Below are 57,671 nucleotides of genomic sequence, written 5' to 3'. Positions count from 1 at the left end.
CCAGCGTGCTCGGTTGCGCCCCATGACGTGACGCAACTCAGCCACCGTTATGCTTCGATGCTGCGGGTCTATCGCCAACGCGGCCTGTAACGCTGCCCAGCAATGCCTGGGCAACTGCGCGGGTCGGGGCAGCCGGTCTGACGCGCGCTTGCCAACGCGCCTGCCGTGGGCCAGTTCGTACAGGATGCAGGCCACGCCGTACAGGTCGGCGGCAGCGGTCAGCGTACCGCCGGCCAACAGTTCCGGGGCGGCGTAGGCAGGTGTCCAGGCATTGAAACGACTGCGGCTGACACTCGGCAACCCTACCGCAGCCTCTGCTTGAGCATGACCCAGGCCAAAATCGAACAAGCGCACGCCCTCCTCGCCCACCATGACATTGGCGGGTTTGACGTCACCGTGCAGAACATCTTGCTGGTGGGTGTAAACCAGCGCATCCAGCAGCTGCAAGGCGATGGGGCGCAACTCCCGCCAGGGCAAGCCCTGGGGGCACTCCAGCAGCAGGCGGTCCAGCGTCATCCCTTGTAGCAACTCCATGGTGAAAAACGCGACGTGGCTGTGTGTATCGACCTCAAACGAAAACACCCGTACCACGCGTTCATGCCGAAGGCTGCGGGCCAAGGCAAACTCGCGGTACAACAACACATGCGCGTCGGGGCACTGGGAAATGGGTTCGTCGAGTAGCTTGATCGCTACCTTGGAACAGGGTTCGCCCAACTGCTCGTGCAACAGGTCGCGCGCGCGGTACACCCTGCCCATACCACCGCTGCCCAAGACACGTTCAAGGTGATAACGCCCAGCCAATAGGCGGGAAGATGAAGCTGTCGAGTTCAAGGCTGCACCACGACCGCGGTCAGGTCATCACGTACCGGCCTGCGCAACGCCCCTGCAAATAGCCGTTCCACTGCCCGTTGAGGCGTGCCCATGCTCAACGCCCGCCCCAGGTCAACGTGGCTGAGGGCCTGATACAAACCATCACTGCACAACAAAAACACGTCCCCTGGGCGGGTGCGCAGTTCCAGTACTTCAAGGTGCAAACGCGAACGCGCGCCAACGGCCCGGGTCAAGGCCCTGGCACCCGGGTAGGCCTGGGCTTGCGCCACACTCAACTGACGCTCGTCCATAAGGCGCTGCAGCAGCGAGTGGTCCTTGGATAACTGATAGAGGTTCTGGTCGCGCCATAAATAGCAACGGCTGTCTCCCGCCCATAGGCAGGCTGCCCGGCCCTTCTCCAGCAACAGGGCAACCACGGTGCTGCCCATCGTCACGTCACCGCTTGCGCCAGGCTCTGTCCACGCGCGTCTCACCCCTTGGTTGACGTCCTGCAACCTGTGGCGAACCGCCTGGATACGTTGGTCAAGGTTGCCGTCCGCCGACACTGACGCCAACTGGCTGATCACCCACTGGCTGGCGACATCCCCGTGCCGATACCCGCCCATGCCGTCCGCCACCGCCCAGCAACCGGCGCGCGGGTTGTCCAGGAAAGCATCCTCATTGCGCAACCGCGCCTGGCCTCGCTGCGTGCGCCCGGCGCTGCGCCACGGGCTATCCATCGGGTTCACAGCTGCTCCGGCAGGCGAAAGGTGCGCCATGTGTCCATGTCAAACGGGCCAGGCGTACGCTGGCTGGTGAGCCGGTAATTGGCGCGCAGGCCGGCGAGGTCTGCCTTGAGGATCTGTATATTTCGGCCACTGGCGGGCTCTTTCTGCAGCAGATCCAGAAACCGGAACAACGACCACGCCCCGGTGTTCTTTTCGATACCCAAGGGTCTCTGCTCCGTGCCTCTCTCCAGAACGAGGCTGCTGCGCCCATTGTCCGCATCGGTGGGCCAATGGAACGCCATGGGTACGATCGGACCGTGGCGATACTCCAATTGCTGGTCGCCAAACCGCAGGATCGCACGGCTGACCGATGGGTCCAGGCTGTAGGGCGCCAAGGTGAAGCGCACAGATAACTCCCCCGCGTCTTCGGTAAAGAAACCGCGGCGGATGACCTGAGTTTTCATCAATTGCTCCAGCAGCGCACGCGAAACCGGCAAACTCTGGCCATCCAGCCCACGCAGTCGGTAGCGGCTGCCGTCGACGCTGATAAACGGCCGCAGGTAGCCCTCATAAAAGCGCGCCATCACCCCGCGTGGCTTGAAGAACTCCTGAAAATCGTGAAGGGCGACCTCACTGCTGGCGTGCGCATTGAATGGGTAACGTCGGCCGATGGCCTTGGCGTAGAGGCTATGCACCTCGCTCTGATAACGTTGGTTGACGTGCACATAGGCCTGCTCCAGCAGATGCCGCCAACTGTCATCGGCCACGCCTTCGAGCCAGCCGGCAACGGGCAGCGGCAGGCGCGCGGCGGCGTCACGCAGATTGCCCAATGCATCCTGCTGGCCCTCCATGCGCTGCCTGGCACGCAGGAAGGCCGCCTGCTCGGGTGCGCTGTCACGGTTCAATGCCGTCAGTTGCAGGTGTACTTCATCCAGCAGGCGCAACGCCTGAGTCAGCTCTACCCCGGGGTTGTGCTGCTCATCCAGCAATTGATGCAAAGGCTCAAAGCGGCGCTGCAAGGCGCGCCGCGGCGCCTCGACAATAGCCGTCTGCCCTGCCGTCAACCGCGACTTGGCCATCTCGCCCAGGTCTGCCGACTGCTGGGCCACTTTGTCCAGCAGCCCAGGGACTGGCAACAGACGCGTGTTTTCACGCACCTGTTGCAACAGACGAATCAAGGGCGATTGTGCCGACGTCAGGTTCATCAGTTGCTCGGCATCCTGGCGCAGGCTGTCGGTCTCTTGCAGCCTGACTCGCCCAAGCGCATCGCTCCAGGCATCGGCATACTCGCTGAAATAGCGCTGCTGCAGTTCAGCCATCAGGCGCCGCAAGTCCTGAGGCCCCAGGTCGGAGCCCTGCCCGAGCACCCAGTTGTCCTGGGTGATGGCGTTTACCAAGCGCGGGCCCTGCGCATCGAAGTACTGCACATAGCGTTTGGTATAGAACCCCGGCACAGGCGGGTCGATAGCGGCGAACACCTTACCCTCGGCCAGCCGCAACGGCTCCAGGCTGCGCGCTTGTTCGCGCAATACCCGGTAGACCCCATCGGCCAACGATTCGCCCCTCAGCGCTTCACGGGCCTGCGCCACCCGCTCTTCGTTGAGCGGCACCACAAACGGTTGCTCCAGCAGCCTCGCCAGGTGCGTATTAAGGCGCTTCTGTGTCGGCATATCCCCGGCAAAGCGTACCGACCAAAGGCTTGCGATATGTTCTGCCAGCCAGGTCGTGTCACGGCGCTCGCGCAGATTGAGCATCAGGTAGGCACGCAGGTCGTCGAGCAGTCGTTCCCGGTCCCCCAGGCTGGCGTCTATCTGCTCTTCCAACTGGTGGGTTATCCAAGTCAACAATGGCTGTTGCAGCGCCTGTTCATAGGCTTGATCGACGCTGGGACGGCTCAGTTCGCCCTGATACAGCCCGGTGCGCTCCACCAGGCGTACATCTGCCGGCCCTGGAAAAACCTGGGTTGCCGCCAGTCGCGCGTCCAACAGCGCCAACAGCGCCGTGCTTTCATCGTTGGCCGCAAGGGCGAGCGGCGGGTGTGAGGTCAGCGCCGACAATTGCGCCAAGCGTTGGTGATTGACGGAGTAACTGTGCCCCCATAGCCCGCCAACACCGCCAATAACCAGCGCCGCAGCCAGCGCCTGCGCGCCCTGGCGCCAACGCAAACGTTGCTGTTCGTGGGCTTGCAAGCCCGCCAGGTCAGCCTCGGCGAAGATCACTTGGCTGAACAGGCCCTGCACAAAGCGCGGGTGCCTGCCATCGGCGCAGGTCAAGAAGAACCCTCGCAAACCGTTGATGGGTTGGTAGCGATGAGCGCAAAACGCCATGTCAACGAACAGACTGACCTGCTCCCCCATTCGTGCTGCTTGTTGGGGAAACTCGAGCATCTGTCCACGCCGCTCGACATTGCGCTCCTGATGCAATCGCCCAATCAGCTCACTGTTCAAGCGTTGCAATAATCGCTCGACCGCCTGACGAACCTGCGTCGTGTCAGTCCCCTCGGCGCAGGTATCCAGGTGCTGCCCAAGCACGCTGTCGGCACTTTCTCCAAGGGGTGAGTCGAAGTATTCAGCGAATCCCGGCAACTGGTCGGCGTGGGTCAACACCAGGTAAATCGGCACATCCACATGCAATGTCTGTTGGATCTCCTGCAAGCGCGAATGGACACGGCGGGCATGCTGATCCAGGTCGTATTCAGTGGCGCTCGCCAGCGTATCAGCCGACAACGTCACCACCACACCGCTGAGCGGGCGCACTCGGCGACGCCGCCTGAGCAGTTGCAGCAAGGTGGCCCAGCCTGCGGCGTCCACTGAACGGTCGGGCTGGGTAAGGTAGCGCCCCGGGGTGTCGATCAGGACGCCTTCGTCGCCGAAATACCAGTCACAATGGGCACTGCTACCGATCGGCCGCGCTTGCGCGTGATCCAGCGCCAGCGGTAAGCCCGCTGCCGCCAGCAACTGCGTCTTGCCACTGCCCGGTTCACCGATCAACAGGTACCAGGGCAACTCATGACGCCAACGTGCGTTACGCTCTCCATAATGGCGGGACGTCTTGAGCAGGTGCACGGCTTTCTTGAACCGACTGCGCAGGTGCAGGCGTTCGTCCTCCACCCCCGTCATCGGCTGCTGGCGCGCCTCGCGTTCCGGCCTTTGGCGCCAGGCGGCAAAACCGGGCCCCGCAAACGCCATCGCCAGTCCCCATAGCAAGAACACACTGCTAATGGTGACCAGCCGCGCAGTCGCCCCGGCCCAGATACGGTGGTCATCCACCGCCAGCAGCGGCCCCAAAAACCACACCATTGCCGCACAGGACAGCACCAGCAACAGGCTCCACACCCAAATCCTGCCCAGCACGGTGCCCATCCCCTTGAAGAATGCGATCATTCAATGCTCCCAGCGTTTACAAAGGCGTGCGGAGCAGATCCGACGCCGACAGTTGAAGGGGTTGCAGCGCGTGCGTACGCTCGTTGCTCAGTACCCAGGCAAACCCTGTGTACATCGCCAGCACACATACCAAGGTGAGGCCGACCCACCAGGTGGCAGGGATGACACGCACCCGCTTGCGCCGTTCGGCCTTTGGCTGGGCAGGCAGTAGTGCTACCGCCGCCGGTTCTCCGCGTACATGCCTGATCTGGCGATACAACGCATCGCGCACCGCCTCAAGTTGCGGCACACCCCGTTCCATCACCCGGTATTTGCCTTCGAACCCCAGGGACAGGCACAGGTACAGCAATTCCAGCATCGCCAGGTGCTTCACCGGGTCGCGCGTGAGGCGCTCCAGTAACTGGAACACTTTTTCGCCGCCAAAGGTTTCGTTATGAAAGCGGCTCAACAGGCTCATCTTCGACCATTCGCTTTGCGCCCCCCACGGGGTCGTCACCACCGCCTCATCGATCACGCTGCACAACACATAGCGCGCCGACATGACCTGGCTGTTCTCCACGCCGCCCTGCAAGGCGCGGGTCTCGAACTGAGTCACCGCCAACGCTAACCGATCGTTGAGCGTGCCCAGGTTTTCACGGCCGGAGCAGACCCTGAGCCCTATAACTTCAAACAATACCGCCCAGGCTGCGGCAACCAGCGGGTTGAGCCCTGCCTGAAAGCTCTGGGTATCGAGCCGGTGGCCCGCGTAGATCATGCGGTCTTCCAGCTGTTCATAGCGCGGCGGCGACGGGAAATCCGTCAACGGCCCCTGGGCAGGCTCATGAGTCTCCCGGTCGAGCAGGACGGTTTTTTCATCCTGGGTGTATTCACTGTCCATGGCATTCAGTTCCTGATGGCCCAGAAGTCGAGTTCAAGCCCGGTGAATTCACCCCCTACGTGGAAAGCGAAACCACCCGACTGCTCCAGCTGCGCGATATCACGGGGGCTCATATCGAGCATGAAATAGGTCTTGCCGGCATGGAACGGAATCTGTCGCGGCGCCACTGGCAAGGGTTTGACCTTGATACCGGCCAAGTGCAGGTTGACCAACTCGCGTATGCGCTCAACCGGCGCGACTTTCAGGTGTGCCGGCAGGCGCTGGCGTAGTTCATGCGCCTCACACTGCGCGGTGGCTGCCAGGATGAAGGTGGCGGTGCCCAGCAGTTTCAACTCGCTGACCGGGCATACCAGAACGCCGTATTGGCGTGGCTGCAATGTCAACTCCATCGCCTGTTGCTCCAGCACCACCGACAGCGCCATGCGCAGCTGCGCCATCAGAGCGCGAAAACTGGCGCCCTGATCACCGTGCTGGTAATGAACATCCAACTGCGCGCGTTTGCTGTCAGTGGTGAAGGTTGATAGCTCCCCAAGCAGCGACACCAGCGCACGGAACACCGCTTCGGGTCGCACCCGCGCCTGGCTCAGACAGTGGCGCAGTTCCAGCTCGCTACGATTGATCACTTGCAGCATCAGGAAATCGGCGATGTGCGTGCCTGCGGCTGTGCTTTCGCCACGAATGCGCGCCGCGATGGCATCGCCCCGGCTGGCAAGCAGACCAATTACCTCCTTGAGGCACGACGCCACGTACCCGTGCTCCTGCACGAAGATAAACGTCGGGATGAACGCCGTATCCAGATTCACGCCGCCGTCACTGCTGGCGTCCAGTACCTGGGCCACCTTGAGCTTGACGAAGTGCTGGTCACCCGGCTGTTCACCCAGCATAAGACGTAAATCCGGGCGCGCGCAGTGGATTCGGCAACGCGTATCCACGCCCACGTTGGAGTCTCCCACTTCCACTTCACAGCTGAGGTAGCGCGCCAACACCTCGCTTTGCGCAGGCTGGCGGACCTCAAGGTGACTGCCGCTGGCCAGCGGCAGCGCCAGGTAAACCCCTTGCGTGCCTGCATCCTTTGGCACCTGCAGCACCAGCGGCTCCATGGCGGCATTCAATTCAAACAGGCTGCCGTCCGGTAACACGCCACTGGCCTGGTTGACCACCAGTTTGCCCAGCTTGAGGTACTGCGTATTGAGTTCGAGCGTGAGCAAACCCCAGGTGTCACTGCCCAGCAGGCGGGTCTGATTGAGCTGCTGCTGGTAATAACGGTCGTTGTGCTGCAAGTGCTGTGGCCGCAACAGCATGCCTTCCTGCCAGATGACTTTATGAACCTGCATGTTATTGCTTCTCCGCAGCAGCGAGCGGCTCAGCAACACGTATACCGCCCTGGTCCAGCACCAGCTCGGCACGGTTGCGTTGCTGCACCGTCAAGGGCACCAGCCGCCGCCATTGCACATGGGGCAAGTCTCGATAAGCGGCCAGCACGCCCACAAAACGGCTCTCAGGAGCGATGCGCAGTTTGAGCGCCAGCCGGTCACCCGGGCGCAGTTCAACCTCCTCGCTGCCGACCCAGTCCTTGGGCAGCGCCTGCTGGGCGTTGCCATACAGGCTGAAGAAGTCGGCATGTTCAAAGGCGACGCCATGGCGCAGTTCGATCAACTGCACCACCACGGGAGAAGGACGACCGTGCAGGTCCGGGTTGACGTGCTGGCTGGCGGTCAGCACCACATCCAGCTTGGTCAGCGTGGAGAATGGTGAGACGGCACTGCAGCCCGCCAACAGCCCGCACAAGAGCAACAGCGAAACAAGGGTGGCTCGATACATGACTATCATCCTGGAAAATCCATGTGCAGGCTGGAGAGCAGACGCACCTGCTCCTCATAGGCTTTGGCGAAGTCGCCGCCCAACGGGCGATCGTTCAGCTGTTCTTGCGCCACCACACGCTGGTAGTGACGCTGGTAGGCCCGCCAATGCCCGCCATCGGGGAAAAACCCGGCCAATTTGCCCTGGGACTCAAAGCACCCCAACAGGTGGCTGGGCTCAAAGGCCGCACGGGCGTTACGTATGGCGCTTCGACAAGCGGCCAGCAACGCAACCTGATGCACCTGCAGTTCTCGGTGCACCTGGGCAATGGCGCGCACGGCAGGCAGTTGCCCCAACTCCCGGGTATCGAGCATCGCGGCCAACGCAGCATCGGTGTCGCGATACACTTTCAAGGGGTTCTGGCCCATGCCCTGACTGGCGAACGCCGCCGTACCCAATTCGTTATTCAGTTCTTCTCGAGTGCGCAAACCGTGTTGCAGCCCTTCGATCGTCACCCGAAACAAGCGTGCCACCTTGATCGCCAGTGCCTCCCGGGCCAGCGTGTCGAGGGCCGTAAGGTCGACGCCCAGGACCGCTGCAAATTGTGACCAGAACACCTCGTCGGTCGACGGCGTCATCGCAACAGCGGGTACGGCGGCAACCTCTATCGAAGGGGCTTGCTGACGCGGCAAGGCCACGTGCTCGCTATCGGCCCCAAAGTGATCTGCCCATATCGCTTGCTCATCGGCGCTCGTGTTCAAGGCCTCCAGATCATCCGAGGTGGCCTGCATCTGGCGATCAAGCTCCAAGCCGTGCAGCGGGTCCAGCGACAGGAAAGCGTCATCGGGGATCGGTACTGCCGCGGGCGTCAGCAACTCGTCGCAAGATCGCGTCGACTCCCGCAGGCGCGCACGTATCGTCAACACCCCCAGCTCGAAGACGTCACCGTCACTGATCAATCGCGCCTGCCCCTTGCGCAGGCGTTCGGGACTGTTGGCCAGTCCTATACCGTTGCGGCTGATATCCGTGAGGAAATAACGGCCTTCACGGTAACCGATCAACCCATGATGGCTGGAGAGTACGCGGCTGGCGTCAGGGATCACCCAGTCACATCCAGGGCCGCGCCCGATCACGCCGCCTGCACCGTCAAATACTTTGCGGGCCAAAAGTAGGCTCTTGTCGCTTTCGCACGCGCAGACCTCAAACACAAGCTGCAGCTTCATGCCCTCTCCTTTCAGCGGCCACGAATGATCGCCTGCGGATCACCCAAGGGGTGGTACTCGGCATCATCGAACACATAGTTGGCGTTACAGCCCCCCAACAAACACATCACCAGCACGACGACGTGCCACGGACGATCAGGCATCAGGCTTCTCCCCCAGTAAAAATCGAGTGCGTCATTCAGCGTTCCTCCCGGGCATCACCAAAGGGAATGTTCAAACGGGCCAGACGGTAAAGCAGGGTACGCCGGGCGACCCCAAGCTCCCGCGCGGTTCGGGTGCGATTGCCGTGGTTCTTGTGCAGGCAGTCGAGCAGGAACGTGCGCTCCACTCGCTCCATACGTTGGCGCAGCGTCACGTCATCGGGAGTGGCCGGCTTTGGTGCCAGGGGCAGCGCCAGGTGCTCGGGCCGGATCACGCGGTCGTCACACAACAACACGGCGCGCTCCACCAGGCATTTGAGCTCGCGCACGTTGCCGGGAAAACCGTGGCTGGACAGTTGATCGAGGGCGGTATTCGACCACTCGACAGGTGGCCTGCCCAACGCTGCGCACACCTTGGCCGTGAAATGGCGCGCCAGTTGCAGCACATCGCCGTCTCGCTCGCGCAGGGCCGGCAAGGTGATGGGGAACTGAGCCAGTCGGTAATAGAGGTCTTCACGAAAGCGCCCTTCGGCGACCATCGCCGCGAGGTCGCGGTGGGTCGCGGCAATGATGCGCACGTCGACCTTGTGTGCCGCACTGGCACCCAGCGGGCGAACCTCACCCTCCTGCAATACCCGTAGCAATTTGGCTTGCAAGGGCAGCGGCATATCGCCGATCTCATCCAACAGCAACGTACCGCCATGTGCGGTGTCGAACAGCCCCGCGTGATTGCGTTCGGCACCCGTGAACGCGCCTTTGCGGTAACCGAACAGCTCGCTTTCAAGCAACCCTTCCGGGAACGCCGCGCAGTTTTGCACCACAAACGCCTTGGCCTTGCGCGGCCCGGCCGCGTGAATGGCCCGGGCCACCACTTCCTTGCCCGTGCCGGTCTCGCCCTGCAGTAGCACGGTGTAAGGGGTGTTCAAGACTTTACTGATCAGCCGGCACGCCTGCTCCATCGCCGCGCTGGTGCCAATCAAGCCGTATGCGCCAGCCAAGGGTGTGTTGCATTCGGGCTGCGTGCCAGCGTTGGGCTGCCCATCGCGCAGTGCGCGCAACTGGTTGACGGCGAAGCTGCCCAAATGCCCCAAGGAGGGAGCGTAGCTTTGCAGCTGGGCCGGGTGTTGGCGGGCGCATACCAGCACACCAGTCATGCGTTCGCATCGGTTGAACAGCGGCACGCTTAATAGTGCCCGCCAAGGTGTCGCCAATGCTGGCAGGAAACCCGTGTCATGGCCGCTGCCTTGCACATCCTCCAGGCTCAATGCTGTGCCCTGGGTCAAAGTGTCGTGCAGCAACTGTTGGGAATGCTGACCAGGCCGTGAAGGCACTACGGCGAGCGACGGCACCTGGGCAAGATGTTGGGCGATCAGTTCAAGCCCGCCGGTCACTTCATCGAGCAGGTACAACTGGCTGACGTCGCACTGGCTCAGCCGGGCCACCGCGCTGACACATACGTCAGGTAACGCGTGTTCATCACGCTCGAACCCCAAGCGTGCGAAACAGGCAGACAGTGCGTCGATCATGTGTTGCAAATCCCTGTTCATCATGTCCATTCATTCCTTGTGAAAATTGCCGGTTAGCGTGACGACGCCATCGGCCCGCTCGCGCCCCAACCAGGTGGTCCAGCCCAAGCGGCAAACCGTGTTTTCGCCAATGTGCAGGGCTCTGATCTGCCCCTGTGCCATTACCAAACGCAGGTCGTATTCCAACGGATCGCGCAGGGTCAGGCGCACCAGCGAGCGCAGCGGCTCACAGGCCTTTCCCGTGGGCAGGAAGTCGTGAAAACGCTGCCACCCCAACGCGCGGACATGCACCCTGAACTTGCCACTGCGGTCAGCGACGCGGCGCCCCAGCACAAGGTCCTCGCCAAGCACACTGTTGGCCCGTCCAAGGTCATTGCGCTGTACCTGGCTGACCTCGACCTGGCGTTCAACCCACTGCTCGATAAACAACGCGTCGTGCTTGAAGTAGTAACGCAGGACCGACTCGATCAACGCCGCCGAGTGCACACGCACACTCAGCAGGCCCAGGTAGGGCAGCAAGCGCTTGCAATCGAGCTGGCAAGCGCCACGGATCGCGGCACCACCCAGCCCCGTCAAGGCAAACATCTGCTCGGAAAAACCGTCATTGGCGCCTGCCCGGAAACACGCCCGATAGCGGTATTTGCGCCAGATCGGGAGCATCAGCCGGTGCAGGCGATGATGGAACAGATCGAGGAAGTCTCGAGTCGGGTTGCCGCCCGGCTGTTCGGCAAATGCCTGCTCACCATAAAACGCAGGCAGTGGGGACCCGGCGCCAAATAACCCCAGCACATTGAGGCGCAGGCGTGCGCGCAAATGTCCGTGTTCCATAAAGAACTCCACTCGGTCAATATCGTGCGCGGCAAACCCCAAGCCAGGGTTGGCCTGGAACTCCAACTGGTCGTACAGCGCGTCCTCATCCAGCAGCGGATGAGCCTCACGCAATCGCTCGGTGACCCGCAAAACCGCCTGGAACAGCGTGTATTCACGGATACCCCGGCAAAGTTGATTCAGAGCAGGGGTTGCTGCCCGATCCGGGATGGCCATAGATACACGTCTCCTTGTGTGCTGATGACACGCAACTCGTGATGGGAATTGAGGCTGGCATAAAGCGCAAAGAACTGATTGAGGACCGAAGCGAATACAAACAAGTCGCCCTGACCGACAAAGCCCTGGGAATCGACGGTCAGATCGACCCGCACACCTCGCACGGGCAACCCACGATGCAGGCGATCAATCGCCTCATGACGGATGGCGCGCAAGGCCCCCAGTCTTTTCTGGCTGACCTTCAGCGCCTGGCGATCGTAATAACGCGGCAGGTCGTAGGTTTCGAGAATCACTTTCAAGGCGTTGATATCGGTCAACGACAAATAGTTGAGCGACATGTTGCTGATGAGCTTCCACAGAAAATTCTGGTCCAGGGGTGGCGCGTAGCTCGCCGTTGGCGCGGTGATATTGCGGAACGTCAACGACTCCGGTGTCTGTTCGCCGGGCTGGTTGATGTCGCCTGCACGTAATTGCCGTGGCAGGTTGCAATTGGTACAGGTCAGTTCGACCGACAGGGTTTCCTGGCCCTGTTCGCGGCGATTGCCGAACCCCATCCAGGTGTCGAGCCCGGCATGTTGGACCGACGAACGTTGGCGAATGCTGTAGCTGGGCGGTGCCGCCAGAGGCTCACTGTTGCAATCATGTTCAAACGACTCGAACGGCACGTAGGCTTGATAGCCCAAACCACCGGGGCGCCAGCCGGTGACCTTATCCACGGAAAATACGCTGGCATTGCCCGGCGTGTATTCCCCAGGCACCAGGAGGTACTCGTCCTGTTTACCGTCCAGGCGAATGGGAACGGCATCCTGGGCAAACAGGTTGACGATAGGCGTGCAATACAGCTTCACGTTATCCAGGGTAGGACGCAGGGGCTCACGGCCCTGGGTGCGAAGTTCGAAACGCATCACCAGGCCGTGCGCCTGCCGGAGCAACTCGTGAGACAACGTGTGCAACACGCCCAGGCCTTCGACATCGACAAACAGGTACTTCTCGGGAAACGCGAAGTACTCCTGCAGGTGCCGATACCCCTCCAGGGTGTTCTGCGGATAAGGAATCAGCGCCTGCTCCGGGGCAAACCCCACCGGCCGGACCTGGTTGGCATTGAGCCACAGCGTCACGGGTTGGCCATCGCCGGCGTTGATCGGCAGACCATCGTGATCCACGAGCTGCAGGCTGATGCCCTCCAGGTGGCGCAATAGGCTCAGATACAGGCCCTGACTGATGTAATGGTCACCGGCCAGGTGCAGTCGCAGCGAATCGAATGTCAACTCACTGAAGCTGCCGTCGACACTCATGCGCAGGCGCAAGTCCAACCAGGCCCCTTCGCCCTGGCATCTGTATTCCAGTCCATTGAGCTGCAACGGCATGACGTCGGTGGCATAACAGGTGCGGAACCGGCAACGCTCTCCCTGGATGGGGGCGCTTTGCACAGCAGTGTCCCGAGCCACCCGAACGCTGGGGCCGGCACGTTTCAACGGGTCGAATTGCAGGATGCTGAAGGCCGGTATCGGCCTCATGTAATGGGGCCAGAGCAGGTGCATCAATGAGTGCGTCAACTCCGGCAGTTCGTCATCCAGCTTCTGGCGCAGGCGCCCGGTCAGGAATGCAAAGCCCTCCAGCAAGCGCTCGACATCCGGGTCCTGGCCGGCTTCGCCAAGAAACGGCGCCAGGGCGGGATTACGCTCGGAAAAACGCCGCCCCAGTTGGCGCAGCGCGCTGAGTTCGCTTTGGAAATAACGGTCAAGCGCCATCGGCACAAACCTCAACCCGCCCGGTATCGGTAAGGCGCGCGTGGAACACCACGGGATGCAGGGCACCCTCAATCATCCGCTCAGCCTCAATGGCGAATGCCAGGGACAAGGAGTCACGCACAACCGGCAGCAGCCTGACATGTACATTCGTCAGCCGCGGCTCATAGGCCTGGATAAACCGTTCGATATGCAAGCGCGACTGACTCAAGGATTCATGCAAGCTGAGCCGCATGTCGTTGAGGTCGGGCAAGCCATAATCAGGCAGCGTCCGGACACTGCCCGCACGAGTGCTGAGCATTTTCCCCAAATGTGCGGCGATGGACGCCACGGCGGCGCCCGGGTTAGACGCACCACGCTCAAGGCGTTCGAAAAGGCTGTTGTGCTCAAGCATGCCCTGGCCTCTGCTCATTCTTTATCGAGCTTGCCGACCAGGGACAACGTGAAGTCTGCCCCCATGTATTTGAAATGCGGGCGTACCGTGACGTTGACCCGATACCAGCCAGGCTCGCCCTCGACATCGCTGACGACAATGCGCGCGGCACGCAAGGGGCGACGCCCACGCACCTCGGCACTGGGGTTTTCCTGGTCCGCGACGTATTGGCGAACCCATTTGTTGAGTTCCAACTCCAGGTCCGTGCGCTCTTTCCATGCGCCCAACTGCTCTCGTTGCAGCACCTTGAGGTAATGAGCCAGGCGGTTGACCACCATCATGTAGGGCAATTGAGTGCCCAAGCGGTAATTCAGCTCTGCCGCCCGGCCCTCCTCACTGATGCCAAAGGATTTGGGCTTCTGCACGGAGCTGGCGGAAAAAAACGCTGCGTTGTCGCTGCCCTTGCGCATGGTCAAGGCGATGAAACCTTCTTGTGCCAGTTCGTACTCACGCCGGTCCGAAATCAGCACCTCCGTAGGAATCTTGGTTTCGATCTCGCCCATGCTCTGGAAATGATGCAGCGGAAGATCTTCAACCGCCCCGCCGCTTTGCGGGCCAATGATGTTGGGGCACCAGCGAAAGCGCGCAAAGCTATCGGTCAGGCGAGTGGCGAAGGCGTAGGCGGTATTGCCCCACAAGTAATGCTCGTGGCTGTTAACCACATTCTCCTGGTAGGCGAAGGTCTTGACCGGGCACTCAAGGGGGTCATACGGGGTGCGCAGCAGAAAGCGCGGTACGGTGAGGCCAATATATCGGGCGTCTTCGCTCTGCCGGAAACTTTGCCATTTGGCAAACTGCGGGCCTTCGAAATGGTCCCGCAGATCCTTCAGATCGGGTAACCCAGTGAAGCTTTCCAAGCCGAAGAAACTCGGCCCCGCCGCAGCGATAAAGGGTGCGTGGGCCATGCCGGCGACGCTGGATGCGTATTGCATCAGTTTCACATCGGGTGCACTGGGCGAAAGAAAGTAGTTGGCAATGATCGCGCCCACCGGCTGGCCGCCAAACTGGCCGTATTCGGCGCTATAGACGTGTTTGTACAACCCCGACTGGGTAATTTCCGAGGAGTCTTCAAAATCATCCAGCAGGTCCTGGCGCGAGACATTCAACAGCTCGATCTTGATGTTCTCGCGAAAATCGGTGCGCTCAACCAGCAACTGCAAGCCTCGCCACGAAGCCTCCAGTGCCTGGAACTCCGGGTGGTGAAGAATCTCATCCATTTGCTCGCTGAGCTTGGTATCGATCTCGGCGATCATCCGGTCGACCAGGCGTTTTTTTACCGGTTCGTCACAATTGTGTGGCTTGACCAGCTCTGCGATAAACGCCGACACCCCGCGCTTGGCGATGCCATAAGCCTCGTCGTCGGCGCTGAGCAATGTCTGGGAAATGATGTTATCGAGGATGCTACCGCCTTCGATAACCTGTACGGGTTGCGGGCTGTGTTGAATCGTGGTCATGGTGTCAGTGTCCTTTTACTGAAAATGTCAGGCTTGGGGCCTATCCAGCCCTAATTCGGCGAGCACTCGTGCGCGCGAGTCGCCATTGGCCAGCGTCCGCTCGATAGCGTTGCGAAAGCTGGGCGTATTACCCAGCGGGCCCTTGAGCGCCACCAATGCCTCACGCAATGCCATCAATTTTTGCAATTGCGGGATCTGCTCCACCAGGTTCGCGGGGTTGAAGTCCTTCATCGCGCTGATCCGCACCTGGACCGGCAACTCTTCCACGTCGGTTGCCTCCTGGAGGCGGTTGGGCACGCTCAGCGTCAGGCTCAATGCTTGCTTGGCCAACACCTCGTCAAAGGTGTGCTTGTCGATGCCGATGGGCTTGCGATCTTCAAGTTTGCGCGGGTCCGGGCGCAGGGAAAAATCCCCCAGCACCAGCAGCTTCAACGGCAGTTCGACGTCTTCCTGAGCGCCACCGACGGCGGGTTTGAAGGTAATGTTGATGCGTTCCTTTGGGGCTACCGAACCGTCTTTGGCCATGGTGCTTTTCCTTTTTGATGAGGCACTATTCAAGTACTGCTTCCAGGTCGAAATGGCACAACCGGCGATGCAGGGTGTCTTTTGCGTCTTGTACGGATTGGTTTTGTGGCAACAGGTCGTAGCAGCGATACAGCAGCTGGCCGACTTGCACGGCCAGCTCCGGCTCCCAACTTTCCAGGCCCGTGCGCTGTAACTGCAGGTCGAGTTGTTCCAACTGGATCCTGGCCAGGTCATGCTTGCCGGCCGCCACACACAACCTGGCCAGCGCCAGGTGCCAATGAAAGCGCGCTCGATCACCGCACGCCGCCCGCAGCCCTTGCTTGAGCACACCCACTGCAACCTTGAGGCCGTCCTTGCGCAGGCAAGGCATCACCGCTTGCAACGCCGCTTCCCAAGGCTGGGCGACGCTGTCGACGACAACACTGGAGGGCTCAGGCTTGCGTATGTGACGCATCACGTGAAGCGCGATCCACTCACCTGTCGCGGGGTCAGCAAAGGGCGTGCCGTCCTCGAACCGATACTCAGGCAGGTTCGGCAGGCGATGCAGCAGCAGAGCGAATTGCATTTCCAGTTCGGTCATGGCCAGCTCTGCGTGCAAGGCCTCCAGGCACTCCCAGACCATGCGCAACCCATCGAACCAGAACATTGCACCGGCCAGGCTGACCTCAAGCTCAAGCAACAGATCGGCGTAATGGCCTTGGCTGAAGCGGTCTTGATAGCGCTTGCGCTTGTCGCCAGCCAATGGGCGCAGCGCCGTGACCCGCTCACTATTGGCATCGGGATAATTGACGAGCATCAACCACGCCAGGGTTCGGCCCAGGCGCAAGGCACGCGGGTCGGTGGCATCCTGACGCAACCACCAGGCACATAAAGGCCGAGCCTGCTCCTGCAATGCGCGCAGCCGTTTGTGCGCGTCTTTTTCGTTATTGAGCGGTTGCTCGGGCTCTAGCAGCGCAGTTCGCGCTGGCTTGACCTGGGCAATGACGCCCGCGACGCCGCCAGGTTCGGCTGTAGCCTGGGCCAAACGTGCCGACATCTGCCGGCGAACCGGCAACAGCAACGGCGCCTCGCTGCCAAGCTGTTCGCCCCATAGCCGATCAAGACATTCCAGGTGTTCCAGCAGCGCCTGGCATAAAGGTCGTTGATCCTCGAGTGGGACGTTGTGCGCACACGCTTGTTCAAGGCGCGACACCAACCAGCCAAACGCCGCAATGCGGGTACGCAGCTTAACGGGATAGACCTGCGCCCAATGATGCTCGCAGAGTTCACGCAACACACCGAGCCCCGCCAGCAAACCAGCAAATGAATCACGCTGGTACAGGGCCCAGGCCAACCAGGCGGCGACGCGCAGATCCTTGGAATGCTCAAGCAGAATGCCCTCGCTGATTTCGCTGATCTTCTGCCAATCCGGCAGGCCCGCCCCATGAATGGAGTGCGCCTTGCCCAGCTCGGCTTCCAGCACTTCAAACTCACTTGAATAGCGCATATCACTGCCAACAAAACTGCTTGGCGAGCACGCTGTCCGTGCAAGTTTCAAGTAATAGGCATATTGCTTTTCTGAATAAACCATTTTGGGCTGCACACAACCATCCAAGGCAAAGTAGGCAAAATTAACATCATTGTTAAACCGCCCTTGAACTTCCGCTCAAAACACATTGAAGTGAGCGAACCTTAGCCACGAAAAAAACAATCAGCAAGTAACAGAACGGAACTTAAGAAACATCCTACACCACCTGAAAATAAAGGCCTGCGCAGCTATTTGCGCAGCCCACCCAAGCGAAACCCATCATCCACAGCCTAAAACCATGCATTTACCAAACATATGACATGAGCAACTAAATGCGCATATCTGTGCAACTAATGACACTAAAAACAACCCACAGCACTACAGCAAACGCATCAATAAAGGATGCTGAGTCTTTTTCGCCCTTATTTCATTGAGCCTCACACTTTCAGGCACGCTTCTTGTTATAGGAACCTGCCCGGTCAGCGCTCTCGCTGCCCGGCAATACCTACTCAATCAGGCAAGGAAACCCGTCATGCCCACACCCGCGTACCTCTCCATCACCGGTGTCAAACAAGGTTTGATTACGGCAGGCACATTTACCCAGGACTCGGTAGGCAACATTTATCAGGAAGGCCATGAGGACCAGATTCTGGTGCAGGCGTTTGCTCATCAGGTAATCATTCCCCGCGACCCGCAGTCGGGCCAGCCGACCGGTCAGCGCGTGCATAAACCGCTGATGATCAGCAAGGTTTTCGATAAATCCTCACCCTTGCTGTTCAGCGCCCTGACCACCGGCGAAGAAGTGTCCTGCCGCCTGGAGTGGCTGCGCACCTCCTCGGCCGGAACCCAGGAGCACTACTTCACGATTGAACTGGAAGGCGCCACCATCGTCGACATCCAATCGCGCATGCCCAACTGCCAGGACCCAGACAACGCCCACTTCACCCATCTGGAGGATGTGCACTTCACCTATCGCAAAATCATCTGGACTCACGAAGTCGCCGGAACGTCCGGCTCGGACGACTGGCGCAGCCCAGTGACGGGTTAAACGAGCAGTAACGACGGTAACCACGATGCGAAGCGAGCCGCTGTTGATCTTGATCTGCTTTTGATCTTGATCTCAGGCGCCCCGTTAAACCACGCTGGCCGAACGCAGGCTTGAATTCGTGGGTAACCCGGCAGGACGCCGGGTTAGCCGCCCCGCGCCATGGATGGCGCGTGGCGGCGGCCCACGGATTCAAGCCTGTGTTCGGGCACACCGAGCCCAAGCGAGGTGCCGAGTGGTGGGGCAAGAGCGTTTTGCTTACTTTGCCGCTTTTGCAAAGTGAGCCGCCGTCAGGGCGGAACCCTAAGCGGCCGTTACCGCAGAAATGGATATGTACTCGGTATAACTGCGTCGACTGTCAGACCGCATTCGCGAGCAAGCCCGCTCCCACATTTGGATCGTGGGGTGTCAGGTGGATAGGCGTCGGCTGGCAGGCCGCCATCGCAGGCAAGCCAGCTCCCACATTTGGATTGTGGGGTGTCAGGTGGATAAGCGTCTGCTGGGAGGCCGGCATCGCAGGCAAGCCAGCTCCCACATTTGGATTGTGGGGTGTCAGGTAGATAGGTGTCGGCTGGAAGGGCGCCATCGCAGGCAAGCCAGCGCCCACATTTGGATTGTGGGGTGTCAGGTAGATAGGCGTCGGCTGGCAGGCCGGCATCGCAGGCAAGCCAGCTCCCACAGGCTCAGCGTCGCGACACAAAGGCCCCATCCCAACCGGACAAACCAGCTCAATCGCAGTATGGTTGCCCTCTCACCATTCCCCAGGAAACACCGGTAATGCTGTTTGTCGTCATGCTCGGAGGCAAGCACCCGCGGGCCAGGATCGAAGTACACGATGTGGTATTCGCAGTGGCCGACACCCTGCAAGCCACCTACCCGCAACTACGCGACGCCTGGTTTGGCAGCCCCAAAGGCGTACACATCGATTCATGGATGGCCGTCGATGGCGTCGACGGCTGGAAGGTTGAACTGAGCCACCTGGCGCCCCACAGCGATGCGCCGCGCTTGTACTTCATCAACCTCGGTGGCTACGAGGCTAATAGCTTCGGCGAAGCCCATCACTACCTGCTGGTGGTCGCCCATCACAAACAAGAGGCCATGCGCAAAGGCAAGCAACAGATGCAGAGCCACTGGTCCCAGGCCCACACCGACGCGGTGCTGGATATCGACGATTGCCTGCCCATCGACCTGGTGGACGGCCGCTATATTCACCTGGTGCAAGCGGCGCACCGACCGATCGTGCAGCGCAACGACTATCTCGTGCTGCCTTGAACCGGCATGGCCTAAACAGTGGCGACTTAAAACCCAGTGGAACTTTGCCGAGAAATAACCGCCTGAATCCGGTACGCTCACCGTTTTTTACTCTAGGAGTTACTCACCATGGCCAAAGCCACCGCCCGTCACATCCTCGTTGCCACTGAAGACAAGTGCAACGAACTCAAAGCCCAAATCGAAGGCGGCGCTGATTTCGCAGAAGTCGCTAAAGCCAACTCCAGCTGCCCATCCAGCCGCCAAGGCGGTGATCTCGGTTCGTTCGGCCCAGGCCAGATGGTCAAGGAATTCGACACCGTGGTCTTCAGTGCCCCGGTCAACACCGTGCAAGGCCCGGTGAAGACTCAGTTCGGCTACCACCTGCTGGAAGTCACCAGCCGCCAGGATTGATTCAATCTGCGCTGATGCTATAAACAACGGCCCGCCCTTTGGTGGGCCGTTGTGCATCTGATGACTGGCGATGCCCAGGCCGTTAGCGTACAAATCCTTATTATTCTTTACCCGGCGCTCAAGGCTGATAATGCGATTGGCTTTTTCATCTCTGCTCTGTTCCACCCTGGCATTGCTAATGGCCAGCACTGCGGTGATCGCGGCCCCGCAAACCTACTTGACGGTATACGGCGAGCCGGCCAAGTACGCCGAAGGTTTCAGCCATTTCGACTACGCCAACCCCAACGCCCCCAAGGGCGGCAGCCTGCGGCGTTCGGCGCTGGAGGTGGGGCGCTTTGACCATGTGCTGCCCTATATCGACAAAGGCATCGGCGTGTCCCAGGTCGACGGCTGGGTGTACGCGCCCTTGGCGTTGCGCTCGCTGGATGAGCCTTACACTGTCTATGGCCTGGTGGCGCAAAAGATGGAACGCGCAGGCGACGGCCTGTCGCTGCGCTTCTACCTGAACCCCAAGGCGCGTTTTGCCGATGGCACGCCCATTACCGCGCAAGACGTGCGCTACAGCTTTGACGTGCTGATGACCCAAGGTAGCCTGCGCTATCGCACGTTGTTTGCCGACGTCAAACACGTCGAAGTCGAAGGCGAACGCCAGGTGCGCTTTGACTTTTCCAGCAACGAAAACCGCACCCTGCCCCTGGATATCGCCACCTTGCCGGTGTTCCCCGAGCACTGGTGGAAGACTCGCGACTTTGCCAACGGCGGCGGCTACGAAGCCCCGCTGGGTAGCGGCCCTTACAAGGTCAGCAAGATCGACTCCGGCAGCACCATCACCTTCACCCGCGACCCCGACTGGTGGGGCAAGGACTTGCCGGTCAGCCGTGGCCTGTACAACTTTGATCACCTGAGCCTGGAATACTTCGGCGACACCGAAGTGGCCCGCCAGGTGCTGCGCGGCGGCGCCTACGACTTCAACCGAGAGTTTTCCGCCACTGGTTACTCCATCGGCTACAACGGCCCGGCCCTGGACGATGGCCGCCTGCAGCGCGCGCACCTGGCCAAGGAGATGCCGCAGCCGGCCCAGGGCTACGTGTTCAATGTGCAAAAACCGATGTTCAAGGATCGCCGCGTGCGCCAGGCCCTGGCGATGCTGTGGGATTTTGAATGGGCCAACCGCCAGATGATGCGCAACCTGTACATCCGACAGCAGAGCTATTTCTCCAATAGCCCATTGGCCGCCAGCCAGTTACCCACTCCGGAAGAACTGGCGATCCTCGAACCCCTGCGCGGGCAGGTTCCCGACGAGGTGTTTACCCAGGTGTTCAAGGCCCCGGTCACCGACGGCAGCGGCATGATCCGCGATAAACAGCTGCAAGCCTTGGCCCTGCTGGAAGACGCCGGCTGGAAACCTGTGGGCGACAAACTCGTCAATGCCCAGGGCGAGCCGCTGGAATTCACCTTTCTGAATGTGCAGAACGGCCTTGAGCGCCTGTTGCTGCCCTACAAGCGCAACCTGGCGCAGATCGGCATCACCCTGAACATCCGCCGCATCGACTCCTCGCAATACGTCAACCGCCTGATGGCCCGCGACTACGACATGATCGTCACGGGCTTCCCGGTGACCACCTCGCCCGGCATGGAGCTCTATAACTATTTCGGTTCTGCCGCCGCGTTCGATTCGGGCGCCAACAACTACATCGTGCTCAAGGACCCGGCCGTCGATACGCTGATCCATGGCCTGGTCAAGGCCGACACCCAGGCGAAGATGCTCACCTATGCCCACGCCCTGGACCGCGTACTGCAATGGAACTACCTGTGGATCCCCAACTATTACCCACCGGGCACCTCGGCCGCGTGGTGGAACCGTTTCGGGCGCCCGGCCATCGAGGCAAAAAACGACGAAGCCCTGGAAACCTGGTGGGAAGTCAGCCCCACCCCGCTGACGAACGAACAAATGCAGGCTGAGTTGAAAAAACGCGGAGAGGCCCACTGATGTTTGCCTATATCGTACGGCGCCTGCTGCTGATCATCCCGACGCTGGTGATCATCCTGTTGGTGAACTTCGTGATCGTGCAGGCCGCGCCCGGCGGGCCGGTGGAGCAAGCCATCGCGCACTTGCAAGGCATTGGCGGCGGTGGTGTGGCGGGCGCATCCGGCGAAGGCATCAGCGGCTCGCGGGCCAGCCGCGGCCTGGACCCGAAGCTGATCAAGGACATCGAGAAACAATACGGCTTCGACAAATCCGCGCCGGAACGCCTGTGGTTGATGCTCAAGAACTACGCCCAACTGGACTTCGGCAACAGCTTCTTTCGCGGCGCGACGGTGACCGACCTGATTTTGGAAAAGATGCCCGTCACCATTTCCCTCGGCCTGTGGGCCACGCTGATCACCTACCTGGTGTCGATCCCGCTGGGCATACGCAAGGCCGTGCGCCATGGCAGCAGCTTTGATATGTGGAGCAGCACGGCCATCGTCATCGGTTATGCGATGCCGGCGTTCCTGTTTGCGATGTTCCTGATCGTGGTGTTCGCTGGTGGTACCTCGCTGAACTGGTTCCCGGTGCGCGGGCTGGTCTCGGAGAACTTTGCCGAACTGAGCACCGTGGGCAAGGTGGCCGATTATTTCTGGCACCTGGTGCTACCGGTCACCGCGCTGGTGATCGGCGGGTTCGCCACCTTGACCATCCTCACCAAGAACTCGTTCCTCAATGAAATCACCCGCCAGTACGTGGTCACCGCCCGCGCCAAGGGCTTGAGCGAACGCCGGGTGTTGTACGGTCACGTGTTCCGCAATGCCATGTTGCTGGTGATCTCGGGGATTCCCCAGGCGTTTATCAGTGTGTTCTTTGCCGGCTCGCTGCTGATCGAGGTGATCTTCTCGCTCGATGGCCTGGGCCGCATGAGCTACGAGGCGGCGGTGTCCCGGGACTACCCGGTGGTGTTTGGCTCGCTGTTTATCTTCACCCTGTTCGGCCTCCTGATAAAACTCATCGGTGACCTCTGCTACACCCTGGTGGACCCGCGTATCGACTTCGCCGCGAGGAACGCCTGATGCTCAACCTGTCTCCCGTGGCCCGTCGGCGTTTCGAGCGCTTCAAGAAAAACAGGCGTGGCTGGTGGTCGCTGTGGCTGTTTATCGGCCTGTTCATACTGACCCTGGGCGGCGAGTTGATCGCCAATGACAAACCGCTGGTGCTCAGTTTCAAGAACGAGCTGTATTTCCCGGTGTTCAAGCGCTACACCGAACAGCAGTTCGGCGGGCAGTTGCCGTTCCAGGCGGATTACCGCAGTGACTACGTGCAAAAGTTGATCAAGCAGGATGGCGGTTGGATGCTGTTCCCACCGATTCCGTTCAGCGATGACACCCCCAACTACGAACTCACCCGCCCTGCCCCGAGCCCGCCGTCGGCGGTGAACTGGCTGGGCACCGATGACCAGTCCCGCGATGTGTTGGCGCGGGTGATCTTTGGCGCACGGGTGTCAATCCTGTTTGCCCTGGCCCTGACTGCCATCAGCGCCGTCATCGGGATTGCCGCCGGCGCGCTGCAGGGGTACTACGGCGGCTGGGTGGACTTGCTTGGGCAACGCATCCTGGAGGTGTGGTCTGGCCTGCCGGTGCTGTACCTGCTGATTATCCTGTCGGGGTTTGTCGAGCCGAACTTCTGGTGGTTGCTGGGGATCATGGCGCTGTTTTCCTGGCTGGCCCTGGTGGACGTGGTGCGCGCCGAGTTCCTGCGCGGGCGCAACCTGGAATACGTCAAGGCCGCACGCGCCCTGGGTCTGGGCGATGGCAAGATCATTCGCCGGCACATCCTGCCCAACGCCATGACCGCGACCCTCAGCTATTTGCCGTTTATCTTGACCGGGGCGATTTCCACCTTGAGCGCCCTGGATTTCCTTGGCTTCGGCATGCCCGCCGGCAGCGCGTCCCTGGGTGAGCTGATCGGCCAGGGCAAGCAGAATCTGCAAGCGCCGTGGCTGGGCTTGACGGCGTTTTTCACCTTGGCGCTGATTCTGTCGTTGCTGGTGTTTATCGGCGAGGCACTGCGTGATGCCTTCGACCCCCGCTCATGAGTAACTGCGTATGAACCTGATCGAAATCCGCGACCTGTGCGTCGCTTTCAACGGCCAGACCGTCGTGCGCAACCTGAGCCTGGACGTGTGCCCCGGCGAGTGCCTGGCGCTGGTGGGCGAGTCGGGCTCGGGCAAGTCGGTGACGGCCCATTCGATCCTGCAACTGCTGCCGCAAGCCGGCACCGACACCCTGGGTTCGATCAAGTATCGCGGCCAGGAACTGATCGGCGCCTCACCAAGCACCCTGCAAAAATTGCGCGGCAACCGCATTGCCATGATTTTCCAGGAGCCGATGACCTCGCTGAACCCGCTGCATAGCATCGAAAAGCAGATCGGCGAAACCCTGCTGCTGCACAAAGGCCTGGGCGGCAAGGCGGCGCAGGCGCGCATCCTCGAACTGCTGGAACTGGTGGGCATCCAGAAACCCCAGGAACGGCTCAAGGCCTACCCCCATCAACTGTCCGGCGGCCAGCGCCAGCGGGTGATGATCGCCATGGCCCTGGCCTGCGAGCCCGAACTGTTGATTGCCGACGAGCCCACCACGGCGCTGGACGTGACAGTGCAGCGCAAGATTCTGTTGCTGCTCAAATCCTTGCAGCAACGTTTGGGCATGTCGCTGCTGTTGATCAGCCACGATCTGAACCTGGTGCGCAGTATCGCCCAGCGGGTCTGCGTGATGCGTGCCGGGGAAATCGTCGAGCAGGCCGACTGCCAGGCCCTGTTCACCGCACCGCAGCACCCCTACAGCCGCCTGCTGCTGGATGCCGAGCCCTCGGGCGATGTGCTGTGCAGCGAGCCGCGTGAGACGGTACTGGAAGTGGATGACCTGAGCGTGCAATTCCCCCTCGGCGGCGGGCTGTTCCGCGCCAAGACCTACCTGCGCGCGGTGGACGGCATCAGCCTCAGCGTGCAGCGCGGCAAGACCCTGGGGATTGTCGGTGAGTCCGGTTCCGGCAAGTCGACCCTGGGCCAGGCGATCCTGCGCTTGCTCGACTCCAGCGGCAGCATCCGCTTTCAGGGTGAGGCCCTGGACCCGCTCAACCATCAGCAGATGCGCCCATGGCGCAAGCAGATGCAGGTGGTGTTCCAGGACCCCTATGGCAGCCTCAGCCCGCGCATGTCGGTGCAGCAGATCATCAGCGAGGGCCTGGAAGTGCACGCACCGTGCAGCCTGGCCGACCGCGAAGCGCAAGTGATCCAGGTGCTCAAGGACGTGGGGCTGGACCCTGCCAGCCGGCATCGTTACCCCCATGAGTTTTCCGGTGGCCAGCGCCAACGCATTGCCATTGCCCGCGCCCTGGTGCTCAAGCCCGCGCTGATGCTGCTCGACGAACCCACCTCGGCGCTGGACCGTACGGTGCAGAAACAAGTGGTGGCGCTGCTGCGCGAGCTGCAGGACAAATACGGCCTGACCTACCTGTTTATCAGCCATGATTTGGCGGTGGTGCGCGCCATGGCCCATGACATGATCGTGGTCAAGGATGGCAAGGTGGTGGAGCGTGGCGCGAGCCATCATGTGTTCGAATCGCCCCAGCACCCGTACACCAAAGAACTGCTGGCTGCAGCGCACATCCCCTTGTGATGATTAACAGGATTCTGCCTCCATGAGCACTAGCCTCAAGGACTACCAACAGGTTCGCGGCCTGGCCATCCAGTCGCTGTTCGAGATCATCGAGCAGTCCAGCGAAGGCACGGTCATCGTCGACCGCGATGCGAATATCGTGTGGATGAACGAGCGTTACGCCAAGCGTTTTGGCCTCAAGAGCGCCGACCAAGCCATCGGCCAGCCGTGCGAGCAGGTGATTTCCAACAGCCTGCTGCGCCAGGTGGTGCGCAATGACCGGCCGATCCTGCTGGACATCCAGGACACCCCCAAAGGCCCGCTGGTGGTGATGCGCCTGCCGATCCACGACGAGGCCGGGACGGTGATCGGCGCGATTGGCTTTGCGCTGTTCGATGAACTGCGCAACCTGTCGCCGCTGATCGAGCGCTACCTGAGCATGCAACAGGAGCTGGCCTCCACGCGCTCACTGCTGCGCTCGCGGCAGAGCAAATACAACTTCGCGCACTTTATCGGCACCAGCGCGGCGAGCCTTGAGGTCAAGCGCCGGGCGCGGCGCAGTGCGAGTGCCGAGTCGCCGGTGTTGCTGCTCGGGGAAACCGGCACCGGCAAGGAGCTGCTCGCCCAGGCCATCCACGGCGCATCGCCTCGGGCGCACAAAGCCTTTGTGAGCATCAACAGCGCGGCGATTCCCCATGACCTGCTTGAAGCCGAGTTTTTCGGCACTGCACCCGGTGCGTTTACGGGTGCCGACCGCAAGGGTCGCCCCGGCAAGTTCCAGATAGCCCAGGGCGGCACGCTGTTTCTCGATGAAATCGGCGATATGCCGCTGCCCCTGCAAAGCAAATTGCTACGGGTGTTGCAGGAAAAGGAATTCGAACCGGTAGGCTCCAACGAGATGCTGCACAGCGATGTGCGGGTGATTGCCGCGACGTCCATGGACCTGGAAGCGGCGATCAAGCGTGGCGAGTTTCGTGCGGATTTGTATTACCGCCTCAACGTATTGCCGATCCAGGTACCGCCCTTGCGTGAACGCCTGGAGGATATTCCGGCATTGAGCGAGGCGATCCTTGAGGAGTTGCGCAGCCAGCACGAACTGGACCGCGATGCCCTGGCGCTGTTGGCCCAACATGCCTGGCCGGGCAATATCCGCGAGTTGCGCAATGTGCTGGAGCGAGCGGCGCTGTTGAGTGATGACCTGATGCTCAATGCCAGCGACCTTCGCGCAGCGATTGGCACGTTCAGCCCGGTACAACGGGGCGCGGTGGCGGCGGTCGAGGGTGAAACCTTTGCGGCGGCGCGGGAGCGCTTTGATCGGGAAGTGATTGCGGGGGCGCTCAAGGCCTGTGACGGCAATGTGGTAGAGGCGGCCAAGCGGTTGGGGCTTGGGCGGTCGACGTTGTATAAAAAAATGCTGGTGCTTGGACTAACTTAGTCTCAAATTAGAGACATCATTCCCAATATCAAGACAATCTTATGTGGGAGCTGGCTTGCCTGCGATAGCGCTCTAACAGTGCCCTACAAGCCAGCTGAACCACCGCTATCGCAGGCAAGCCAGCTCCCACAAGGATCTCCACTCGTCTCTCGATTGAGACTGTCTTCTGAAAAACCGTCGTCAACAGCCAATAAATCTTTATATATCAACAAGTTATAAATATGGCACACATCTCGCTATAGCTCCCTCCCAAAGCGTCACCCACAACAATAACAATCCGATGGAGACACACCATGAGTGTGATCATTGCCCTGGCCGCGCTCGCGCTGCTGATGCTGGCCGCCTACCGTGGCTATAGCGTTATCCTGTTCGCCCCCATCGCCGCCCTTGGCGCCGTCCTGCTCACCGACCCCTCCGCCGTCGCCCCTGCCTTTACCGGGGTGTTCATGGAAAAGATGGTCGGTTTTATCAAGCTGTATTTCCCGGTATTCCTGCTTGGTGCGGTGTTCGGCAAGCTCATTGAGCTGTCGGGGTTTTCGCGCTCGATCGTCGCCGCTGCGATCCGCTTGCTCGGCACGCGCCAGGCGATGCTGGTGATTGTGCTGGTCTGCGCCCTGCTCACCTACGGTGGCGTGTCGCTGTTCGTGGTGGTGTTTGCGGTGTACCCGTTTGCCGCCGAGATGTTCCGCCAGAGCAATATCCCCAAGCGCCTGATCCCGGCGACCATCGCCCTCGGCGCGTTTTCGTTCACCATGGACGCCCTGCCCGGCACGCCGCAGATCCAGAACATCATCCCCAGTACCTTCTTCAACACCACCGCCTGGGCGGCGCCGTGGCTGGGGCTGATCGGCACGATCTTCGTGTTCTGCGCCGGCATGCTCTACCTCGCACGCCAGCGCAACAAGGCCCAGCGGGCCGGTGAAGGCTATGGCACCGAGTTGCGCAATGAGCCGGAAACCGCCGACAACTTGAGCCTGCCCAACCCGTGGCTCGCGCTGTCGCCGCTGATCCTGTTGGGGGTGATGAACCTGTTGTTCACCCACTGGATCCCGCAGTGGTACGGCAAGACCCACAGCCTCAGCCTGCCGGGCATGAGCGCGCCGGTGACCACCGAAATCGCCAAGCTCACTGCGATCTGGGCGGTGCAGGCGGCGTTGCTGGTGGGGATTATCGTGGTGCTGGTGTTCGGCTTCTCGGCGATCAAGAGCAAGCTGGCTGAAGGCAGTAAAAGCGCGGTCAGCGGTGCATTGCTGGCGGCGATGAATACCGCCTCGGAATATGGGTTTGGCGCCGTGATCGCCTCGCTGCCGGGTTTTCTGGTACTGGCGGACTGGCTCAAGGGCATCCCCAACCCGCTGGTCAACGAAGCGATCACCGTGACCTTGCTGGCCGGTATCACCGGCTCGGCTTCCGGCGGCATGAGCATCGCCCTCGCCGCGATGTCCGAGAGCTTTATTGCAGCCGCCCACGCGGCCAATATCCCCCTTGAGGTGCTGCACCGGGTCGCGGCCATGGCCAGCGGCGGCATGGACACCCTGCCCCACAACGGCGCGGTGATCACCTTGCTGGCGGTCACCGGGCTGACCCACCGCGAAGCCTACAAGGACATTTTTGGTATCACGATCATCAAGACCCTCGCGGTGTTCGTGGTGATCGGTACTTTCTACGCCACCGGCATTGTGTGAGGTTTTCATGACGACTTTGAATGGCAAGACCGCCCTGGTCACCGGCTCCACCAGCGGCATCGGCTTAGGGATAGCCCTGAGCCTGGCCAAGGCCGGCGCCAACCTGATTCTCAACGGCTTTGGCGACGCCAGCGCGGTGATCGCCCAGGTGCAGGCGTTTGGCGGCAAGGTCGGGCACCACCCGGCCGACGTCAGCGACCCCGCGCAGATCGCCGACATGCTCGCCTACGCCGAGCGCGAGTTCGGTGGCGTGGACATCCTGGTCAACAATGCCGGTATCCAGCATGTGGCAGCGGTGGAAGACTTTCCGGTGGAACGCTGGGATTCGATCATCGCCATCAACCTGTCCTCGGTGTTCCACAGCACTCGGCTGAGCTTGCCGGGCATGAAGGCCAAGGGCTGGGGGCGCATCGTCAATATCGCCTCGGTGCACGGCCAAGTCGGCTCAGTGGGCAAGGCAGCGTACGTGGCGGCCAAGCATGGGGTGATCGGCCTCACCAAGGTGGTGGGCCTGGAAACCGCCACCAGCAATGTGACCTGCAACGCCATCTGCCCGGGCTGGGTGCTGACGCCACTGGTGCAGAAGCAGATTGATGATCGTGTGGCCACCGGGGTCGACCCACAGCAGGCACAGCAGGATCTGCTGGCGGAGAAGCAGCCGTCACTGGAGTTTGTGACGCCGTCGCAGTTGGGCGAGCTGGTGTTGTTCTTGTGCAGTGAAGCCGGTGCCCAGGTGCGCGGCGCGGCCTGGAACATCGATGGTGGCTGGCTGGCCCAGTAAACCCGTGATGATCGTTCCCACGCTCTGCGTGGGCACGCAGACCGGGGCGCTCCGCGCCCCAAAAGCGGACGCAGAGCGTCCAGTCAGGCATTCCCACGCGGAGCGTGGGAACGAGAAGAGGCAGCTTATGTCCGACATCCTCTGGCAACCCTCCCCGGAACGCATCGCCAACACGCGCATGGACCAGTTCCGCCGCTTCATCAACCAACGGCACGGCGTACAGCTCCACGACTACCCCGCCCTGCACCAATGGAGCATCGACCAGCGCCCGGACTTCTGGCAGGCGATTGTCGCGTTCTTTGACGTGCAGTTTCGCAGCCCGTCCAGCGTCACGCTGATCGAAGACGTGGAGATGCCCAGCGCCCAATGGTTTCCCGGCGCCACCCTGAACTTTGCCGAACACCTGTTGCGCCGCCGCGATGATCACCCTGCCGTGGTGGCTGTCAGCGAAGACGGCCAACGCGAACAATTGAGCTATGCCCAACTGGCAGAGCACGTGGCCGGCCTGCAAAAAAGCCTGCGGGCGGCCGGGGTCGGCATGGGTGACCGGGTGGCCGCGTGTATGCCCAACACCTGGCAAACCCTGGTGGGCATGCTCGCCACCACCAGCCTCGGTGCTATCTGGTCGTGCTCCTCGCCAGACTTCGGCACCCAGGGCGTCATCGACCGCTTCGGCCAGATCGAGCCCAAGGTGCTGATCACCTGCGCAGGCTACCGCTATGCCGGCAAGCGCATCGACCAGAGCGCCAAGCTCAATGAAATCCTTGAGCGCCTGCCCTCCCTGCAACAGCTGATCATCGTGCCGTACGCCAAGCCCGAAGCGCAGGCTGGGGACTACACCACCCACGCCCACGTCGCGCTGTGGGACGACTTCTATCAGGCCGCCGGCGAACCCGAATTTGTCGCGGTGCCGTTCGATCACCCGCTGTATATCCTTTATTCCAGCGGCACCACCGGCATCCCCAAGTGCATCATCCACGGCACCGGCGGCGTATTGCTGACGCACCTCAAGGAACACGGCCTGCATGCCGACCTGAACCGCGAGGACTGCCTGTTCTACTACACCACCTGCGGCTGGATGATGTGGAACTGGCTGGTGTCGGTACTGGCGATCGGCGCCACCGCGGTGCTGTACGACGGCTCGCCGTTCCACCCCGGCCCCGAACGCTTGATCGACCTGATCGATGCGGAAAAAATCAGCGTGTTCGGCACCAGTCCCAAATTCCTCGCCACCCTGGAAAAATCCGGGTTGCAACCGCGCTTGAGCCACGACCTGGGCAGCCTCAAGGGTCTGATTTCGACGGGCTCGCCGCTGTCGCCCCAGAGTTACAACTATGTGTACCGCGAGATCAAGGCTGAGCTGTGCCTGTCGTCGATGTCCGGTGGCACCGACATTGTCTCCTGCTTTGTGATCGGCAACCCGGTGCTGCCGGTGCGGCGCGGTGAGATGCAGTGCAAGAGCCTGGCCATGGCCATCGAAGTGTGGGACGACCAGGGCCGGCCCCTGATCGCAGAGAAAGGCGAACTGGTGTGCACCCGGCACTTCCCGGCCATGCCCATCGGGTTGTGGAACGACCCGCAGCAGCAAAAACTGCGCGCTTCGTATTTCAGCCAGTTCCCCGGCGTGTGGGCCCAGGGCGACTATGCCGAGCAACGCGCCAACGGCAGCCTGTTGATTCATGGGCGTTCAGACGCGGTGCTCAACCCCGGCGGCGTGCGTATTGGCACCGCCGAGATTTATCGCCAGGTGGATAAAATCCCGCAGGTGCTGGAAAGCCTCGCCATCGGTCAACGTTGGCAGGACGACGTGCGCGTGGTGCTGTTTGTACGCCTGGAGGACGGGATCGAACTGGACGAGGCGCTGCAACAGCAGATCCGCCAGGTGATTCGCGCCAACACCACACCGCGCCACGTGCCGGCGAAGATCCTCGCTGTCACGGATATCCCCCGCACCATCAGCGGCAAAATCGTCGAATTGTCGGTGCGCAATGTGGTGCACGGCGAGCCGGTAAAAAACACCGATGCCCTGGCCAACCCCCAGGCACTGGAGCAATTTCGCGACAGAGCTGAGCTGGCTTATTAGATGAAAGGTTTCAGCGCTGACACGGCACTTTGAAGAAAAACCCTCAAGGCATGCTATTTTTCCGGGGTAGCCACCCGTTGCCACTCCTTGGGATAATGGGTGTTGTCATTTTTCAAAGCGTCATGCTCAGGGCTTTTTATGAATGGAACATCCACCGGTAGCGAAGCCGCTGCGTTGATCAAGCGGCTGGACTGGGCACAAAGCCCACTCGGTGAGGCCAGTGAGTGGCCGCAAAGCCTGCGCACTGCCGTCGATATCGTCGTGCATTCGCCCATGCCGATGGTACTGCTGTGGGGCCCGCAGCTCACGCAACTCTATAACGATGGTTTTGCATACCTGATTGGCAGCAAGCACCCCGGCGCCTTGGGCCAGCCGGCGCACCACACCTGGCCAGAGCTTGAAAGCTTCGCCGCGCCGGTCTACGACGCCGTGCTCGGCGGCCAGGTGCGCACCTTCAGCGAGCAACGCTTTGTGCTGCACCGCCAGGGCTGCGATACCGAAATCTGGCTGGACCTGACCTACAGCCCGGTGCGCGATGAAAGCTGCCGGGTGGCCGGCATTCTGGTCACGGCCATTGAAACCAATGAGCGGCGCAGTAAAACCCTCGAACTGCAACAGCGTTCCGAAGAAAGCCTCAAGGCCCAGCACAACACCGAGCAACGCCTGCAACTCGCATTAGCAGCCACCGACGCGGTGGGCACCTGGGATTGGGATATCGGTGAAGACCGTTTCATTGCCGACGCCCATTTCGCCTACCTGCATGGCGTCGACCCCAACGATTCAAGCCTGCTGCCCATCAGCGCCTACCTGCACGGCGTGCATCCCGAAGACCGGGGCACGGTGACGCGCAGCATCAAGCATTGCATCACCCATGGCACCGAGTACGCCGAGGAATACCGCCTGCAACAGGCCGATGGCCAGGTGCGCTGGGTGTTCGCCCGTGGCCGCTGCTACAAGGATCATCACGGCAGGCCGGCGCGGTTCCTCGGCGCCGCGCTGGACCTCACCGAGCGCAAAAACACCGAGCAGGCCTTGCGCCAGAGCCAGACCGAGCTGCAGCTGATCATCAACGCCATGCCCGTATTGATCGGCTACGTTGACCACGACCAGCGCTTTCGCCTCAACAACAGCGCTTACCTGGAGTGGTACGGCAAGACGCCCCAGGAACTGTACGGCAAGACCATCCGCGAAGTGCTCGGCGACGAAGTGTATGCCGGGCGCGCAGACAAGATCGCCGCCGCGCTCAAGGGCAAGGCGTGCAGCTTCATGACGGTGACGCCTCATCGCGATGGCCGCCCGCGCCATGCGTTGATGAAGTACCTGCCGCGCTTTAGCAATGACGGCTCGGTGAATGGTTTCTACATCTTTGTGATCGACGAGACCGAACGCAAGCTCACCGAAGAGGCCCTGCGCCACCTCAACGAGAACCTTGAAGAACGCGTGGCTCAGCGCACCCAGGCGCTGGCCGAGGCCAACCAGCGCCTGCAAAACGAGATGTTCGAGCGCGAACGGGCCGAAGATGCCCTGCGCCATGCGCAGAAGATGGAAGCGGTCGGCCAGCTCACCGGCGGTATCGCCCATGACTTCAACAATATGCTCACCGGCATCATCGGCAGCCTGGACCTGATGCAGCGTTACATTGCCGCCGGGCGCAGCGACGATATCGGCCGGTTTGCCGATGCCGCCGTGTCCTCCGCCCACCGCGCCGCCGCCCTCACCCATCGGCTGCTGGCGTTCTCGCGGCGCCAGTCGCTGGACCGTCGCCCTACCGACCCCAACCAACTGGTGGCGTCCCTGGAAGACCTGTTCCGGCGCACCAAGGGCGCGCATATCGAACTCAAGGTACAACTGGGCAAGGACATCTGGCCGGTGAACACTGACGCCAGCCAATTGGAAAACGCCCTGCTCAACCTGGTGATCAACGCCCGCGACGCCATGCCCGACGGCGGCGAGCTGCTGATCGAAACCGCCAACAGTTACCTGGACGGCACCGACATCACCACGCTGGAACCGGTCAAGGCCGGCGATTATGTGATGCTGGGCGTGAGCGACAACGGCAGCGGCATGGCGCCGAAAATCCTCGCCAAGGCGTTCGATCCGTTCTTCACCACCAAGCCCATCGGCCAAGGCACCGGCCTTGGGTTGTCGATGATCTACGGCTTTGCCCAGCAGTCCGGCGGCCACGTGACCATCCAGAGCGAACCCGGCCAGGGCACCTGCGTGCGCCTGTACCTGCCGCGTTTGTATGGCACGGCGCTGGAAAGCAGCCTGCCCACCAGCCTGACCGAAGCCCCCGTGGCCCTGGCCGGTGAAGCGGTGGTGGTGGTCGAGGACGACCCGGCGGTGCGTATGCTGGTGGTCAATGTGCTCGACGAACTGGGCTACACCGCGCACCAGGCGGCGGATGCGCGTGCGGCGCTGCCGTTGCTGGAGTCGGATTTGCGTGTGGACCTGTTGGTGACCGACGTCGGCCTGCCCGGCATGAACGGCCGGCAACTGGCGGAAATCGCCCGCCAGCATCGCCCCGGCCTGCGCGTGCTGTTCATGACCGGTTATGCCGAGAAAGCCGCCGAGCGCCAGGGGTTCCTGGAAGACGGCATGGACATGGTCGCCAAGCCCTTTTCCATTGACCTGTTGGCCAACAAAATCCGTAGCATGATCGGCGCCGAGACCTGAGTTCAGGCATAATCGCGCGCCGTCGCACAGCTGGTAGAGCCCCATGAAAGCCCAAGCCCGTCATATCCTGGTGAAAACCAGCGAAGAAGCCGAACAACTCAAGCAGCGCATTGCCAAGGGCGAAGCCTTTGATGTGCTGGCCAAGAAGTACTCCACCTGCCCGTCGGGCAAGCGCGGCGGTGACCTAGGCGAAGTGCGGCCCGGGCAGATGGTGGGGGCGATTGATGCGGTGATTTTCAAGAAGCCGGTGAAGGTGGTGCACGGGCCGATCAAGAGCAAGTTTGGGTATCACCTGGTGCAGGTGTTTTACCGCGATTGATGGGGCTGCTTCCGATCGTTCCCACGCTCTGCGTGGGAACGCCTCACTGGACGCTCTGCGTCCACTTCTGGGACGCGGAGCGTCCCGGGCTGCCTTCCCACGCGGAGCGTGGGAACGATCAGTGACGGGGGATCAGCGCCCCTGGCACCTGAATCACCCGGCTCGCCAACCGATGCCCCGCCGAGGCAGCCTCTTGCGGCGAGCCACCTTTGAGCCGACAAGCCAAATACGCCGCGCTGAACGAATCCCCCGCCGCCGTGGTGTCCACCACCTTCTCCACCTTCAACGCCGGCACCGCAAAGCGCTCCCCCGCGCAACGAATCAGGCACGCATCCGCTCCGCGCTTGAGCACCACTTCTGCAATCGACGGGTACGCCGCGAACACCTGCTCGCTATCCTCATAACCAAACAACGCGCGTTCGTCATCCTCGGTGAGCAAGGCAATGTCCACCTCGGCCAGCACCCTGCGATACGCCTCACGGGCCGTTTGCACATCGGCCCACAATCGCGGCCGGTAGTTGTTATCGAACACCACCTTGGCGCCGCGCTGGCGGGCTTCGATCAGCGCCTGCCGTAAGCGCTCACGCCCGATATCTCCCAGCACCGCCAGGGTAATGCCGCTCAAATACACCACGTCATAGCCCGGCAATGCCGCCAGGACCGGCTCGGCGGCAGGCGTGGTGAAGCAGTCGCGCACGGCCGCTTCGTTGCGCCAGTAGAGGAATTTACGTTCACCCTGGGCGTCGGTCTGGATGCAGTACAAGCCCGGCAGGCGCCCAGGCAGGCGCTGGACCATCCCCAGGCCAAGGCCTTCGGCGTGCCAATGCTCACACATGGCATCGCTGAAGCTGTCATCGCCCAGGGCGGTGACGTAGTCAACGCTGCCGGCATCGCCCAGTTCGCGGCGCAGGTACACCGCGGTGTTCAGGGTGTCGCCGCCGAAGCTCTGGTGCAGGCTGCCGTCGGCGCGGTGTTGCAGTTCGATCATGCATTCGCCGATGAGGGCGATGTGGGGGTGGGTGTTCATGGCAAAGTTCTCAGGTGTGCTGGAGGGCCCCATCGCGGGCAAGCCCGGCTCCCACACTTGACCCTATTCCAACTGGAGGAATGCAGTCGAATGTGGGAGCTGGCTTGTCGGGTCGCCGCATCGCTGCGATAGCCGCGACGCGGTCTAGAAGCAGGTACGCAGAGACTCAACCACCTGCAACTGCTCATCCACCAGGCACCCCACCTGCCACTTGTCAAAGGTCAGGCAAGGGTGGGACGTACCAAAGGAAATGATGTCGCCAATGCGCAATTGCACCCCCGGCGCCACGGCCATGAACGCATGCTGGTCCATCACCGCCGTGACCTTGCACCCGCTCACATCATCACCTTGCGCCGGCACAATCCCGGCCCTGTAGCGCTTGAGCGGCACCGGCAAGCCGGCGTCGTAGGCCACGTCGCGCTTGCCCAGGGCAACCACCGCAAAACCAGGCTCCGGCAACGACTGCACATGCGCCCAGACTTCCATTGCCGGGCGCAGGCCCTCGTTGAGGTCGCTGCGGCGTTCGAGTACGCAGCACTGCGCCTCTTTGTAGATGCCATGGTCGTGGGCCACGTAACTGCCAGGGCGCAACACGCTGAGGAAACGGCCGGCGGCGTTCTGCGTTTCGAACGACTCGGCGATCAGGTCGTACCAGGCCGAGCCCGATGCGGTGATGATCGGCTTGGGCAGGTCGAACAGGCCGCTGTCTTGCAGCTCGACCGCCAGGCTCACCAGGCTGGCGGCAAAGTCGCGAATGCCACTGACGGCATGCTCGCCGTGGATCACGCCTTCGTAACCCTCGATACCGGTCAACGCCAATGCCGGCTGGGCCTGGATCGCCTTGGCCAGCTCACGCACCTCTTGCTCGCTGCGACAACCGCAGCGGCCACCGACCACGCCGTATTCGATCATCACGTTGAGGCGCTGGCCACGGGCGGCGAAGAACAGGCCCAGGTCGGCAACGTTGTCCGGGTGATCGACCATGCAATGGAAGTCAAAATCATTATCGGCCAGCAGGTCGGCGATCAAGGCCATGTTTGGCGCGCCCACCAGTTGGTTGGCCATCAGCACGCGACGCACGCCGTTGGCGTAGGCGGCACGGGTTTGCACGGCAGTAGCCAGGGTGATGCCCCAGGCGCCAGCGGCGATCTGGCGCTGGAACAGTGCGGGCATCATGCTGGTCTTGCCGTGGGGCGCCAGCTCGGCACCGCTGCTGCGGACAAAGTCCTGCATCCAGCGGATGTTATGTTCCAGGGCGTCGCGGTGCAGCACCAGGGCCGGCAGGCTGACATCCCGAACCACATGGGCACCGACGGCGGCGGCACCTTTTTCAACGGCATTGAGGGCAGACATGGAAAACTCCTATTCGTTGATGCGCCGGGCCAGGCTGTTGGCGCTGTCGATCAGTACCCGGCGATAGTCGTGGTAGTTTTTGCTGGCATCGGCCCGGGGGGCGACGATGCACAGGGTCGCGATGCTGATGCCCTGGGCATCGCGCACCGGGGCGGCAAAACAATGGGTGAAGGTGTCGGCCACACTGTCGAAGGAGAAGAACCCCTCCAGGCTGGCCTGGCGGATCTGCGCCAGGAAAGTGTCCAGCGGCAGGCGCAGGCCGTCCGGCAGGATGAAATCGTCGGGGTCGATCAGGTCGACGATCTGCTGGTCGCTCAAATGCCCTAGCAACAAGCGCCCCGAGGCCGTCCACGGAATGGGCGCGTTTTCGCCGATATCCGAAGAAATACGGAAATGCCGCTGGCCTTCGCGCATCAGCGCCACCGTGTATTTGCGCCCGTTGAGCAGGCACATCTGCGCGGTTTCGTGGGTCTGGCTGACGATCTCCTGCAAGGCGTGGTCGGCCTCACGGGTCAGGTCGAAGTGACGCAAGTGTGCCTGGCCGAGGAAATACAGCTGGCGGCCCAGGTACACGTGGCCGTCCTTGCCCACGGTCTCCAGGATGCGCCGCTCCAGCAACGACGCCACCAGTTCGTAGACCGTGGATTTGGGGCTGCCGATGCCGCTGGCAATATCATTCGGGCGCAGGGGCTGGCCGATTTCCTTGAGAAAATCGAGGATATCGAACGCACGGTCCAGGCCTTTGGCGCGGCGTTTGATGGTGTCTTCGGTCATGGCAGTACTCGGTCCCGTTCCAGATGATCGTTCCCACGCTCTGCGTGGGAATGCATGCGGTGACGCTCTGCGTCACAAGCGCGGACGCAGAGCGTCCAAGGCGGTATTCCCACGCAGAGCGTGGGAATAATCAGTTAGGTCTTTTTCTTGTAGGCCACGCAATCGATCTCGACTTTGCAATCGACCATCATGTTGGCCTGCACGCAGGCGCGCGCCGGGGCGTGTTCCGGGGTGAAGTACTCGCCGAACACCTTGTTGAAACTCCAGAAGTCCCGTGGGTCTTCCAACCATACGCCCACCCGTACCACGTCCTTGAGTTCGTAGCCGGCTTCTTCGAGGATCGCCACCACATTGCGCATCGTCTGCCGGGTTTGCTCGATGATGCCACCATTGATGATTTCACCGTCCACCGCAGGCACCTGGCCCGACACGTACAGCCAGCCATCGGCTTCCACGGCGCGGGCGAATGGACGTGGCTGGCCGCCACCTGCGGTGCTGCCGGTGCCGTAACGAGTAATGCTCATAAAAGTTGCTCCTTGTTAAAAACGAATGTTCTTGAGAAATTCCGCCAGGCGCGGCGACTGCGGCCGTTCGAAGATGTCCTTCGCGCTGCCCTGCTCTTCAATGCGGCCATGGTTCATGAACACGATCTGGTCCGAGACCTCATAGGCAAAGCGCATTTCGTGGGTGACCAACAACATGGTCATGCCCTCCTCTGCCAGCCCCTTGATCACGCTGAGCACTTCGCCCACCAACTCCGGGTCGAGGGCCGAGGTGACTTCGTCGAACAGCATCAGGCTGGGGTTCATGGCAATGGCGCGGGCAATCGCCACACGCTGTTGCTGGCCGCCGGACAGTTGGCCGGGAAAGTGATTACGGCGCTCCAGCAGGCCGACGCGGTCCAACCATTTTTCGGCCAGGGCTACCGCCTCATCCTTGCTCATCTTCTTGACCTTGAGCAAGCCGAGGGTAACGTTCTGCAGCGCGGTCAAGTGCGGGAACAGGTTGAATTGCTGAAACGCCATGCCGGTCATTGCACGGTGCTGGGCGATCACCCGCTCCGGGTGGCGTACGCGCTTGCCGCCGACATCGCTGTAGCCGATGGACTCGCCGTCCAGGGTGATCTGCCCGCCCTGGAACTCTTCCAGCAGGTTCACGCAGCGCAGCAAAGTGGTCTTGCCCGAGCCGCTGGAGCCGATCAACGTCACCACATTGCCGCGCTGCATGGTCAGGTCGACGCCCTTGAGCACTTCCACCTGGCCGTATTGTTTACGCAGGCCACGAATGTCCAGCAGCGCTGGGTTGGTTTGAGCTTGGTTCATGGCAAGGCCACCCGCTTTTCAATGTAGCGCCCGAATAATTCGATGGCGTAGTTGATGACAAAGAACAGAAACCCGGCGAACAGGTAGAACTCCAGGGTCATGAAGGTACGCGCGATCACCTGCTGGGTACTGAGCAACAATTCCGCCACGCCGATCACTGACAGCAAGGTGGAGGCCTTGACGATTTCCGTGGAGGAGTTGACCCAGGTCGGCAAGATCTGCCGCAGCGCCTGGGGCAACAGCACGTAGCCCAGGGACTGGTAAAAGGTCAGGCCAATCGCCTTGCCTGCTTCCAATTGCCCACGGGGAATGGCTCGCAGCGCGCCGCGCACGATTTCCGACACATGGGAGCCACAGAACAAGGTCAGCCCAACCGCACCGGCCTGGAACGCACTGATTTGCCAGCCCAGGGCCGGCAGCATGTAGAAACACGCCAACACCAGCACAAACACCGGCGTGCCACGGATCAAATCGACGTACAGACGGAACGGCGCGCGCATCCAGAATTTGCCGTAGGTCAGGATCAGCCCGGCGACGATGCCGATCAGGGTGCCAAAGACAATCGCCAGCGCCGAGACCGCCACACTGGCCTGGAAGCCAGCCCAAAGGGTCTCGCGGGCAATCCACAATTCATGCAGCCAACTGGGGGATTCGTACATGGGGACCCTTCCTCAGCGACGGATAGCCAAACGCTGTTCCAGGTAACGGAGCAGCATGGCAATCAGGTAACAGGCAGCCACGTAGAGCGCGGTCGTGACCAGCCAGGTTTCAATCACCCGGTAGCTTTCGACGTTGATCTTGCGGGCGTAATAGGTCAGCTCCGGCACCGCGATCGCAGCGGCCAGAGAGGTGTCCTTGAACAGCGAGATAAAGTTGTTCGACAGCGCCGGCAGCACGTTGCGCAGCATCACCGGCACGGTGATGTAAGCGCGGATCCGCCACTCGCCCAGGCCGATGGCCAGGCCGGCTTCACGCAAGCCCTTGGGAATATTCACCAGGCCTGCGCGGAACACTTCGGTGAGGTAGGCACCGGCATACAGCGACAGGGTGATGATGAACGAGGGGATCTTATCCAGGCGAATACCCAGGGAGGGCAAGGCGAAGTAGATCAACAGGATCAACACCAGGATCGGGGTGTTGCGCACCACCGTCACGTACACCGAGGCAAAAATACGCAGCGCGCGGTGCCTGGAGAGCATGGCAAACGCCATCAACAGGCCGATCACGCAGCCGATGGCGATCGACAGCAACGCCAACTGCAACCCCAGGCCGAGCCCCGCCAGCAAGGTGTCGAAATCACGCCAGACGGCGGCAAAGTTCAACTGATAGTTCATGGTCAGCAGCACCTGAAGGGGGCGCGCTCAAGCACGCCCCTATTGTTGCGGGTCACTTGAATTCCACGGGAAAACCAATCGCCGGTTCTGGCAGGTCCACGCCGAACCACTGCTTGAACGACGCTTTGTAGGTGGGGAACTCCACACCGGTCATGGCTTCGTGCAGCGCGGTATTGACGAAGTTCAGCCAGTCCTGGTCGCCGCGCTTGACCGCGCAGGCGTAGGTTTGCGGGCTCCAGGCATAAGTGGGGCTGCGATAACGACCGGGGTTCTGCACCATCAGGTATTTGACCGAGGATTGGTCGGTGGCGGCGGCATCGGCGCGGCCTGAGTTCACGGCCTGGTACATCAGATCAACGCTGTCGTACTGGTCGACCTTGGCCTTGGGCAGCGCCTGATGCACCAGTTCTTCGGCATACACGTTCTGCAGCACGGCCACGGTAACGTCATCGCCCGCCGCCTGCAGGTCTTCGATTTCCTTGTACTTGCTGTTGTTGGGCAACAGCAGGCCGACGCCTTCACGGTAGTACGGCAAGGTAAAGGCTACTTGCTGTGCGCGGCTGGCGGTAACGGTGATGAACTGGCAGCTCATGTCGACCTTGTCGGTGAGCAGGTTGGGAATGCGTGCGTCGGACGACTGCACCACAAACTCCACCTTGCTCGGGTCATTGAACAAGCCTTTGGCCACGATGCGGCCGATGTCGATATCAAATCCCTGCAACTTGCCATCCGCTCCCTGGAAGTGCCACGGCGCATTGGTACTGCCTGTACCTACGATCAAGTGCCCGCGCTTGAGCACATCATCAAGCTTGCTGTCCGCCGCCTGCACCACGCTGGCGAGGCAAGCCGATGAGGCGACAAGAAAAACACACGCTTTGAATACGGAAGGTCGGTGATGCATGACAAGCACTCCAGGGATTGTGTATTCCGCTATACCGGAATTTGGTATGTAACAACGGAATAGACAGCAGAAAGTGTGCCACAGACGCCGGAGGAAACCTATGGGGGCAAGAAATGCGTTAGGGATCAGGGAGATAGTGATTGGAGCGGTAAGCAGCGTTGCGCCGTCATCGTAGGGCTGTGCTACGCAACGCCCCACAAGGGTGTTACGCCGCACCCAGACGGGTCGCCTCGAAGTGCCCCGCACCTGTGAAGGTTGACAGTAGACGGTGACAACCCACTGGCCTAGCGTGGGCAAAAACCAACACGGCAGGCAGGGGGATCGACATGGGAGTCGCCACGCGCAGAATTTCCAGCGCCAAAGAGTTTGGATGGGTGCTGAACACGCCCCGCCCAGTGTTTATTCTGTTTTTTTCAGAGCAATGCCCCGCTTGCGCGCAGGCATGCCATTTATTCGAACAGACCGCGTGGAAGCATCCGTGGATCGTCAGCCTGTTACTCGACTGCGCCCATACGCCGAGGCACCCTGACGTGACAGGCACCCCGACGCTGCTGATCTACCTGAAGGGCGCCCTGGAACAAAAACACAAAGGCTTCGGCCCTCTTGAAGAACAAGAGCAGTACGTGAAGGACATCTTCAACCGATATGACCTGAGCAAGGGCGCAAGTGCACCTGCGTCACTCGACGCTCCTCCACTTCAGCCACCGTCAAACGCCAGCCTTCATGCTCCAGGCTATCGCCCACCACCGGCAGGCGGTCAAGCAGGCTCATCACCAAACCCGCCAAGGTCTGATAATCCTCGGTCGCCACCGCCTTGAAGCCCGTGCGCTGACGCACCAGATTAAGGTTCAAGGCACCATTGGCACGGAAACCTTCGCCGTCCTCGACAATGTCCGGCCCTTCGATTTCACTGGCATCGGGCAATTCACCGGCGATGGACTCCAGGATATCCGTCATGCTCAACACCCCCATGAAGTCGCCGAATTCGTTGATCACGAAGGCGATGTGGGTGGACTCCTGGCGCATCTGCTCCAAGGCATTGAGGATCGAAAAACTCTCCAGCAGGTTGATCGCACGACGCGCCAGGTGTTCCAGGTTCGGCTCGTTGCCGGCCAGGTACTCCTTGAGCAGTTCCTTCTTGTGCACAAAACCCAGGGGCTCATCCACTGCACCGTTACGGATCAACGGCAAGCGCGAGTAGGACGAGTGCATCAGCTTCAAACGGGTCGCCTCGGGGTCGTCCGCCAGGTCGATGCAGTCAACCTTGGCCCTTGGGGTCATCAGGGTGCGAATCGGCCGCTCGGCCAGTTGCAGCACGCCGCTGATCATCACCCGTTCACGTCGGTCAAACAGCGGACCCTGGGCAGCATCCGGCTCACCCAGCAGGTCGGCGACCTCTTCACCCACCTCTTCCACCGCCAGGCTGCGACCGCCCAACAAGCGCATCACCGCATGGGCGGTACGCTCACGCACTGGCAACACACCTTGGGCCGATTTCTTGCGACGGGCGCGGGCGATCTGGTTGAACACCTCGATCAGAATCGAGAAACCAATGGCCGCGTACAGGTAGCCCTTGGGAATATGGAAGCCCAGGCCTTCGGCGGTCAGGGCAAAGCCGATCATCATCAAGAAGCCCAGGCACAGCATGATCACGGTCGGGTGCGCATTGACGAAACGGGTCAGCGGCTTGCTCGCCACGATCATCAGGCCGATGGACACGATCACTGCGATCATCATCACCGCCAGCTCGTCGACCATGCCCACAGCGGTAATCACTGCGTCGAGGGAGAACACCGCATCCAGCACCACGATCTGCGCGACGATCGGCCAGAACATTGCGTAAGCGACGTTGCCCTTGTGCTGCGCCACATGGCCTTCAAGGCGCTCATGCAATTCCATGGTGGCCTTGAACAGCAGGAATATACCGCCGAACAGCATAATCAGGTCACGCCCGGAGAAGCTCTTGTCGAACACCTCGAACAGCGGCTGGGTCAGGGTCACCAACCAGGAAATACTCGCCAACAGGCCCAGGCGCATCAACAACGCCAGGGACAAGCCGATCAACCGCGCACGGTCACGCTGCTCCGGCGGCAACTTGTCTGCCAGGATCGCGATAAACACCAGGTTGTCGATACCCAGCACCAGTTCCAGCACAATCAAGGTCGCAAGGCCGAGCCAGGCCGTGGGATCCGCTAACCATTCCATTTATAAATTCTCTGTCTTTAAAGGGTTCAGAACGCCAGGCACGGCAACGTGCGGTCAGAAGACCGGGACAAGGTTAGTTGACGGAATACGGGGTGCTTGAGCGGAAACAGCGACAGCGGTGGTCTTGGGGAAAGACGACTGGGAGGCTCCGAGAGGGTGTTCATGCAAGTCCTGAAATGACAAAAGGACTTGAATCCTACATTCGAAATACAAATTTCCCACAGCGCAAAACTATTACAAAACCTGTAAACCGCTATCAGAAGCACAGCAACTCTTGTGGGAGCTGGCTTGCCTGCGATGCGGGCACCTCGGTGCATCAGGTAGACCGGGTCGATGCAATCGCAGGCAAGCCAGCTCCCACAGAAAGCCTGCCCCCCCTGCCAGATAGACGACTCATCAGGTTTTGCGAGTGGCATCATCCAGCGCCAAGATGGTGTGGGCATTGGTGACGGTGGTCGCCAGCGTATTGATCACGCCCGAGCGCAACGCCCCCAGGGTCGCCGCCGCCTTGGTGTTCTCACTGGCAATCGCCACCACATCCGGGATGCGAAACAGCTCCTGCACCGTCAACCCGATCACGCGCCCCTGGATGGCGTTGACCGCCGGCTGGCCGTGTATGTCGATAAAGTCATAGCCCATCATGTCGCCCACGGTGCCAGACAAACGCGCCTGCGCGATTTCCTGGGGCGAGAACCAGCCCATGCGCACCATGTTGCTGTTCTCGCTCATGTCGCCGATGCCGATCAGGGCAATATCGGCACGCCGGGCGCGGTCAAGGGTCGAACGCACCGTGTCGTTGTTGATCAGCACCCCGCGCAGCTCGGGGTTGGCCACCAGGGCCGGGGCGTACAGGCTTTCACTCTCGCCACCAAAGCGCAGGGCCAGGCGTCGGCAGATGTGGTCAGGGTTCATGTACTCGCCGGCCTTGAGCGAACCGCCAATGGCGCACACGAAGGTGCAGTTGCGGGTCACCGGCAGAAACACGTTGTCGGCCACCGCGCCGACATTGCGCCCCATGCCCACGGCCACGATCATGCCGTCGCCCAGGGTCTTGTTGAGGTAGTTGGCCACTAGGCTCGCGACCGCCGAGCGCTGGGTGTCGGGGTCGCTGTGGTCGACGGCGATCAAGGCGCGGTCGAGCTTGAAGCGCTCTACCAACGCCCGCTCCAGTTCGTTGTTCATCGCCGGATGCTGCAACACGCGCACCTCGACAATCCCTTCATCGCGCGCACGCTTGAGCAGGCGGCTGACCTTGGCCCGCGACAGGTCAAAGCGCTTGGCGATGGCCTCCTGAGTGACGTTCTCAAGGTAATAGAGCATCGCCACTTCGGTCATCTGATCGATATCACTGGCCATGCGCTGGGTACTGTCACTCATGGGGACGGGCTTCCGTTTCGGCGTCAAAGGCGCATTCTCCCGACTCTTGCCCCGCGCCGTCCACTACTGATGCCCATCACGCTCAATCGCATTGATGCGCTCGACCTTGGCCCCGGACCGCGCCGCTTCGAACTCCGAGGCCAAAAACGCGCTGACGATACTTTTGGCCAACTCCGCCCCGATGACCCGCGCCCCGATGGAGAGGATTTGCGCATCGTTGCTCTTGCGCGCCCGCTCCGCCGAATAGGTGTCATGGGCCTGGGCCGCACGAATGCCCAGCACCTTGTTGGCCGAGATGGCCATGCCTATTCCGGTGCCGCACACCAGCACGCCGAGGCGCTGCTGCCCGGCATTGATGGCGGTGGCCACGGCCAAGGCGATGTCCGGGTACAGCACCGGCGCCGTGGAATGCGTACCGAAGTCGGTCACTGGGTACCCCAACCCCTCGATATGGCGCTTCAACAGCTCTTTGAGCTCAAAACCCGCTTCATCACATCCGATAGCCACCGGGAAAGGTGTGTTCATGGTGCCTGGCTCCACTGATCAAATGATCACTTAGTGAAATATCTCTCACGCATTTCGCAAGCATTCACCCCTTCCTGTCAAGCGAGATTTAGCTGACCTGCCAGTCAAAGCCCCATACAAAGGCAATAATCGCATCACAGATGAGAATCACACCTTTTAAGTGAAAGAGATTGACTGATCAGAATTTCATTTGATACACATATGATCACAGCGAAACATGACTGTGCGACCTAATAAGAATTCACAGCACGAGGACACGCCGATGGCCACGCCATTACTGCTCCAGGCTGAACATGTCGCCAAGGCCTATGCCGGGGTGCCTGCCCTGCGTGACGGGCGCCTTGCTCTGCGCGCCGGTAGCGTCCACGCCCTGTGCGGCGGCAATGGCGCTGGCAAGTCGACCTTCCTGAGCATCCTGATGGGCATCACCCAGCGTGACGCCGGCAGCATTCTGCTCAACGGCGCACCGGTGCAGTTCAATCGGCCAAGTGAAGCCTTGGCCGCGGGGATCGCGATGATCACCCAGGAGCTCGAACCCATCCCCTACATGAGCGTCGCCGAAAACATCTGGCTGGGCCGCGAACCACGCCGTGCCGGCTGCATCGTCGACAGCAAGGCCCTGAACCGCCGCACCCGCGAACTGCTCGAAAGCCTGGAGTTCGACGTCGACGCCACCAGCCCCATGCACCGCTTGAGCGTTGCGCAGATGCAACTGGTGGAAATCGCCAAGGCGTTCAGCCATGACTGCCAGGTGATGATCATGGACGAGCCCACCTCGGCCATCGGCGAGCGCGAGGCCGAAACCCTGTTCAAGGCCATTCGCCGCCTTACCGCACGCGGTGCCGGCATCGTGTACGTGTCCCATCGACTGAGCGAACTGGCGCAGATCGCCGATGACTACAGCATCTTCCGTGATGGCGCCTTTGTGGAAAGCGGGCGCATGGCCGATATCGACCGCGACCACCTGGTGCGCGGCATTGTCGGCCAGGAACTGACGCGCATCGACCACAAGGTGGGCCGCGAATGCGCGGCCAGCACCTGCCTGCAAGTCGACCACCTGAGCCGCAACGGTGAATTCCACGACATCAGCCTGCACCTGCGCCGTGGCGAGATCCTCGGCATTTATGGGCTGATGGGTTCCGGGCGCAGTGAATTCCTCAACTGCATCTACGGCCTGACCGTGGCGGATTCCGGCAGCGTTACCTTGCAAGGCAAGCCCATGCCCATCGGGCAGCCCAAGGCAACCATCGACGCCGGCATGTCGCTGGTCACCGAAGACCGCAAGGACAGCGGCCTGGTGCTGACCGGCAGCATCCTGTCCAACATTGCACTGTCGGCCTATAAGCGCCTGTCGAGTTGGTCGCTGATCAATGCGCGCAAGGAAGCGCAGCTTGCCGAGGAGATGGTCAAGCGCCTGCAGATCAAGACCAGCTCCCTGGAGCTGCCGGTGGCGTCCATGAGCGGCGGCAACCAGCAAAAGGTGGTGCTCGCCAAATGCCTGTCCACGGAACCGGTGTGCCTGCTCTGCGATGAACCCACCCGCGGCATCGACGAAGGCGCCAAACAGGAGATCTACCACCTGCTTGACCAGTTCGTGCGCGCCGGCGGCGCAGCCATCGTGGTGTCGTCGGAAGCCCCGGAGCTGCTGCACTTGAGCGATCGCATCGCCGTCTTCAAAGGCGGCCGGCTGGTCACCATCAGCACCGACACCGCCCTTTCCCAGGAAGCCTTGTTGAGTCTTGCCTCATGAATGCCAAAACCATCGTCGCCCCCGTTACCGCCGCGCCGCGCAACCGCCTGCGCCTGTCCCTCGACCGCTTCGGCCTGCCGCTGGTGTTTATCCTGCTGTGCGTGGTGATGGCGTTTTCCAGCGAATACTTCATGACCTGGCGCAACTGGATGGACATCCTGCGCCAGACCTCCATCAACGGCATTCTCGCCGTGGGCATGACCTACGTGATCCTGACCAAGGGCATCGACCTGTCGGTGGGGTCGATCCTGGCGTTCGCCGGCTTGTGCAGCGCCATGGTCGCCACCCAGGGTTACGGCCTGTTGGCGGCGGTCAGCGCGGGGATGTTTGCCGGCGCGATGCTCGGCGTGGTCAATGGTTTTATGATCGCCAACCTGTCGATCCCGCCGTTTGTGGCCACCCTCGGCATGCTCAGTATCGCCCGGGGCATGACCTTTATCCTCAACGACGGCAGCCCGATCACCGACCTGCCCGACACCTACCTGGCGCTGGGCATCGGCAAGGTCGGCCCGGTGGGCGTGCCGATCATCATCTTCGCTGTAGTCGCGCTGATTTTCTGGATGGTGCTGCGCTACACCACCTATGGCCGTTATGTGTACGCGGTGGGTGGCAATGAAAAAAGTGCGCGCACTTCCGGCATTGGCGTGCGCAAGGTGATGTTCTCGGTGTACGTGGTCTCGGGCCTGCTCGCCGGGTTGGCCGGCGTGGTGCTGTCGGCACGCACCACCTCTGCCCTGCCCCAGGCCGGGGTTTCCTATGAGCTGGACGCGATTGCCGCGGTGGTGATCGGCGGCACCAGCTTGTCGGGCGGTACCGGCAGCATTGTCGGCACCTTGTTCGGGGCACTGTTGATCGGCGTGATCAACAACGGCCTGAACCTGCTCGGTGTGTCCTCCTATTACCAGCAGGTCGCCAAGGGCCTGATCATCGTGTTCGCAGTCCTGATCGACGTGTGGCGCAAGAAGAAACGCTGAAGAACGACCCATAACAATAACCGGAGTTCTACTTATGAAACTGGGTACCACCCTGGCCGCTGCGGCGGCCCTCTCCCTGCTCGCCAGCAGTATCGCCCTGGCCGCCGATGGCAAGCCCTACAAGATCGGCGCGGCCGTCTATGGCCTCAAGGGCCAGTTCATGCAGAACTGGGTCCGCGAGCTCAAAGAACACCCGGCGGTCAAGGATGGCACCGTGCAGTTGACCGTATTCGACGGCAACTACGACGCCCTGACCCAGAACAACCAGATCGAAAACATGGTGACCCAACGCTACGACGCGATTCTGTTCGTGCCGATTGATACCAAGGCCGGCGTTGGCACCGTCAAGGCCGCCATGAGCAACGACGTGGTGGTCATCGCCTCCAATACGAAAGTAGCCGATGCCAGCGTGCCGTATGTGGGTAACGACGACGTGGAAGGCGGCCGCCTGCAGGCCCAGGCCATGGTCGACAAGCTCAATGGCAAGGGCAACGTGGTGATCATCCAGGGCCCGATTGGCCAGTCGGCCCAGATCGACCGGGAAAAAGGCGAGCTGGAAGTGCTGGGCAAGCACCCGGACATCAAGATCATCGAAAAGAAAACCGCCAACTGGGACCGCGCCCAAGCCATGACCCTCACCGAAGACTGGCTCAACGCCCACCCCAAGGGCATCAACGGCGTGATCGCCCAGAACGACGACATGGCCCTGGGCGCCGTGCAGGCGCTGAAGTCCCATGGCCTCACTTCCAAGGATGTGCCCGTGACCTCTATCGACGGCATGCCGGATGCGATCCAGGCGGCGAAAAAGGACGAAGTCACCACCTTCCTGCAGGACGCCCAGGCCCAGTCTCAAGGCGCATTGGACGTGGCACTGCGCGCCCTGGCCGGCGAGGACTACAAGCCACAGTCGGTGATTTGGGAGCGCTATGCCAAGGACCTGAAATGGGCCGATGGCACGGCCAAGAACTACATCCTGCCCTGGGTGCCGGTGACCAATGCCAATGCGGATGCGCTGTACAAGCAAGTCAGCGGCGGTAAGTAGTTTGATCGTTCCCACGCTCCGCGTGGGAACGCATCCCGTGACGCTCTGCGTCACTTAACATCGGAACGCAGAGCGTTCCACGCGGCATTCCCACGCAGAGCGTGGGAACGAGGAGTCATTCATGTCTGGTTTCTGGAACCAAGCCTTCGACCTCAGCGGTCGTTGCGCGGTGATCACCGGTGGCGCCGCCGGCATCGGCCTGGCCTGCGCCACCTTGCTGGCGGAACGCGGTGCCCGGGTGGCGCTGCTGGACCGCGACCCGGCCGTGGTCGAGGTGGCCGCCGATCTGGGTGCCGGGCACCTGGGTATTGCCGTCGACCTCGGCCAGATCGGCCAGATACAACCCACCATCGACCGCGTATTCGCCCACTTCCAACGCCTGGATTACCTGATCAACAGCGCGGGTGTGGTGCTGCTGGACAACGCCATTGAGGTGACTGAAAGCGCCTGGGACACCACCCTGGACATCAACCTCAAGGCCAGTTTCTTCGTGGCCCAGGCCTGCGCCAGGCATATGCTCGCCCAAGGCAGCGGCCGCATCGTCAACCTGGCGTCCCAGGCCGCCGTGATTGGCCTGGACCGTCACGTCGCCTACTGCGCCAGCAAAGCCGCGATCGTCGGCATGACCAAGGTGTTGGCCATGGAGTGGGCGCCGCAGGTGAACGTCAACGCCATCTCCCCCACCATCGTCGAAACCGCCCTGGGCAAAAAAGCCTGGGCCGGCGACGTAGGTGAGCGGGCCAAATTGCAGATCCCGGCGGGCCGCTTTGCCCAGCCGGAAGAAATCGCCGGGCTGGCGCTGTACCTGCTCAGCGATGCCGCGCAGATGATCACTGGTGCCAACATGGTGATCGACGGCGGCTACAGCATTCAGTAATTCATCGTTATGTCGTGAGGTTTTGTCATGTCCACCGTCACCGAACGCACACCTGAACAACTCGCCCCAAGCATCCCGAAAACCATGCAGGCCGTGGTCTGCCACGGCCCGGAAGACTACCGCCTGGAAACCGTCGACGTGCCCATCCCCGGCCCCGACGAGATCCTCACCAAGGTCGAGCTGTGCGGCATTTGCATGGGCGATATCAAGACCTATCGCGGCGCGCCGTCGTTCTGGGGCGACGCCGAGCAACCGCGCTACGTGAAGCCACCGATGATCCCCGGCCACGAGTTCGTGTGCCGCGTGGTCGCCCTTGGCCCGGGCGCCGAAAAGCGTGGCGTGGCCGTGGGTGACCGGGTGATCTCCGAGCAGATCGTGCCGTGCTGGGGCTGCCGCTTCTGTAACCACGGCCAGTACTGGATGTGCCAGAAGCACGACCTGTATGGCTTCCAGAACAATGTGCAGGGCGCCATGGCCCAGTACATGATCTTCACCAAGGAAGGCATCATCCACAAAGTGCCGGAATCCATCGCCCCCGATGAAGCGATCCTGATCGAACCCCTGGCCTGCTCGCTGCACGCGGCGGAGCGCGCCAACGTCGACCATGACGACATCGTGGTGGTCGCCGGTGCCGGCACCCTGGGCCTGGGCATCATCGGCGCGGTGCGGTTGCGCAACCCCAAAAAGCTCATCGTGCTGGACATGAAACCCGAACGCGCCGCCCTCGCCCTGCGGATGGGCGCCGACGAAGTGTGGAACCCGGCCGAGGTGGATGTGCTGGCGAAAATCCGTGAGATCACCGATGGCTATGGCTGCGACATTTATATCGAGGCGACCGGGCACCACAAGGCGGTAAACCAGGGCCTGGCGATGCTGCGCAAGCTGGGGCGCTTTGTCGAATTCAGCGTGTTCAATGACGAGGCCACGGTGGATTGGTCGATCATCGGCGACCGCAAGGAGTTGGATATTCTCGGCTCGCACCTGGGCCCGTATATGTACCCCAGGGCCATCGACTTTATCGGCAACCGCAAGATCGACATGCGCGACGTGGTGACCCACAAGTTTGCGCTGGCGGATTTCAAGGAAGCGTTTGCGGTGATGGAGCGCGGCGATAAATCGCTGAAGGTTGTGCTCGAACCCTGAAAGTTTGCCCAACCGCTTTTACTGTAGGAGCGAGCTTGCTCGCGAAGAACTCAAGGCCGCCACGCTGAATCAGACAGCCCGCGTCATCGTTGGCGTTTTTCGCGAGCAAGCTCGCTCCTACAGTTAATAAAAACAACAGGAACCCGCGTTATGAATCGAGTCATCAACGATCCCGACCAAGTGGTCGAAGACATGCTGCGCGGCATCCTGGTCGCGCACCCCCAATTGCGCCAGTACGAGAGCAACCCACGGGTCATCGTCAAGGCCAAGCCCTCAGCCCAAGGCCGCGTCGGCATTGTCACCGGCGGCGGCTCCGGGCATGAGCCGGCGTTCCTCGGCTATGTTGGGCCAGGCCTGGTGGATGCGGTGGCCGTCGGCGAGATTTTTTCCTCGCCCACCGCCAAAAGCTTTTTCGACGCCTTCCGCGCCGCCGACCATGGCGCAGGCGTTGCCTGCCTGTATGGCAACTACGCGGGCGACAATATGAACGTGAAGCTGGCGATGAAAATGGCCGCCAGCAAAGACATGCGCATCCGCACGGTGGTCGCCAACGACGACGTGGCGTCCGCGCCCAAGGCCGACATCGCCAAGCGTCGCGGCGTGGCCGGGGAAATCTTCATGTGGAAGATCGGCGGTGCCGCCGCTGCCCAGCATTACGACCTGGACGGCGTGATTCGGGTGGCACAGAAAACCGTCGACCACTGCCGCTCGATTGGTATCGGCCTTACACCCTGCACCATCGCCGCGGTGGGCAAGCCCAACTTTCAGATTCCCGACGGCCAGATGGAATTGGGTATCGGCCATCATGGCGAACCGGGCATTGAAGTCATCCCGATTGAACCGGCCGCGGCCATGGCCGAGCGCATGCTGGCGCCGATCCTCGCCGACCGCGATTTCAGCCAGGATGACAGCGTGGTGGTGCTGGTCTCAGGCCTCGGCGCCACGCCGGTGATGGAGCTGTATATTTTCTACGCCGAGGTCGAAAAGCAGCTCAAGGCCAAAGGCTTGAAGATTCACCGCTGCTACGTGGGCAACTACTTCACGTCCCTGGAAATGATGGGCGTGACCTTGACCCTGCTCGGCCTCGACGCTGAGCTGAAAACCTTGATCGACCAACCCTGCCGCTCCATCGGCATGACCCAGGCGGACTGAACCATGAGCCAGCATTTTTCCACCCATGATGGCAGCGCCATCGTCGCCGACCTGGTCAGCGTCATCGTGGCCAACCGTGAGTACCTCAGCGAAGTCGACGGCGCCATAGGCGACGGCGACCATGGCATTAACATGGCCAAGGGCTTTGCCCATTGCGGCCGTACGATCGAAGGCCGCCAACTGACCCTGGCCGAAGCCCTGGACGAACTGACCCTGAGCCTGATGGAAGGCATCGGCGGCTCTATGGGGCCGTTGTATGGCAGCTTATTTATCGGCATGGCCGACGAAGTGCGCGGCCGTGAAGACATCGACGCCGCCACCTTTGCGCACCTGCTACGCGGCGGCTTGACCTCGTTGCAGGACATCACCGAAGCGGGGGTGGGCGACAAGTGCCTGATGGATACGTTGATCCCGGCGGTGGAAGCGTTTGAACGGGCGCAGGCGTCGGGAGCGTCGTTCAACGATGCACTCGATGCGATGAAAAGCGCTGCTTCTCAGGGGCGGGATTCGACCAAGGACCTGGTGGCCAAGATTGGCCGGGCCAGTCGTTTGGGAGAGCGTTCGCTGGGGGTGCTGGATGCGGGGGCGGTGTCGTGCTGCCTGATCCTTACGCAGTTGGCGGACTCTATCCAACCTCGCCTTATCTGATCTCACCTGTAGGAGCGAGCTTGCTCGCGAAAAACGTCAACATAACGCGCGCTTGATGAATGAACGCGGCGCCTGTGATTTTTTCGCGAGCAAGCTCGCTCCTACAGGGTATTACGGGTTACCAGAACCGCTGCTGAGTCAAGCGGCTCCACCAGGTCAACAGCACCCGGTCCACCGAACCGCTGGCCGCCAGGCCCACGCGTTCTTGCAGGCTCTTACGCTCGGCATAGTGCAGGTGGAACACTTCGGCAGTTTTTGCCTTGGTCGCCAGGTATTCATCGCTGGTTTGCAGCTCATCGACCAATTGCTTGTCGAGCGCGGCAACACCCAGCCACACTTCACCGGTCGCCACCTCGTCAATCGCCAACTGTGGGCGGTAACGCGAAACGAAGTTCTTGAACAACTGGTGGGTAATGTCCAGATCTTCCTGGAACTTCTCCCGGCCCTTCTCGGTGTTTTCGCCGAACACTGTGAGCGTGCGCTTGTACTCACCGGCGGTCAGCACTTCAAAGTCGATGTCGTGTTTTTTCAGCAGGCGATTGACGTTGGGCAACTGCGCCACCACGCCAATGGAGCCGAGAATGGCGAACGGTGCGCTGATGATCTTCTCGCCGATGCACGCCATCATGTAGCCGCCGCTGGCCGCCACTTTGTCGATGCACACGGTCAATGGCACGCCGGCCTGGCGGATACGCGCCAGTTGCGAAGAGGCCAGGCCATAGCTGTGCACCATGCCGCCGCCGCTTTCCAGGCGCAACACCACTTCATCCTTGGGCGTGGCCAGGCTCAGCAGCGCGGTGATTTCATGGCGCAGGTTTTCGGTGGCCGAAGCCTTGATGTCACCGTCGAAATCCAGCACGAATACCCGTGGCTTGGCCTCGGGCTTCTTCTTGTCTTTCTTCTTTTCGGCTTTGCTTTCAGACTTGCGCAGGGCCTTGAGCTGGTCTTTGTCGAGCAGGCTCGACTCCAGACGCTCGCGCAAGCCCTTGTAAAAATCATTCAGCTTGCTGACCTGCAATTGGCCGGCGGATTTACGACGACCTTTGCTGCGCAGTGCTGCAAAGCTGATCAGTACCACCAGAATAGCGACCACCAGGGTGACGGTCTTCGCCAGAAAGCTCGCGTATTCGGCCAGAAAATCCATATGTCTCCTTAAAAAAAGCACTGCGCCAGGCGCGGATGGCCCCAGCATACCGACGCCACCGCGAAGGAGCCAGTGATCAAACCGCCAGCAGGCGGGCTCCAACGCGCTTTTAAAACAAGCGTATGTTTTTTCATTGACAGCTCGCAGGCATCCTCATAACCTCGCCAGACTTTCAACGTACCGGGAAAACGGACGTGGGCAGCATTTATCTGATTCGACATGGCCAGGCCTCCTTCGGTGCAGACGACTATGACGTCCTCTCGCCCGTTGGCGTGGAACAAGCGCAAGTGCTCGGTCGCCACCTGGCAGACCTGGGCATTGCCTTTGACCGCTGCATCGCCGGCGACCTGCGTCGCCAGCAGCACACCGCCAGCGCCACGTTCGATCAGTACCGCGCCCTGGGCTTGCCGGTGCCAGCATTGGAAACAGACAGCGCGTTCAACGAGTTCGACGGCGAAGCGATTATTCGCGGCCTGTTGCCCGACCTGCTCGGCAGTGAACCGGATGCCGTGCACATCCTGCGCAATGGCCCGCAGAACCGCAGCGAGTTCCAGCGCATTTTCGCCCTGATCATCGAACGCTGGCTGGCCGGCACCTATGATCCGCCGGGGCTGGAAAGCTGGCTGGGGTTTGTCGAACGGGTCCAGGGTGGCTTGCAGCGCATCCTTGACGCCGCGAACCACACCGACAAAATCGCCGTATTCACCTCCGGCGGCACCATCACCGCCCTGCTCCACCTGATTACCCGAATGCCTGCCGCCCAGGCCTTCGACATGAACTGGCAAATTGTTAACACCTCGCTCAACCAACTGAAGTTCCGTGGTCGCGAGGTGGCACTGGCTTCCTTCAACAGTCATGCCCACTTGCAACTGTTGAAGGCGCCGCAGCTCATCACTTTCCGATGAACTGCGGCCAACCGTGACCCCAAGGTCACTGGACTCTACCCTTAAGGATCGAAACCATGACTGACGTAGCTAAAGCAGTAGAAGCAATGAAAGCCAAATTCAACCCAAGCGCTGCCGTAGGCTTGGACCTGGTATTCGGTTTCCGTATCGACGACAGCAAGAATTTCTCGCTGGTGGTCAAGGACGAGACCTGCGAACTTAAAGAAGGCGAAAACCCTGACGCTCAGGTCACCCTGGTGATGGACAGCGAGACCCTGGAAGGCATCGTCGACGGTTCCACCGACGGCATGCAAGCGTTCATGGGCGGCAAGCTGCGCACCGAAGGCGACATGATGCTGGCGATGAAGCTGAGCGAGCTGTTCCCTTCCTGATTCAAGGGCAACCCTGAATGCTGATCCCGCCTCACCAGGCGGGATTTTTTTGCCTGCATTCTCGCAGTGAATAAAGCCCTCTGTGGGAGCTGGCTTGCCTGCGATGGCATCCACTCCCTTTTCCGGACACACCGCGGCGCCTGTATCGCAGGCAAGCCAGCTCCCACAGAAAAGCAAATCCGCAGGGGTGCTCAGGGTTTTGGTTGCAACAGTAACGCCACCAATGCACTCCAGCCGGTCTGGTGTGAAGCCCCCAACCCTCGCCCTGTCTCCCCATGAAAATATTCATGGAACAACACCAGGTCACGACTGGACGGGTCCTCCTGCAATTGCGCATACCCCGCCATCGACGGCCGCACCCCGTTTTCATCCCTGAGAAACAACCGCGTCAGCCGCTCGCTGAGGCTGTCAGCCACCTCCTCCAAAGACGCCAGATACCCACTGCCCGTCGGGTACTCCACGGAAAAATGCTCCGCGTAATAGCGATGAAACTCGCGCAACGATTCAATCAGCATGTAGTTCACCGGCATCCACAGCGGCCCGCGCCAATTGGAGTTGCCGCCGTAGAGGCGTGAGTCGGATTCACCGGGCTGGTAACTGGCGCACAGGGTGTCGCCATTCATCTTCAACGCCAGGGGCTGCTCAGCGAAGGCCTTGGACAGGGCGCGCACGCCAAAGGCCGACAAGAATTCCTGGTCATCGAGCATGCGTCGCAGCAAATCCTTGGTGCGTTCACCGCGCAGCAGCGCCAGCAACAGGCGGTTGCCCTGCCCCGGCTCGGTCCAGCGCGAAACCAGCTTGGCCAGGTCCGGCCGATGATGCATAAAACCCAGCAGGCGCTCGCGCAAGCCTTCCAGGCCTTCATGCTCGCGCTGTTCCAGCACCAGCACGGCAAACAATGGCATCAGGCCGACGATGGAACGCAGGCGCACCGGTTCGCTCTGGCCATCAGGGCGGTGCAGCACGTCGTAGAAAAACTGGTCCTGTTCATCCCACAAGCCTTCGGCGCTGTCATCGACGCGGTTGATGGCGCCGGCGATGTAGAGGAAATGCTCGAAAAACTTCACAGCAATGTCCACATACACCGCATTGCGCTTGGCCAGCTCCAGGCCAATGCGCATCAGGTCCAGGGCATAGGCTGCCACCCAGGCGGTGCCGTCGGCCTGGTCCAACTGGTAGCCCGGCGGCAACGTGGCCGAGCGGTCGAACAAGGCGATGTTGTCCAGGCCCAGGAAACCGCCCTGGAACAGGTTGCGGCCCTCGGCGTCCTTGCGGTTGACCCACCAGGAGAAATTCAACAACAGTTTGTGAAAGATCCGCTCCAGAAAATCCATGTCACCCACGCCGGTCAGTGCCTTGTCCTGCTGATACACGCGCCAGCTGGCCCAGGCATGCACGGGCGGGTTGGCGTCGTCAAAGCGCCATTCATAGGCCGGCAATTGGCCGTTGGGGTGCATGAAGCGGTCCTTTACCAGCAACAACAGCTGTTGCTTGGCGTAACCAGGATCGATCAGCGCGATGGCCACTGCCTGGAAACCTTGATCCCAGGAGGCGTACCACGGGTACTCCCAAGTGTCGGGCATGGAGAGGATGTCGAAGTTGGACAGGTGCCGCCAATGGGTATTGCGGATGTGCAAGCGCTCGGGCGGTGGCACGGGCTGGACCGGGTCACCGTCGAGCCACTGGTTCACGTCAAAATAGTACAACTGCTTGGACCACAGCAGGCCTGCCAGGGCCTGGCGTTGCACATTGCGCGCATCTTCATCAGCGATGCCTTGCTGCAAGACCGCGTAGAAGTCATCGGCCTCCTGGCAGCGCTGTTCGAACAGCTTGCGCGCATTGACATCCGGCGCGTCCACAGGCGCAAAGCGCAGGTAAAGGGTTTTGCTTTCCTGGCCCGCCAGTTCAAGGGTGAAATGCGCGGCCACTTTGGTGCCCGCGTCCCGGCGAATGGCCGACTCAACCCCGCCCACCACGTAATCGTTAATGCCATCCTTGAACGGCCCCGGCGCCGGTTGCCCGTCCAGTTTGGGTCGGTTGGTCTGGTTTTCACAGAACAGCCATTGCACCCCCTCCTGGCCCCAGGCGCTGAGGTGGCGATCATCGAGTTCATGATGAAGGGCCAATACGCGCTCACCGTCCAGCGTCAAGCTGGGCTTGGGTGCATCGAGGGTCCAGCTCCAATCATTGCGCGCCCAGAGCTGGGGCAGTACCTGCAGGCGTGTGGGTTGGTCCGAACGGTTATGCACGGTGATGCGCATGAAGATATCGTCGGGCTGATGCTTGGCATATTCGACGCAGATGTCGCAGTAGTGGTTGTCTGCAAACACAC

The 57,671-nt window shown here is 61.3% G+C and carries 51 protein-coding genes (2 of these 51 only partly in view); 22 read left to right on the top strand and 29 right to left on the bottom strand.

The genetic code is table 11. The features are described from left to right. The 15 genes in view from PSH76_RS12025 to tssA are tightly spaced (at most 35 nt apart) and all read right to left on the bottom strand, a layout consistent with a single transcriptional unit that may run on beyond the window. Positions 1-831: the 5' portion of a serine/threonine-protein kinase gene (locus PSH76_RS12025; RefSeq protein ID WP_305494150.1), read on the bottom strand. Its footprint begins 9 nt before the window's first position; the window shows 831 of its 840 coding nt (coding positions 1-831); it begins with the start codon at positions 829-831; the stop codon falls past the left edge of the window. Then, complete coding sequence (locus tag PSH76_RS12020; RefSeq protein WP_305494455.1) at positions 828-1,550, bottom strand: PP2C family serine/threonine-protein phosphatase; 723 nt, start codon at positions 1,548-1,550, stop codon at positions 828-830. Before PSH76_RS12020 ends, PSH76_RS12025 begins: the two co-directional genes overlap by 4 nt. Before the next feature lie 5 nt (positions 1,551-1,555). Beyond that, positions 1,556-4,921: a type VI secretion system membrane subunit TssM gene (gene tssM, locus PSH76_RS12015; RefSeq protein WP_305494149.1), complete on the bottom strand. Its 3,366-nt coding sequence runs from the start codon at positions 4,919-4,921 to the stop codon at positions 1,556-1,558. Positions 4,922-4,937: 16 nt separating this feature from the next. Beyond that, positions 4,938-5,798, bottom strand: coding sequence for a type IVB secretion system protein IcmH/DotU (gene icmH, locus PSH76_RS12010; protein WP_056788179.1), 861 nt, complete (start codon positions 5,796-5,798; stop codon positions 4,938-4,940). A gap of 5 nt (positions 5,799-5,803) precedes the next feature. Further along, positions 5,804-7,132: a type VI secretion system baseplate subunit TssK gene (tssK, locus tag PSH76_RS12005; RefSeq protein ID WP_305494148.1), complete on the bottom strand. Its 1,329-nt coding sequence runs from the start codon at positions 7,130-7,132 to the stop codon at positions 5,804-5,806. A gap of 1 nt (position 7,133) precedes the next feature. Beyond that, positions 7,134-7,619, bottom strand: coding sequence for a type VI secretion system lipoprotein TssJ (gene tssJ, locus PSH76_RS12000; protein ID WP_305494147.1), 486 nt, complete (start codon positions 7,617-7,619; stop codon positions 7,134-7,136). 5 nt (positions 7,620-7,624) lie between these two features. Beyond that, positions 7,625-8,821 (bottom strand): type VI secretion system-associated FHA domain protein TagH, encoded by a 1,197-nt coding sequence (gene tagH / locus PSH76_RS11995; protein WP_305494146.1) that lies wholly within the window; start codon positions 8,819-8,821, stop codon positions 7,625-7,627. An 11-nt stretch (positions 8,822-8,832) separates the two neighbouring features. Further along, entirely contained in the window at positions 8,833-8,964 is a 132-nt protein-coding gene (locus PSH76_RS11990; protein ID WP_032896909.1) for a hypothetical protein, read from the bottom strand. Between the two features lie 35 nt (positions 8,965-8,999). After that, positions 9,000-10,511: a sigma 54-interacting transcriptional regulator gene (locus PSH76_RS11985; RefSeq protein ID WP_305494145.1), complete on the bottom strand. Its 1,512-nt coding sequence runs from the start codon at positions 10,509-10,511 to the stop codon at positions 9,000-9,002. A gap of 6 nt (positions 10,512-10,517) precedes the next feature. Further along, positions 10,518-11,531, bottom strand: a complete 1,014-nt coding sequence (gene tssG, locus PSH76_RS11980) for a type VI secretion system baseplate subunit TssG (RefSeq protein WP_305494144.1) — start codon at positions 11,529-11,531, stop codon at positions 10,518-10,520. Beyond that, complete coding sequence (gene tssF / locus PSH76_RS11975) at positions 11,495-13,282, bottom strand: type VI secretion system baseplate subunit TssF (RefSeq protein WP_305494143.1); 1,788 nt, start codon at positions 13,280-13,282, stop codon at positions 11,495-11,497. Before tssF ends, tssG begins: the two co-directional genes overlap by 37 nt. Next, positions 13,272-13,673 (bottom strand): type VI secretion system baseplate subunit TssE, encoded by a 402-nt coding sequence (gene tssE, locus PSH76_RS11970; protein ID WP_032896906.1) that lies wholly within the window; start codon positions 13,671-13,673, stop codon positions 13,272-13,274. The genes tssF and tssE overlap by 11 nt, the downstream gene beginning before the upstream one ends. 14 nt (positions 13,674-13,687) lie before the next feature. Next, positions 13,688-15,166, bottom strand: coding sequence for a type VI secretion system contractile sheath large subunit (gene tssC, locus PSH76_RS11965; protein WP_305494142.1), 1,479 nt, complete (start codon positions 15,164-15,166; stop codon positions 13,688-13,690). 27 nt (positions 15,167-15,193) lie between these two features. Further along, positions 15,194-15,691, bottom strand: coding sequence for a type VI secretion system contractile sheath small subunit (tssB, locus tag PSH76_RS11960; RefSeq protein ID WP_098951200.1), 498 nt, complete (start codon positions 15,689-15,691; stop codon positions 15,194-15,196). Positions 15,692-15,716: 25 nt separating this feature from the next. Beyond that, positions 15,717-17,261 (bottom strand): type VI secretion system protein TssA, encoded by a 1,545-nt coding sequence (gene tssA / locus PSH76_RS11955; RefSeq protein WP_305494141.1) that lies wholly within the window; start codon positions 17,259-17,261, stop codon positions 15,717-15,719. A gap of 469 nt (positions 17,262-17,730) precedes the next feature. On the opposite strand from tssA, the gene PSH76_RS11950 reads away from it, so the two are divergent. The 13 genes from PSH76_RS11950 (at position 17,731) to PSH76_RS11890 (ending at position 34,515) form a co-directional block, all read left to right on the top strand. Then, the gene (locus PSH76_RS11950; protein ID WP_014718214.1) at positions 17,731-18,246 is read left to right on the top strand and encodes an Hcp family type VI secretion system effector; all 516 of its coding nucleotides are present in this window, start codon (positions 17,731-17,733) and stop codon (positions 18,244-18,246) included. Between the two features lie 774 nt (positions 18,247-19,020). Further along, positions 19,021-19,515, top strand: a complete 495-nt coding sequence (locus tag PSH76_RS11945; protein WP_032896903.1) for a DUF1543 domain-containing protein — start codon at positions 19,021-19,023, stop codon at positions 19,513-19,515. A gap of 108 nt (positions 19,516-19,623) precedes the next feature. Then, positions 19,624-19,905, top strand: coding sequence for a peptidylprolyl isomerase (locus tag PSH76_RS11940; protein WP_003208024.1), 282 nt, complete (start codon positions 19,624-19,626; stop codon positions 19,903-19,905). A 130-nt stretch (positions 19,906-20,035) separates the two neighbouring features. Next, positions 20,036-21,895, top strand: coding sequence for an extracellular solute-binding protein (locus PSH76_RS11935; protein ID WP_056788144.1), 1,860 nt, complete (start codon positions 20,036-20,038; stop codon positions 21,893-21,895). Further along, entirely contained in the window at positions 21,895-22,953 is a 1,059-nt protein-coding gene (locus PSH76_RS11930) for a microcin C ABC transporter permease YejB (protein ID WP_032876053.1), read from the top strand. The genes PSH76_RS11935 and PSH76_RS11930 overlap by 1 nt, the downstream gene beginning before the upstream one ends. Beyond that, positions 22,953-23,975: an ABC transporter permease gene (locus PSH76_RS11925; protein ID WP_032896898.1), complete on the top strand. Its 1,023-nt coding sequence runs from the start codon at positions 22,953-22,955 to the stop codon at positions 23,973-23,975. Before PSH76_RS11930 ends, PSH76_RS11925 begins: the two co-directional genes overlap by 1 nt. 10 nt (positions 23,976-23,985) lie before the next feature. Continuing rightward, the gene (locus tag PSH76_RS11920) at positions 23,986-25,557 is read left to right on the top strand and encodes an ABC transporter ATP-binding protein (RefSeq protein ID WP_305494140.1); all 1,572 of its coding nucleotides are present in this window, start codon (positions 23,986-23,988) and stop codon (positions 25,555-25,557) included. A gap of 22 nt (positions 25,558-25,579) precedes the next feature. After that, positions 25,580-26,971 carry a sigma-54-dependent Fis family transcriptional regulator gene (locus tag PSH76_RS11915; RefSeq protein WP_278917840.1) on the top strand — a complete coding sequence of 464 codons (1,392 nt, stop codon included), beginning with the start codon at positions 25,580-25,582 and terminating at the stop codon, positions 26,969-26,971. Between the two features lie 293 nt (positions 26,972-27,264). Beyond that, positions 27,265-28,656, top strand: coding sequence for a GntP family permease (locus PSH76_RS11910; RefSeq protein ID WP_305494139.1), 1,392 nt, complete (start codon positions 27,265-27,267; stop codon positions 28,654-28,656). A gap of 7 nt (positions 28,657-28,663) precedes the next feature. Further along, a complete protein-coding gene (locus PSH76_RS11905) occupies positions 28,664-29,437 on the top strand; it encodes a 3-hydroxybutyrate dehydrogenase (protein WP_003191811.1) in 774 nt (257 codons plus the stop codon). 127 nt (positions 29,438-29,564) lie between these two features. Then, positions 29,565-31,520 (top strand): acetoacetate--CoA ligase, encoded by a 1,956-nt coding sequence (locus PSH76_RS11900; RefSeq protein WP_305494138.1) that lies wholly within the window; start codon positions 29,565-29,567, stop codon positions 31,518-31,520. 138 nt (positions 31,521-31,658) lie between these two features. Further along, on the top strand, positions 31,659-34,196 hold the full coding sequence (locus PSH76_RS11895) for a PAS domain-containing protein (RefSeq protein ID WP_305494137.1): 2,538 nt from the start codon (positions 31,659-31,661) through the stop codon (positions 34,194-34,196). A gap of 43 nt (positions 34,197-34,239) precedes the next feature. Next, a complete protein-coding gene (locus PSH76_RS11890; RefSeq protein WP_003174397.1) occupies positions 34,240-34,515 on the top strand; it encodes a peptidylprolyl isomerase in 276 nt (91 codons plus the stop codon). A gap of 118 nt (positions 34,516-34,633) precedes the next feature. Here the strand turns inward: PSH76_RS11890 and PSH76_RS11885 are convergent, their stop codons facing one another. From PSH76_RS11885 to rpiB, 11 genes are all read right to left on the bottom strand, one after another. Further along, the gene (locus PSH76_RS11885; RefSeq protein ID WP_305494136.1) at positions 34,634-35,542 is read right to left on the bottom strand and encodes a sugar kinase; all 909 of its coding nucleotides are present in this window, start codon (positions 35,540-35,542) and stop codon (positions 34,634-34,636) included. Positions 35,543-35,686: 144 nt separating this feature from the next. Next, positions 35,687-36,895, bottom strand: coding sequence for an amino acid deaminase (locus PSH76_RS11880; RefSeq protein WP_305494135.1), 1,209 nt, complete (start codon positions 36,893-36,895; stop codon positions 35,687-35,689). 9 nt (positions 36,896-36,904) lie between these two features. Further along, positions 36,905-37,669, bottom strand: a complete 765-nt coding sequence (locus tag PSH76_RS11875; protein ID WP_032896883.1) for an IclR family transcriptional regulator — start codon at positions 37,667-37,669, stop codon at positions 36,905-36,907. A gap of 134 nt (positions 37,670-37,803) precedes the next feature. Further along, positions 37,804-38,193, bottom strand: coding sequence for a RidA family protein (locus PSH76_RS11870; RefSeq protein WP_305494134.1), 390 nt, complete (start codon positions 38,191-38,193; stop codon positions 37,804-37,806). A 15-nt stretch (positions 38,194-38,208) separates the two neighbouring features. Further along, positions 38,209-38,991, bottom strand: coding sequence for an amino acid ABC transporter ATP-binding protein (locus PSH76_RS11865; protein ID WP_305494133.1), 783 nt, complete (start codon positions 38,989-38,991; stop codon positions 38,209-38,211). After that, positions 38,988-39,650, bottom strand: coding sequence for an amino acid ABC transporter permease (locus tag PSH76_RS11860; protein WP_305494132.1), 663 nt, complete (start codon positions 39,648-39,650; stop codon positions 38,988-38,990). The genes PSH76_RS11865 and PSH76_RS11860 overlap by 4 nt, the downstream gene beginning before the upstream one ends. A 12-nt stretch (positions 39,651-39,662) precedes the next feature. Next, positions 39,663-40,325, bottom strand: a complete 663-nt coding sequence (locus PSH76_RS11855) for an amino acid ABC transporter permease (protein ID WP_003191828.1) — start codon at positions 40,323-40,325, stop codon at positions 39,663-39,665. A gap of 52 nt (positions 40,326-40,377) precedes the next feature. Beyond that, positions 40,378-41,226: a transporter substrate-binding domain-containing protein gene (locus PSH76_RS11850; RefSeq protein WP_098951176.1), complete on the bottom strand. Its 849-nt coding sequence runs from the start codon at positions 41,224-41,226 to the stop codon at positions 40,378-40,380. A 636-nt stretch (positions 41,227-41,862) separates the two neighbouring features. Further along, positions 41,863-43,431, bottom strand: a complete 1,569-nt coding sequence (locus PSH76_RS11845; RefSeq protein ID WP_098951174.1) for a TerC family protein — start codon at positions 43,429-43,431, stop codon at positions 41,863-41,865. Positions 43,432-43,827: 396 nt separating this feature from the next. Beyond that, positions 43,828-44,808, bottom strand: a complete 981-nt coding sequence (locus PSH76_RS11840) for a sugar-binding transcriptional regulator (RefSeq protein ID WP_003191835.1) — start codon at positions 44,806-44,808, stop codon at positions 43,828-43,830. Positions 44,809-44,871: 63 nt separating this feature from the next. Next, positions 44,872-45,333 (bottom strand): ribose 5-phosphate isomerase B, encoded by a 462-nt coding sequence (rpiB, locus tag PSH76_RS11835; RefSeq protein ID WP_032896873.1) that lies wholly within the window; start codon positions 45,331-45,333, stop codon positions 44,872-44,874. Between the two features lie 262 nt (positions 45,334-45,595). Between rpiB and PSH76_RS11830 the strand changes: the two genes are divergently transcribed. The 7 genes from PSH76_RS11830 (at position 45,596) to dhaL (ending at position 52,919) form a co-directional block, all read left to right on the top strand. Further along, positions 45,596-47,083, top strand: coding sequence for a sugar ABC transporter ATP-binding protein (locus PSH76_RS11830; RefSeq protein ID WP_138761528.1), 1,488 nt, complete (start codon positions 45,596-45,598; stop codon positions 47,081-47,083). Then, on the top strand, positions 47,080-48,057 hold the full coding sequence (locus PSH76_RS11825; RefSeq protein ID WP_003191840.1) for an ABC transporter permease: 978 nt from the start codon (positions 47,080-47,082) through the stop codon (positions 48,055-48,057). The genes PSH76_RS11830 and PSH76_RS11825 overlap by 4 nt, the downstream gene beginning before the upstream one ends. A gap of 34 nt (positions 48,058-48,091) precedes the next feature. Next, complete coding sequence (locus PSH76_RS11820) at positions 48,092-49,099, top strand: substrate-binding domain-containing protein (RefSeq protein WP_098951170.1); 1,008 nt, start codon at positions 48,092-48,094, stop codon at positions 49,097-49,099. Positions 49,100-49,220: 121 nt separating this feature from the next. Then, the gene (locus tag PSH76_RS11815; RefSeq protein ID WP_305494131.1) at positions 49,221-49,976 is read left to right on the top strand and encodes an SDR family oxidoreductase; all 756 of its coding nucleotides are present in this window, start codon (positions 49,221-49,223) and stop codon (positions 49,974-49,976) included. 27 nt (positions 49,977-50,003) lie between these two features. Further along, on the top strand, positions 50,004-51,119 hold the full coding sequence (locus PSH76_RS11810) for an alcohol dehydrogenase catalytic domain-containing protein (protein WP_098951167.1): 1,116 nt from the start codon (positions 50,004-50,006) through the stop codon (positions 51,117-51,119). Between the two features lie 150 nt (positions 51,120-51,269). Further along, positions 51,270-52,271, top strand: coding sequence for a dihydroxyacetone kinase subunit DhaK (locus PSH76_RS11805; protein ID WP_305494130.1), 1,002 nt, complete (start codon positions 51,270-51,272; stop codon positions 52,269-52,271). Between the two features lie 3 nt (positions 52,272-52,274). Beyond that, entirely contained in the window at positions 52,275-52,919 is a 645-nt protein-coding gene (dhaL, locus tag PSH76_RS11800; RefSeq protein ID WP_305494129.1) for a dihydroxyacetone kinase subunit DhaL, read from the top strand. 118 nt (positions 52,920-53,037) lie between these two features. Here dhaL and sohB read toward each other — a convergent pair whose 3' ends face one another. Together sohB and PSH76_RS11790 are read right to left on the bottom strand one after the other, a co-directional pair. Beyond that, positions 53,038-54,063: a protease SohB gene (gene sohB, locus PSH76_RS11795; RefSeq protein WP_278917909.1), complete on the bottom strand. Its 1,026-nt coding sequence runs from the start codon at positions 54,061-54,063 to the stop codon at positions 53,038-53,040. An 8-nt stretch (positions 54,064-54,071) separates the two neighbouring features. Next, the gene (locus tag PSH76_RS11790; protein ID WP_138183563.1) at positions 54,072-54,284 is read right to left on the bottom strand and encodes a hypothetical protein; all 213 of its coding nucleotides are present in this window, start codon (positions 54,282-54,284) and stop codon (positions 54,072-54,074) included. Between PSH76_RS11790 and PSH76_RS11785 the strand changes: the two genes are divergently transcribed. Next, entirely contained in the window at positions 54,258-54,968 is a 711-nt protein-coding gene (locus PSH76_RS11785) for a histidine phosphatase family protein (protein ID WP_044274326.1), read from the top strand. The genes PSH76_RS11790 and PSH76_RS11785 overlap by 27 nt on opposite strands. A 56-nt stretch (positions 54,969-55,024) precedes the next feature. Further along, positions 55,025-55,339: an SCP2 sterol-binding domain-containing protein gene (locus PSH76_RS11780; RefSeq protein ID WP_032896856.1), complete on the top strand. Its 315-nt coding sequence runs from the start codon at positions 55,025-55,027 to the stop codon at positions 55,337-55,339. Between the two features lie 191 nt (positions 55,340-55,530). Here PSH76_RS11780 and PSH76_RS11775 read toward each other — a convergent pair whose 3' ends face one another. Next, positions 55,531-57,671: the 3' portion of a glucosidase gene (locus tag PSH76_RS11775; RefSeq protein ID WP_305494128.1), read on the bottom strand. Its footprint extends 496 nt past the window's final position; 2,141 of the gene's 2,637 nt are visible here — the last part of the coding sequence; its start codon lies off the right edge, out of view; it ends in the stop codon at positions 55,531-55,533.

Origin of the sequence: Pseudomonas sp. FP215, from assembly GCF_030687795.1 — a bacterium.
In the GTDB taxonomy this organism is placed as follows: domain Bacteria; phylum Pseudomonadota; class Gammaproteobacteria; order Pseudomonadales; family Pseudomonadaceae; genus Aquipseudomonas; species Aquipseudomonas salmasensis.
The sequence above is the reverse complement of the archived record's forward strand: the minus strand, read 5'-3'. Positions and strand labels throughout refer to the sequence as shown.

What these genes read in the sequence shown, in the direction of transcription:
- PSH76_RS11935 (WP_056788144.1), top strand. Translation starts at nt 20,036, where the DNA reads ATGCGATTGGCTTTTTCATCTCTGCTCTGTTCCACCCTGGCATTGCTA.
- tssB (WP_098951200.1), bottom strand. Translation starts at nt 15,691, where the DNA reads ATGGCCAAAGACGGTTCGGTAGCCCCAAAGGAACGCATCAACATTACC.
- PSH76_RS11885 (WP_305494136.1), bottom strand. Translation starts at nt 35,542, where the DNA reads ATGAACACCCACCCCCACATCGCCCTCATCGGCGAATGCATGATCGAA.
- PSH76_RS11805 (WP_305494130.1), top strand. Translation starts at nt 51,270, where the DNA reads ATGAATCGAGTCATCAACGATCCCGACCAAGTGGTCGAAGACATGCTG.
- PSH76_RS11830 (WP_138761528.1), top strand. Translation starts at nt 45,596, where the DNA reads ATGGCCACGCCATTACTGCTCCAGGCTGAACATGTCGCCAAGGCCTAT.
- PSH76_RS11920 (WP_305494140.1), top strand. Translation starts at nt 23,986, where the DNA reads ATGAACCTGATCGAAATCCGCGACCTGTGCGTCGCTTTCAACGGCCAG.
- PSH76_RS11865 (WP_305494133.1), bottom strand. Translation starts at nt 38,991, where the DNA reads ATGAACCAAGCTCAAACCAACCCAGCGCTGCTGGACATTCGTGGCCTG.
- PSH76_RS11790 (WP_138183563.1), bottom strand. Translation starts at nt 54,284, where the DNA reads ATGTCGAATCAGATAAATGCTGCCCACGTCCGTTTTCCCGGTACGTTG.
- PSH76_RS11910 (WP_305494139.1), top strand. Translation starts at nt 27,265, where the DNA reads ATGAGTGTGATCATTGCCCTGGCCGCGCTCGCGCTGCTGATGCTGGCC.
- PSH76_RS11950 (WP_014718214.1), top strand. Translation starts at nt 17,731, where the DNA reads ATGCCCACACCCGCGTACCTCTCCATCACCGGTGTCAAACAAGGTTTG.
- PSH76_RS11890 (WP_003174397.1), top strand. Translation starts at nt 34,240, where the DNA reads ATGAAAGCCCAAGCCCGTCATATCCTGGTGAAAACCAGCGAAGAAGCC.
- tssE (WP_032896906.1), bottom strand. Translation starts at nt 13,673, where the DNA reads ATGCTTGAGCACAACAGCCTTTTCGAACGCCTTGAGCGTGGTGCGTCT.
- tssC (WP_305494142.1), bottom strand. Translation starts at nt 15,166, where the DNA reads ATGACCACGATTCAACACAGCCCGCAACCCGTACAGGTTATCGAAGGC.
- tssA (WP_305494141.1), bottom strand. Translation starts at nt 17,261, where the DNA reads ATGGTTTATTCAGAAAAGCAATATGCCTATTACTTGAAACTTGCACGG.
- tagH (WP_305494146.1), bottom strand. Translation starts at nt 8,821, where the DNA reads ATGAAGCTGCAGCTTGTGTTTGAGGTCTGCGCGTGCGAAAGCGACAAG.
- PSH76_RS11900 (WP_305494138.1), top strand. Translation starts at nt 29,565, where the DNA reads ATGTCCGACATCCTCTGGCAACCCTCCCCGGAACGCATCGCCAACACG.
- PSH76_RS11905 (WP_003191811.1), top strand. Translation starts at nt 28,664, where the DNA reads ATGACGACTTTGAATGGCAAGACCGCCCTGGTCACCGGCTCCACCAGC.
- icmH (WP_056788179.1), bottom strand. Translation starts at nt 5,798, where the DNA reads ATGGACAGTGAATACACCCAGGATGAAAAAACCGTCCTGCTCGACCGG.
- dhaL (WP_305494129.1), top strand. Translation starts at nt 52,275, where the DNA reads ATGAGCCAGCATTTTTCCACCCATGATGGCAGCGCCATCGTCGCCGAC.
- tssK (WP_305494148.1), bottom strand. Translation starts at nt 7,132, where the DNA reads ATGCAGGTTCATAAAGTCATCTGGCAGGAAGGCATGCTGTTGCGGCCA.
- tssM (WP_305494149.1), bottom strand. Translation starts at nt 4,921, where the DNA reads ATGATCGCATTCTTCAAGGGGATGGGCACCGTGCTGGGCAGGATTTGG.
- PSH76_RS11855 (WP_003191828.1), bottom strand. Translation starts at nt 40,325, where the DNA reads ATGAACTATCAGTTGAACTTTGCCGCCGTCTGGCGTGATTTCGACACC.
- PSH76_RS11825 (WP_003191840.1), top strand. Translation starts at nt 47,080, where the DNA reads ATGAATGCCAAAACCATCGTCGCCCCCGTTACCGCCGCGCCGCGCAAC.
- PSH76_RS11945 (WP_032896903.1), top strand. Translation starts at nt 19,021, where the DNA reads ATGCTGTTTGTCGTCATGCTCGGAGGCAAGCACCCGCGGGCCAGGATC.
- sohB (WP_278917909.1), bottom strand. Translation starts at nt 54,063, where the DNA reads ATGGATTTTCTGGCCGAATACGCGAGCTTTCTGGCGAAGACCGTCACC.
- PSH76_RS11985 (WP_305494145.1), bottom strand. Translation starts at nt 10,511, where the DNA reads ATGATGAACAGGGATTTGCAACACATGATCGACGCACTGTCTGCCTGT.
- PSH76_RS11880 (WP_305494135.1), bottom strand. Translation starts at nt 36,895, where the DNA reads ATGTCTGCCCTCAATGCCGTTGAAAAAGGTGCCGCCGCCGTCGGTGCC.
- PSH76_RS11810 (WP_098951167.1), top strand. Translation starts at nt 50,004, where the DNA reads ATGTCCACCGTCACCGAACGCACACCTGAACAACTCGCCCCAAGCATC.
- PSH76_RS11895 (WP_305494137.1), top strand. Translation starts at nt 31,659, where the DNA reads ATGAATGGAACATCCACCGGTAGCGAAGCCGCTGCGTTGATCAAGCGG.
- PSH76_RS11940 (WP_003208024.1), top strand. Translation starts at nt 19,624, where the DNA reads ATGGCCAAAGCCACCGCCCGTCACATCCTCGTTGCCACTGAAGACAAG.
- PSH76_RS11850 (WP_098951176.1), bottom strand. Translation starts at nt 41,226, where the DNA reads ATGCATCACCGACCTTCCGTATTCAAAGCGTGTGTTTTTCTTGTCGCC.
- PSH76_RS11990 (WP_032896909.1), bottom strand. Translation starts at nt 8,964, where the DNA reads ATGCCTGATCGTCCGTGGCACGTCGTCGTGCTGGTGATGTGTTTGTTG.
- PSH76_RS11845 (WP_098951174.1), bottom strand. Translation starts at nt 43,431, where the DNA reads ATGGAATGGTTAGCGGATCCCACGGCCTGGCTCGGCCTTGCGACCTTG.
- PSH76_RS11820 (WP_098951170.1), top strand. Translation starts at nt 48,092, where the DNA reads ATGAAACTGGGTACCACCCTGGCCGCTGCGGCGGCCCTCTCCCTGCTC.
- PSH76_RS11925 (WP_032896898.1), top strand. Translation starts at nt 22,953, where the DNA reads ATGCTCAACCTGTCTCCCGTGGCCCGTCGGCGTTTCGAGCGCTTCAAG.
- PSH76_RS11870 (WP_305494134.1), bottom strand. Translation starts at nt 38,193, where the DNA reads ATGAGCATTACTCGTTACGGCACCGGCAGCACCGCAGGTGGCGGCCAG.
- PSH76_RS11930 (WP_032876053.1), top strand. Translation starts at nt 21,895, where the DNA reads ATGTTTGCCTATATCGTACGGCGCCTGCTGCTGATCATCCCGACGCTG.
- PSH76_RS11780 (WP_032896856.1), top strand. Translation starts at nt 55,025, where the DNA reads ATGACTGACGTAGCTAAAGCAGTAGAAGCAATGAAAGCCAAATTCAAC.
- PSH76_RS11840 (WP_003191835.1), bottom strand. Translation starts at nt 44,808, where the DNA reads ATGAGTGACAGTACCCAGCGCATGGCCAGTGATATCGATCAGATGACC.
- PSH76_RS11875 (WP_032896883.1), bottom strand. Translation starts at nt 37,669, where the DNA reads ATGACCGAAGACACCATCAAACGCCGCGCCAAAGGCCTGGACCGTGCG.
- tssF (WP_305494143.1), bottom strand. Translation starts at nt 13,282, where the DNA reads ATGGCGCTTGACCGTTATTTCCAAAGCGAACTCAGCGCGCTGCGCCAA.
- tssJ (WP_305494147.1), bottom strand. Translation starts at nt 7,619, where the DNA reads ATGTATCGAGCCACCCTTGTTTCGCTGTTGCTCTTGTGCGGGCTGTTG.
- tssG (WP_305494144.1), bottom strand. Translation starts at nt 11,531, where the DNA reads ATGGCCATCCCGGATCGGGCAGCAACCCCTGCTCTGAATCAACTTTGC.
- PSH76_RS11915 (WP_278917840.1), top strand. Translation starts at nt 25,580, where the DNA reads ATGAGCACTAGCCTCAAGGACTACCAACAGGTTCGCGGCCTGGCCATC.
- PSH76_RS11815 (WP_305494131.1), top strand. Translation starts at nt 49,221, where the DNA reads ATGTCTGGTTTCTGGAACCAAGCCTTCGACCTCAGCGGTCGTTGCGCG.
- rpiB (WP_032896873.1), bottom strand. Translation starts at nt 45,333, where the DNA reads ATGAACACACCTTTCCCGGTGGCTATCGGATGTGATGAAGCGGGTTTT.
- PSH76_RS12020 (WP_305494455.1), bottom strand. Translation starts at nt 1,550, where the DNA reads ATGGATAGCCCGTGGCGCAGCGCCGGGCGCACGCAGCGAGGCCAGGCG.
- PSH76_RS11860 (WP_305494132.1), bottom strand. Translation starts at nt 39,650, where the DNA reads ATGTACGAATCCCCCAGTTGGCTGCATGAATTGTGGATTGCCCGCGAG.